At 67.4% G+C, this 57,671-nt stretch carries 50 protein-coding genes, 1 tRNA gene and 1 CRISPR repeat array (1 of these 52 running past the window's edge); of the genes, 32 read left to right on the top strand and 19 right to left on the bottom strand.

Features of this window, described 5'->3' with window-relative positions:
• Positions 1-351 carry the beginning of an acetoin utilization protein AcuC gene (locus BM214_RS08955; RefSeq protein ID WP_090485913.1) on the bottom strand. Its footprint begins 840 nt before the window's first position, so the window shows 351 of its 1,191 coding nt (coding positions 1-351); it begins with the start codon at positions 349-351; its stop codon lies off the left edge, out of view.
• 102 nt (positions 352-453) lie between these two features.
• Here BM214_RS08955 and BM214_RS08950 point away from each other — a divergent pair, with 102 nt between their 5' ends.
• Together BM214_RS08950 and BM214_RS08945 are read left to right on the top strand one after the other, a co-directional pair.
• Complete coding sequence (locus BM214_RS08950) at positions 454-1,146, top strand: TVP38/TMEM64 family protein (RefSeq protein ID WP_090485910.1); 693 nt, start codon at positions 454-456, stop codon at positions 1,144-1,146.
• Between the two features lie 66 nt (positions 1,147-1,212).
• Entirely contained in the window at positions 1,213-2,709 is a 1,497-nt protein-coding gene (locus BM214_RS08945; RefSeq protein WP_090485907.1) for a protein adenylyltransferase SelO, read from the top strand.
• Positions 2,710-2,755: 46 nt separating this feature from the next.
• Here the strand turns inward: BM214_RS08945 and BM214_RS08940 are convergent, their stop codons facing one another.
• Positions 2,756-3,193 (bottom strand): cobalamin biosynthesis protein, encoded by a 438-nt coding sequence (locus BM214_RS08940; RefSeq protein WP_218149046.1) that lies wholly within the window; start codon positions 3,191-3,193, stop codon positions 2,756-2,758.
• Between the two features lie 229 nt (positions 3,194-3,422).
• Here BM214_RS08940 and BM214_RS08935 point away from each other — a divergent pair, with 229 nt between their 5' ends.
• Positions 3,423-4,283, top strand: coding sequence for a glycine betaine ABC transporter substrate-binding protein (locus BM214_RS08935; RefSeq protein WP_177217635.1), 861 nt, complete (start codon positions 3,423-3,425; stop codon positions 4,281-4,283).
• Between the two features lie 109 nt (positions 4,284-4,392).
• Here BM214_RS08935 and BM214_RS08930 read toward each other — a convergent pair whose 3' ends face one another.
• Positions 4,393-4,770 carry a DUF4870 family protein gene (locus BM214_RS08930; protein ID WP_244887914.1) on the bottom strand — a complete coding sequence of 126 codons (378 nt, stop codon included), beginning with the start codon at positions 4,768-4,770 and terminating at the stop codon, positions 4,393-4,395.
• A gap of 148 nt (positions 4,771-4,918) precedes the next feature.
• On the opposite strand from BM214_RS08930, the gene BM214_RS08925 reads away from it, so the two are divergent.
• The 4 genes from BM214_RS08925 to BM214_RS08910 all read left to right on the top strand — a co-directional run bounded on the left by BM214_RS08925 (position 4,919) and on the right by BM214_RS08910 (position 10,006).
• Positions 4,919-5,740, top strand: a complete 822-nt coding sequence (locus tag BM214_RS08925; protein WP_090485900.1) for a UDP-2,3-diacylglucosamine diphosphatase — start codon at positions 4,919-4,921, stop codon at positions 5,738-5,740.
• Positions 5,741-6,203: 463 nt separating this feature from the next.
• Entirely contained in the window at positions 6,204-7,229 is a 1,026-nt protein-coding gene (locus tag BM214_RS08920) for a porin (protein WP_090485951.1), read from the top strand.
• Between the two features lie 105 nt (positions 7,230-7,334).
• A complete protein-coding gene (locus tag BM214_RS08915; RefSeq protein WP_090485897.1) occupies positions 7,335-8,117 on the top strand; it encodes a sulfotransferase family protein in 783 nt (260 codons plus the stop codon).
• A gap of 92 nt (positions 8,118-8,209) precedes the next feature.
• A complete protein-coding gene (locus BM214_RS08910; protein ID WP_177217634.1) occupies positions 8,210-10,006 on the top strand; it encodes an alkaline phosphatase in 1,797 nt (598 codons plus the stop codon).
• Positions 10,007-11,845: 1,839 nt separating this feature from the next.
• Here BM214_RS08910 and BM214_RS08905 read toward each other — a convergent pair.
• Positions 11,846-12,643 (bottom strand): hypothetical protein, encoded by a 798-nt coding sequence (locus BM214_RS08905; protein WP_090485891.1) that lies wholly within the window; start codon positions 12,641-12,643, stop codon positions 11,846-11,848.
• Between the two features lie 220 nt (positions 12,644-12,863).
• On the opposite strand from BM214_RS08905, the gene BM214_RS08900 reads away from it, so the two are divergent.
• From BM214_RS08900 to BM214_RS08875, 6 genes are all read left to right on the top strand, one after another.
• Positions 12,864-14,816 (top strand): pyruvate kinase, encoded by a 1,953-nt coding sequence (locus BM214_RS08900; protein ID WP_090485888.1) that lies wholly within the window; start codon positions 12,864-12,866, stop codon positions 14,814-14,816.
• A 49-nt stretch (positions 14,817-14,865) separates the two neighbouring features.
• A complete protein-coding gene (locus tag BM214_RS08895; RefSeq protein ID WP_090485885.1) occupies positions 14,866-16,143 on the top strand; it encodes an MgtC/SapB family protein in 1,278 nt (425 codons plus the stop codon).
• 128 nt (positions 16,144-16,271) lie between these two features.
• Positions 16,272-17,564, top strand: coding sequence for a SpoIIE family protein phosphatase (locus BM214_RS08890; protein ID WP_090485882.1), 1,293 nt, complete (start codon positions 16,272-16,274; stop codon positions 17,562-17,564).
• The gene (locus tag BM214_RS08885) at positions 17,561-18,124 is read left to right on the top strand and encodes a SiaB family protein kinase (RefSeq protein ID WP_090485879.1); all 564 of its coding nucleotides are present in this window, start codon (positions 17,561-17,563) and stop codon (positions 18,122-18,124) included. The genes BM214_RS08890 and BM214_RS08885 overlap by 4 nt, the downstream gene beginning before the upstream one ends.
• A 20-nt stretch (positions 18,125-18,144) precedes the next feature.
• Positions 18,145-18,537, top strand: coding sequence for a DUF1987 domain-containing protein (locus tag BM214_RS08880; RefSeq protein WP_090485878.1), 393 nt, complete (start codon positions 18,145-18,147; stop codon positions 18,535-18,537).
• A gap of 29 nt (positions 18,538-18,566) precedes the next feature.
• Positions 18,567-19,313, top strand: a complete 747-nt coding sequence (locus BM214_RS08875; RefSeq protein WP_143096377.1) for a GGDEF domain-containing protein — start codon at positions 18,567-18,569, stop codon at positions 19,311-19,313.
• Here the strand turns inward: BM214_RS08875 and BM214_RS08870 are convergent.
• The 4 genes from BM214_RS08870 to BM214_RS08855 form a co-directional block, all read right to left on the bottom strand.
• Positions 19,310-19,648, bottom strand: a complete 339-nt coding sequence (locus BM214_RS08870) for a hypothetical protein (protein ID WP_090485872.1) — start codon at positions 19,646-19,648, stop codon at positions 19,310-19,312. The two genes, BM214_RS08875 and BM214_RS08870, sit on opposite strands and share 4 nt — an antisense overlap.
• A 172-nt stretch (positions 19,649-19,820) precedes the next feature.
• On the bottom strand, positions 19,821-20,351 hold the full coding sequence (locus tag BM214_RS08865; RefSeq protein ID WP_177217633.1) for a phosphatase PAP2 family protein: 531 nt from the start codon (positions 20,349-20,351) through the stop codon (positions 19,821-19,823).
• A complete protein-coding gene (locus BM214_RS08860; protein WP_090485869.1) occupies positions 20,348-21,604 on the bottom strand; it encodes a glycosyltransferase family 4 protein in 1,257 nt (418 codons plus the stop codon). The genes BM214_RS08865 and BM214_RS08860 overlap by 4 nt, the downstream gene beginning before the upstream one ends.
• A 124-nt stretch (positions 21,605-21,728) precedes the next feature.
• Positions 21,729-23,534, bottom strand: a complete 1,806-nt coding sequence (locus BM214_RS08855; protein WP_244887913.1) for a bifunctional diguanylate cyclase/phosphodiesterase — start codon at positions 23,532-23,534, stop codon at positions 21,729-21,731.
• Positions 23,535-23,721: 187 nt separating this feature from the next.
• On the opposite strand from BM214_RS08855, the gene BM214_RS08850 reads away from it, so the two are divergent.
• From BM214_RS08850 to BM214_RS08810, 9 genes are all read left to right on the top strand, one after another.
• A tRNA-Val gene (locus BM214_RS08850) sits at positions 23,722-23,798 on the top strand.
• 397 nt (positions 23,799-24,195) lie between these two features.
• A complete protein-coding gene (locus tag BM214_RS08845; protein ID WP_090485944.1) occupies positions 24,196-24,558 on the top strand; it encodes a metalloregulator ArsR/SmtB family transcription factor in 363 nt (120 codons plus the stop codon).
• A 4-nt stretch (positions 24,559-24,562) separates the two neighbouring features.
• Positions 24,563-25,519 carry a permease gene (locus BM214_RS08840; RefSeq protein ID WP_090485863.1) on the top strand — a complete coding sequence of 319 codons (957 nt, stop codon included), beginning with the start codon at positions 24,563-24,565 and terminating at the stop codon, positions 25,517-25,519.
• 12 nt (positions 25,520-25,531) lie between these two features.
• Complete coding sequence (locus tag BM214_RS08835) at positions 25,532-25,765, top strand: thioredoxin family protein (RefSeq protein WP_090485860.1); 234 nt, start codon at positions 25,532-25,534, stop codon at positions 25,763-25,765.
• 17 nt (positions 25,766-25,782) lie between these two features.
• A complete protein-coding gene (gene arsJ, locus BM214_RS08830) occupies positions 25,783-27,003 on the top strand; it encodes an organoarsenical effux MFS transporter ArsJ (protein WP_090485857.1) in 1,221 nt (406 codons plus the stop codon).
• A gap of 135 nt (positions 27,004-27,138) precedes the next feature.
• Entirely contained in the window at positions 27,139-27,438 is a 300-nt protein-coding gene (locus tag BM214_RS08825) for a FeoA family protein (protein WP_090485854.1), read from the top strand.
• Positions 27,435-27,662, top strand: coding sequence for a FeoA family protein (locus BM214_RS08820; protein WP_090485851.1), 228 nt, complete (start codon positions 27,435-27,437; stop codon positions 27,660-27,662). The genes BM214_RS08825 and BM214_RS08820 overlap by 4 nt, the downstream gene beginning before the upstream one ends.
• Entirely contained in the window at positions 27,663-30,020 is a 2,358-nt protein-coding gene (feoB, locus tag BM214_RS08815; protein ID WP_090485848.1) for a Fe(2+) transporter permease subunit FeoB, read from the top strand.
• Positions 30,017-30,295: a FeoC-like transcriptional regulator gene (locus BM214_RS08810; protein ID WP_090485845.1), complete on the top strand. Its 279-nt coding sequence runs from the start codon at positions 30,017-30,019 to the stop codon at positions 30,293-30,295. The genes feoB and BM214_RS08810 overlap by 4 nt, the downstream gene beginning before the upstream one ends.
• Before the next feature lie 105 nt (positions 30,296-30,400).
• On the opposite strand, the gene BM214_RS08805 is transcribed toward BM214_RS08810, so the two are convergent.
• Positions 30,401-31,252 carry a universal stress protein gene (locus tag BM214_RS08805; protein ID WP_090485842.1) on the bottom strand — a complete coding sequence of 284 codons (852 nt, stop codon included), beginning with the start codon at positions 31,250-31,252 and terminating at the stop codon, positions 30,401-30,403.
• 24 nt (positions 31,253-31,276) lie between these two features.
• Entirely contained in the window at positions 31,277-32,773 is a 1,497-nt protein-coding gene (locus BM214_RS08800; RefSeq protein ID WP_090485839.1) for a SulP family inorganic anion transporter, read from the bottom strand.
• An 853-nt stretch (positions 32,774-33,626) separates the two neighbouring features.
• Between BM214_RS08800 and cas6 the strand changes: the two genes are divergently transcribed.
• The 9 genes from cas6 (at position 33,627) to csx16 (ending at position 44,059) form a co-directional block, all read left to right on the top strand.
• Positions 33,627-34,595 carry a CRISPR system precrRNA processing endoribonuclease RAMP protein Cas6 gene (gene cas6, locus BM214_RS08795; RefSeq protein ID WP_244887912.1) on the top strand — a complete coding sequence of 323 codons (969 nt, stop codon included), beginning with the start codon at positions 33,627-33,629 and terminating at the stop codon, positions 34,593-34,595.
• Positions 34,596-34,674: 79 nt separating this feature from the next.
• Positions 34,675-35,844, top strand: coding sequence for a CRISPR-associated ring nuclease Csm6 (gene csm6, locus BM214_RS13015; RefSeq protein WP_090485833.1), 1,170 nt, complete (start codon positions 34,675-34,677; stop codon positions 35,842-35,844).
• An 80-nt stretch (positions 35,845-35,924) separates the two neighbouring features.
• Positions 35,925-37,019 carry an RAMP superfamily CRISPR-associated protein gene (locus BM214_RS08785; protein ID WP_090485831.1) on the top strand — a complete coding sequence of 365 codons (1,095 nt, stop codon included), beginning with the start codon at positions 35,925-35,927 and terminating at the stop codon, positions 37,017-37,019.
• A 1-nt stretch (position 37,020) separates the two neighbouring features.
• Entirely contained in the window at positions 37,021-39,948 is a 2,928-nt protein-coding gene (gene cas10 / locus BM214_RS08780) for a type III-B CRISPR-associated protein Cas10/Cmr2 (RefSeq protein WP_143096376.1), read from the top strand.
• Positions 39,945-41,099, top strand: coding sequence for a type III-B CRISPR module-associated Cmr3 family protein (locus BM214_RS08775; RefSeq protein WP_090485825.1), 1,155 nt, complete (start codon positions 39,945-39,947; stop codon positions 41,097-41,099). Before cas10 ends, BM214_RS08775 begins: the two co-directional genes overlap by 4 nt.
• Positions 41,100-41,137: 38 nt before the next feature.
• Positions 41,138-42,070 (top strand): type III-B CRISPR module RAMP protein Cmr4, encoded by a 933-nt coding sequence (gene cmr4 / locus BM214_RS08770; RefSeq protein ID WP_090485822.1) that lies wholly within the window; start codon positions 41,138-41,140, stop codon positions 42,068-42,070.
• Positions 42,071-42,073: 3 nt separating this feature from the next.
• The gene (cmr5, locus tag BM214_RS08765; protein ID WP_090485820.1) at positions 42,074-42,472 is read left to right on the top strand and encodes a type III-B CRISPR module-associated protein Cmr5; all 399 of its coding nucleotides are present in this window, start codon (positions 42,074-42,076) and stop codon (positions 42,470-42,472) included.
• Positions 42,469-43,758, top strand: a complete 1,290-nt coding sequence (gene cmr6, locus BM214_RS08760) for a type III-B CRISPR module RAMP protein Cmr6 (RefSeq protein WP_143096375.1) — start codon at positions 42,469-42,471, stop codon at positions 43,756-43,758. Before cmr5 ends, cmr6 begins: the two co-directional genes overlap by 4 nt.
• Before the next feature lies 1 nt (position 43,759).
• Complete coding sequence (csx16, locus tag BM214_RS08755; RefSeq protein ID WP_090485817.1) at positions 43,760-44,059, top strand: CRISPR-associated protein Csx16; 300 nt, start codon at positions 43,760-43,762, stop codon at positions 44,057-44,059.
• A gap of 30 nt (positions 44,060-44,089) precedes the next feature.
• Here the strand turns inward: csx16 and BM214_RS08750 are convergent, their stop codons facing one another.
• The 9 genes from BM214_RS08750 to BM214_RS08710 form a co-directional block, all read right to left on the bottom strand.
• Positions 44,090-45,259: a Card1-like endonuclease domain-containing protein gene (locus BM214_RS08750; RefSeq protein WP_090485814.1), complete on the bottom strand. Its 1,170-nt coding sequence runs from the start codon at positions 45,257-45,259 to the stop codon at positions 44,090-44,092.
• A 152-nt stretch (positions 45,260-45,411) separates the two neighbouring features.
• Entirely contained in the window at positions 45,412-47,601 is a 2,190-nt protein-coding gene (locus BM214_RS08745; protein ID WP_177217632.1) for a TIGR03986 family type III CRISPR-associated RAMP protein, read from the bottom strand.
• Positions 47,602-47,605: 4 nt separating this feature from the next.
• Complete coding sequence (locus BM214_RS08740) at positions 47,606-48,070, bottom strand: hypothetical protein (RefSeq protein WP_090485808.1); 465 nt, start codon at positions 48,068-48,070, stop codon at positions 47,606-47,608.
• On the bottom strand, positions 48,070-49,515 hold the full coding sequence (locus BM214_RS08735; RefSeq protein WP_090485805.1) for an RAMP superfamily CRISPR-associated protein: 1,446 nt from the start codon (positions 49,513-49,515) through the stop codon (positions 48,070-48,072). Before BM214_RS08735 ends, BM214_RS08740 begins: the two co-directional genes overlap by 1 nt.
• Positions 49,512-51,020 carry a hypothetical protein gene (locus BM214_RS08730; RefSeq protein ID WP_090485802.1) on the bottom strand — a complete coding sequence of 503 codons (1,509 nt, stop codon included), beginning with the start codon at positions 51,018-51,020 and terminating at the stop codon, positions 49,512-49,514. The genes BM214_RS08735 and BM214_RS08730 overlap by 4 nt, the downstream gene beginning before the upstream one ends.
• On the bottom strand, positions 51,017-51,610 hold the full coding sequence (locus BM214_RS08725; protein ID WP_090485799.1) for an RAMP superfamily CRISPR-associated protein: 594 nt from the start codon (positions 51,608-51,610) through the stop codon (positions 51,017-51,019). Before BM214_RS08725 ends, BM214_RS08730 begins: the two co-directional genes overlap by 4 nt.
• Positions 51,607-53,217 carry a Cas10/Cmr2 second palm domain-containing protein gene (locus BM214_RS08720; protein WP_090485797.1) on the bottom strand — a complete coding sequence of 537 codons (1,611 nt, stop codon included), beginning with the start codon at positions 53,215-53,217 and terminating at the stop codon, positions 51,607-51,609. The genes BM214_RS08725 and BM214_RS08720 overlap by 4 nt, the downstream gene beginning before the upstream one ends.
• A gap of 28 nt (positions 53,218-53,245) precedes the next feature.
• Positions 53,246-53,752, bottom strand: coding sequence for an SAVED domain-containing protein (locus BM214_RS08715; RefSeq protein WP_090485794.1), 507 nt, complete (start codon positions 53,750-53,752; stop codon positions 53,246-53,248).
• Between the two features lie 535 nt (positions 53,753-54,287).
• Positions 54,288-55,004 (bottom strand): hypothetical protein, encoded by a 717-nt coding sequence (locus tag BM214_RS08710; RefSeq protein ID WP_090485790.1) that lies wholly within the window; start codon positions 55,002-55,004, stop codon positions 54,288-54,290.
• A gap of 190 nt (positions 55,005-55,194) precedes the next feature.
• On the opposite strand from BM214_RS08710, the gene BM214_RS13010 reads away from it, so the two are divergent.
• Entirely contained in the window at positions 55,195-55,326 is a 132-nt protein-coding gene (locus tag BM214_RS13010) for a hypothetical protein (protein WP_280521891.1), read from the top strand.
• 161 nt (positions 55,327-55,487) lie between these two features.
• Positions 55,488-57,567: a CRISPR direct-repeat array (repeat unit 37 nt; unit sequence GTCTTAATCCCTTCTTCTTCAGGGAAGGTTTTCGGTC).
• Between the last annotated feature and the right edge of the window lie 104 nt (positions 57,568-57,671).

Below are 57,671 nucleotides of genomic sequence, written 5' to 3'. Positions count from 1 at the left end.
CCCCAGGATGCTGCCCCGGGCGGCGGCGGAGGCCTTGCGGAAGAACCCCGGGAAGACCGGGTTCTCCAGGGTGCCGATGCGATGGCGTTCCCGCTCCAGCGCGCTCGCCCGCCCCGCCGCCTGCGCCCGCTCCAGGGCCGCCAGGTAGTCCCGGTCATGGAAGGCCGCCAGTTCCTCCCGGTGCGCCGCCCCGGGCACGAGGTATTCCTCCGCTTTCAGGGCACCGAAGGCCCGGATCAGGTCCACGGTCAGGGAGACCCGGGGGATGGCCAGAGGATGGTTGCGGCCGTAGCGGTCCTGGCCTGCGGGGGCGGCATCCAGGAGCACGGCCCGGGGCGGCTTGGCGGTCATGGGTCTTCCCTGTAGGGTGCGCAGTCATTGGAGATCCTCGCACCAGACTAGGCCGTTCCCCCTCCCCGAGCCAAGCCCACGCCCCCTGCCCCAATACCCCATATGCCGCGCACCCCCTCCACCCTGCGCATCCCCCTGCTGCTCTTCACTCTGGCGGCCCTCGCCTGTGCCTTATGGATACTGGGGGACCGGGCCCTGGAGTGGATCGGCCACCACCAGGAGACCGTACTGCAACTGGCCCGGGAAGAGACGGCCCTGGCCGGCCTGTGCTACGTGGCGGCGGTCACCCTGGGCAAGATCACCCCCTTCCCGGGCGGTTTCCTGCTCATGCTCTCGGGGGGATACCTCTTCGGCGCCCCGCTGGGTGCCCTGCTCTGCGCCCTGGGATCGGGGCTCAGCGCCGTGCTGGTGGCGGGCCTGGGCCGGCGGCTGTTTCCGCAGTGGATCCACCGCCGCTGGGGGCACCGCCTGACCGGGTTCGAAAAGGGCCTGACACAGAACGGATTCCATCTGCTCCTGGCCCTGCGGCTCTTTCCGGTGGTCCCGGCCTGGCTCGCCAACCTCCTGCCGGTGGCCTTCCCCGTCCCCCTGGGGCAGGTCCTGGCGGCCACCACCCTGGGTCTGCTGCCCATGTCCTTCCTGGTGGGGCGCCTGGGTGCGGGGCTGGCGGATCTGACCCAGGCCCGGCATCTGCAACCCGCCGATATCCTGACCCCCGGCCTGCTGCTGCCCTTGGCGGGGCTGGCGGTACTGGCCCTGATCCCGGTCCTGCTGCGCTGGCGCCAAAGGGATTGATCGCCAGGATCCCGCGACCCTGCTAATCTGACTAAAATAGTCAGAAATAGCCCCACGGAGTCCCCCATGGCCGCCCATCCCCAACCCGCTCCCCTTGCGTTCCCGGCCCTGGAACAGATCTATGCCCACCTGCCCCGGGGCTTTCACGCCCCGGTGACCCCGGCCAGGGCCCCGGCGCCACGGCTGCTGGTGCTGAATACGGCCCTGTGCCGGGATCTGGGGATCGATCCCGGGGCGCTGACGGCGCAGGCCTGGGCCGGACTGCTCTCGGGCAATCGCCTGCCCCGGGGGACCGAACCGGTGGCCATGGCCTATGCGGGGCACCAGTTCGGGCAGTTCGTGCCGCAGTTGGGGGATGGCCGCGCCCTCCTGCTGGGGGAGATCTGGGACGCCGATGGAGGGCTACGGGATCTGCATCTGAAGGGGGCTGGTCGCACCCCCTTCTCCCGCACCGGCGACGGCCGTGCGGCCCTGGGGCCGGTACTGCGGGAGTACCTGGTGAGCGAGGCCATGCACGCCCTGGGCATCCCCACCACCCGCGCCCTGGGGGCGGTGGCCACGGGGGAGACCGTGGCGCGGGACACCCCCCAGCCCGGGGCCATCCTGGCCCGGGTGGCCGCCAGCCACATCCGGGTGGGCACCTTCGAATACTTCGCCGCCCGCCAGGACATCCCGGCCCTGCGCCAGCTGGCGGACCTCACCCTGGCGCGCCATCCCCCGCGGGAGGCCACGGAGGACCATCCGTATCGGGCGCTGCTGGCCTCGGCCGTGGAACGCCAGGCCCGCCTGGTGGCGCAATGGATGTGCGTCGGTTTCGTGCACGGGGTGATGAACACCGACAACACCGCCCTCTCCGGGGAGACCCTGGACTACGGCCCCTGCGCCTTCCTGGATGTCTATCGCCCCGGGGCCGTCTTCAGTTCCATCGACCACCACGGCCGCTACGCCTATGGCAACCAGCCGCGCATGGCCGAATGGAACCTGACCCGCCTGGCGGAATGCCTCCTGCCCCTGATGGATCCGGACCCCCAGCGGGCGGTGGATCGGGTCATGCCCATCCTGGAGCGTTTCCCGGAACGCATAGGGGACTACTGGCTGGAAGGGATGCGGCGCAAGCTGGGTCTGGAGGGCGCCGAGGCGGAAGACGCCCCGCTGATCCGGGATCTCCTGGAGCTCATGGAGCGGGAGGAGGCGGACTTCACCCTCACCTTCCGCCATCTGACCACCCTGGCCGGAGACCCGGAGCACCCTGCCGCGCCCCCGGGATGGTCCCGTGGCGAGGCCTTTGCCTCCTGGCGGGACCGCTGGCAACGCCGCCTGGGGCGCGAGCCCGGGGATGCGGCGCGGCCGGCCCGGATCATGGCCCGGGCGAATCCGGTGCGCATCCCCCGCAATCACCGCCTGGAGCAGGCCCTCGAATCCGCCCGGGCGGGGAATCTGGGGCCGTTCATGAACCTGCTGGAGGCGGTCACCCACCCCTTCGAGGACCGCCCGCAATGGGCGGTCTTCGACACCCCCCCGGAACCGGGGGAACGGGTCACCCGCACCTTCTGCGGCACCTGATCGGAAATCCGCCCCGCCCCACCGGGCGGGGCGGTCGCGCACCGGTTCAGCCCGCCCCCATGTCGGGCAGGCGCGCCACCGCCACGACCACCTGCCCCTCCCCGTCGCGGTACACATGGCGCTCCAGGAGCAGGTCCCGGACCGGGGCCCCGGCGGCCAGCAGGGCCGCCGCCGCGGCCACCGAGCCGGTGCCCAGGCGCCGGCGCAGGGCCGCGGAGGGATGGGGCACCGGCACCCGGGCCAGCACCTGGGCCGGATAACACCACAGCGGCCAGGCGTGGCCCCGGCAGAGGTCCTGGATCCCCGCCTCCTCCCCGCGGCGATCGATGGTGGCCACCCCCTGCACCGCCTCCGGCCCCAGCCCCACCCGTGTCAGCCCCTCCCCCAGGGCCCTCTCCAGGGCGGCAACGGGGATACCGGGACGGCAACCCAGCCCCAGGATCACCCCGGGCATCCCCTTGCATCTAGTAAGGTCTTTTTTCATCCGCCTCCGGAACGTGTATGATAGCTGCCGTTACGTCGCATCTTCGCACTGCCGACCGCCCCGGGGTACCGTCCCCATCGGGGGCATCCGCATACCGGGCCCGACACACCCGCCCGCAATGGCGACCCCACTCCCCATGCCCCCGACCGCCTGCGCAGCCCGATTCCGCGCCGCGTGAAAGGCCCGGCAGTGCGCCGGCGTGACATCCAATCCAATCCGGAGGACACCGATGACCTTGAAACCCGATTTCCCCCGCACCATCGCCGCATCCTGCCTCGCCCTGGGCGTGGCAGCCACCGCCTCCACCGCCATGGCCCAGGAAAAGGGCGTGGTGGAGATCCCCTACGTGGAATGGGCCGACGCCATTGCCAGCACCAACGTCATGCGCGTGGTCCTGGAAGAGGCGGGCTATGAGGTGGAGACCACCTCGGTGAGCGCCGCCGCCATGTGGCAGTCCGTCGCCAGCGGCGACCAGGACGCCTTCGTGGCCGCCTGGCTGCCCAGCACCCACGAGGCCTATCTGGCCGAAGTGGAGGATCAGGTGGTGGACCTGGGTCCGAACCTGGAAGGGACCCGCATCGGACTGATGGTGCCGGAATACGTGGAGATCGATTCCATCAGTGAACTCAACGCCCACGCCGAACGTTTCGACGGTGAGATCATCGGCATCGACCCCGGCGCCGGCATCATGAGCACCACCGAGGACGCCGTCGAGGCCTATGACCTGAAACTGGAACTGGTGGAAGGCTCCGACGCCACCATGACCGCCGCCCTGGGCAATGCCATCCGGCAGAACGAATGGATCGTGGTCACCGGCTGGACCCCCCACTGGATGGAAGGCCGCTGGGACCTGAAATACCTGGAAGATCCCAAGGGGGTCTACGGCGGTGAGGAAGGCATCCATACCGTGGTGCGCAAGGGCCTGAAGGAAGACATGCCCGGTGCCTACGCCATCCTGGACAACTTCCACTGGACCACCGACCAGGTGGCCGAACTCATGGTCATGAATCAGGAAGGCGGCGATCCTTACGAGAACGCCAAGCGCTGGGTCGAGGAAAACCGGGACATCGTTGAGTCCTGGATGCAATAAGGGTCATCCAGGGGCCCCTGGCCCCGACCCATGAAGACCCGACCGCTCCCGCCCGGGAGCCGGTCCAGGACCGCCCCCGCATCCGGGGGCGGTCTTCGTTTATCCCCCTTTAGAATCCCCAGCGGGCCGGGCGCTCCACCGGCCGGCGCTCGCTCAGGGCCTTGAGCCCCTTCACCGCGCGCACCAGCAGCCAGACCACCCAGAACAGCAAAACGAGATAGCCGATCAGCACGAAGGTGAGCAGCACACCGGGCAGGAGGAAGGCCAACCCCTTCCAGAAGGTATCGATCTGGAAGCGGTAATGGCTCTGCATCCACTCCGGCGCACCGTCCTTGTAGACGTAGGCCATGACCACCCCCACCACCCCGGTGAGCCAGAAGAACGGCCCCAGGATATAGAGCACGTAGATCACCTTGGGCATCAACAGATCGTCGGAATGGGCCGGGTCTTTGGCGGCTTGGATCGCGGGGTTCCTTTCTTCGGACATTGGACGCTCCTTCTTCGGATCGACGATGGACTGCTAGGGACGACCATGCGTCCCGGGTTCACGAAAATGCCATAGCCCTGTGATGGGGCATTCACGGCCTTGATCCAACATACAGATGCCACCCGATTTCACCACAGGACGATCCGCCATGACAGCCCTGCACTGTCGCAGCATCTTCCTCTCCGACGTCCACCTGGGCACCCGCGAGTCCCGCGCCGATTATCTGCTGGACTTCCTCGAATCCGCCCACTGCGACTCCCTCTACCTGGTGGGGGACATCTTCGACCTGTGGAGCATGCGCCGCAGCGTCCACTGGGACGCGGACCACAGCGCCGTGATCCAGAGCATCCTGGACAAGAGCCAGGCCGGCACCCGGGTGATCTTCATCCCCGGCAACCACGACGAGGCCCTGCGGGCCTTCGTCGGCACGGAATTTCAGGGGGTGCGCATCCAGCGCGAGGCCGAGCACCGCACCGCCGACGGAAGGCGCTTCTTGGTGAGTCATGGCGATGAATTCGACGCCTGCGTCAAGCACAACCGCCTGGTGAAATGGCTCGGCGACAGCGCCTACCAGGTCCTGCTGCGCCTGAACCATCGCTACAACGACTGGCGGCGGTACATGGGCCGTCCCTACTGGTCCCTCTCCGGCCACGTCAAGACCCGGGTGGGCCGCGCCCGGGACTACATCCGCCGCTACGAGAGCGCCGCCGCCCGGCGGGCCCGGGAACACCGCCTGGACGGCTACATCTGCGGCCACATCCACAAGGCGGGCATCGAGGCCCTGGAGGATGTCCTTTACTGCAACACCGGGGACTGGGTGGAACACTGCACGGCTCTGGTGGAGGACTTCGAGGGTACCCTGCGCCTGGTGCACTGGTCCGACCACAGCCGCACCGAGGCCCTGCACCCGGCCCCCGGGGCCGCCGCCCCCGTCCTGCCCGACCCCGGCCGCCTGCCGGCCCTCACCTGACCCTGCGCCGTAGCCCACCCCCTACCCGGGATCCCGCCACCGCCCCCGGACCGAAAAAAAACCCGGCACGGGGCCGGGTCAAGGATCGCCATCTTTCTGCAGAGGTGCAGGGCAGCAAGCCCTCGTGAAGGAGAAAAGGCCGTCCTGGCACACATCCGCTCACCGGTTCCCCGATCCAGGGTTTCCCCATGGATCCATGCGGGCCGCTGACCGTCTCCATCCGGGAGACTGGACGCATCATACGGGGCGAACATGACAACGGGATTTCATTTTTGAAAGGACGTCCTTTCCCTCTCCCAAGCGAAACGCAAGGCGCGCAACCTGCGGAATGTCAAGAATAAAGTTCCCCGATTTCACGAAACCGTCACCGCATTTTCATTCCTGCGTCACAGTCTCCCCCCATAGTACGGACGCGAAATCCAACAGCCGGATCGCATCTGAAATCATGAAGGAGACCCATCCCATGAAGAAACACGCAATCGCTATCGCCGTCGGTTCCCTGTTCGCCCTTCCCGCCGTTGCCCTGGCCGGCGGTCCCACCGTCTACGGCAAGGTCAACGTGACCTATGAAGGCATTGAAGAAACCGACAAGAACGGCATCACCGATGTGGACAACTGGCAGCTGCAGAGCAACGACTCCCGCCTGGGGGTGAAGGGCTCCTTCGACCTGGACGCCCGGGACCTGACCGCCATCTACGGCCTGGAGTTCGGCGTGGACGTGGACGAAGGTGACAGTGGTGGTGAGACCTTCAAGCAGCGCAACATCTACGGCGGCCTGCAGCATGCCACCATGGGTACCTTCAAGGTGGGTAAGTTCGACACCCCCTTCAAGAAGGCCCAGGGGGATGTGGACCAGTTCGGTGACCTGGGGGGCGACATCAAGCACATCGCCGCTGGCGAGAACCGCGAGAGCAACATCCTGCAGTACACCTCCCCCAAGCTGGGCGACGTGGTCACCGTGAACGTGGCCTTCATGCCGGGCGAAGACGATGAAGCCAGCGATCGGGACGGTCCGGCCGACTCCATCTCCTCCTCCCTGGTGTTCGACAACGGCACCTTCTACGGCGCCCTGGCCTACGATTCCGAGATGGGCGACGACACCTTCGATGCCGCCCTCTCCCCCGAGGAAGGCGATGACTACGTCGACGCCTTCCGCGCCGTGGGCATGATGAACATGGGCAACTTCGAGTTCGGTGGCCTGGTGCAGACCGCCGAATCCAGCGAAGACGTGGGTGGCAAGACCTATGAAGACACCACCACCCTGGTGAGCGGCGCCTACGGCGTGGACCGGTGGAAGTTCAAGGCCCAGTACGGCGTCACCGACATGGACCAGCTCGACGACGAACGGAGCCTGATGGCCATCGGGGCCGACTACAAGATGGGCAAGGCCAGCAAGCTCTTCGCCTACTACTCCCAGGTGGAACAGGACGAGACGGAATTCGAGGAGACCCATCTGGGCCTGGGTTTCCAGCACAAGTTCTCCATGTAATGGCGAACGCTGACCGCTTCCACTGAAGCAGTCGGGGCCGGGGCCTTTGTGCCCCGGCCTTTTCGTTTGTACATCCCCCTGACCAACCGAAAGAGGCGGCCCTTCATGCGCGTCATCATCGGCTATTCCATGCGCTCCGGCAGCACCCTGCTGTCCCATATCCTCGGCGGCCATTCCCAGATCCGGGCCTACAGCGACATCAGCTCCTCCTGGGCCCTGCTGCGCAATATGCTGGGACTGCGCCATCGCGGCACGGTCTGCATCAAGCCCCTGGATCTCATCTACCTGCAGCACCGCTTGCGCCCCTGGCAGGGGTTCGACCGGCGCATCTGGCTGGCCCGGGACCCGCGGGACTCCTATCTCTCCACGGTGGAATCCGGCTATGCCTACCTGTTCTGGCGCCCCGGCCGGCGGGAGGCGGACATCGACCTGGGCCTGCTGGCCCGCTGGCGGCGCATCTACCGCACCTACCTGGATCACCCGGAATCCTGGTACCGGGTGCACTACGAGGACCTGGTGCAGGACCCGGATGCGACCCTGTCCGGGCTCCTGGAATTCCTGGGCCTGCCCTTCGAGAAGCTCTATCCCTTCGAGCCCTTTGACCTGATCCACGGCGGCGACTACAAGATCACCCAATCCAACACCGTGCGCCGGGATTCACGGCACCGCTACCTGCAGCAGCTCACCCCGGAACAGATGGCGATCTTCGACCGGGAGCTGGGGGCGGAGATGCAGGCCCTGGGCTACCCCCTGGGGCGGGATCTGCCGGTGCCGGCGGTGAAACGTGAAACCGCCCGCATCGCCACCCCCCATCAACCCCCCGTCAGGGAACCTTCACCGGCCCGTCATCCCGCCGGTCTAGCCTCATCCCACGGCGCCGGCGAATAGCGCGGGCCCTGCACACGCCTTGCAGCCGGTGCCGCAGCCGTGCCCCCCAGGGGGCACGCCCCCAAGCCATGCGAACCGATGCGAGGTGTAGAATGGATCCACGATTCCGCTTCCGGTCCCTGTCCATCACGGCGGTGACCCTCACCTGTACCCTCCTGGTCTCCCCCGCCTGGGCGGAGACGGCCCGCAACGTCATCGTCCTGATCCCCGACGGGCAATCCCAATCCGTGGTCAAGCTGGCCCGGCTCTACCGGGATGAACCCCTGGCGGTGGACGGCATCCTCTCCGGCATGGTGGACACCACCATGGCCAACTCGGTCATCACCGGCTCCGCCGCCGCCGGCACCGCCTTCGCCACCGGCTACAGGACCACCGAACCCCACATCGGCATGGCCCCGCGCCCCTATGACGTGGTGAGCACCTACGAACCGCCGGCCGGGGTGGACTGGGACACCTGGGCCTACCGCCCCCTGGCCACGGTGCTGGAAGGGGCGGCGCTGCAGGACAAGTCCACGGGCCTGGTGGCCACCTCCCGCATCACCCATGCCACACCGGCCACCTTCGCCGCCCATGTGGACGATCGCAGTGACGAGGACACCATCATGAAACACCTGGTCCACCAGGACCTGGACGTGGTCCTGGGGGGCGGCTACCGCCACCTGCTACCCCGGGACGCCGGCGGCACCCGGGAGGACGGCCTGGACCTGGAGGAGGTGCTGCAGGAACGGGGCTACCACGTGGTGGACCATGCCGAAGAGCTGGCGGCGATCCACTCCGGACGGGTCTGGGGTCTGTTCGACCACAGCCATCTCATGGCGGACCTGGACCGCCGTTACCTGCTGGCCCATCCCCTTGATCATGACCCTTCACGGGTGGATCAGGCCCGGGCACAGCCCTCCCTGGCGGACATGACCGCCAAGGCCATCGAACTGTTGTCCCGTAACCCCTCCGGGTTCTTCCTGCTGGTGGAAGGCAGCCAGGTGGACTGGGCGGGGCATGACAACGACGTAGCCTACGCCCTGCACGACTTCCTGGCCTTCGATGACGCCGTGAAAGTGGCCCTGGACTATGCCCGCCGTGATCCCCAGACCCTGGTGATCGTCGTCCCCGACCACAACACCGGCGCCATGAGCATCGGCAACTGGGCCACCAGCGGCAGCTACACCGCCACCACCCCCGAGGCGGTGATCGAACCCGTGCAAGGCATGCAGATGACGGCGGGCCTGCTCCTTGACCTGCTGCCGGATAACCCCTCCGACGCCGAGCTGCAGGATGCCGTGGCGCGCCACTGGGGCATCCCACTGGACGCAAACGATCTGGCGGCCATCCGCGACGAGGAACCCGTGCGCGGCCTGAAACGGGCCCTGATCAAGGTGGTCAACGATCGCCACACCGTCTTCGGCTGGACCACCCACGGACACACTGCCGAGGACGTGCCCCTCTGGAGCTTCGGTCCCGGCGCCCCCCGCGGCCTGATGGACAACACCGGCATCGCCCACAGCGTGGCCCAGGTGCTGCATCTGGAGCTGGATGTGACCGAGCCCCGCGGCCTCAACCAACGGCTGTTCGTGGACGTGCAGGAGGCCTTCCCCCAGGCCCGGATCGATGCCTCGGGGGTGCAGGTGGACGGCTGGACCCTGCCCAACGGCACCGATCTCCTCCTCGGGGAGCCCGGCCGCTGCGAGTTGGAGGGGATCACGGTCCACGTCCCCGCCGCCGATGACGGTGCGGGCCGGACCTACATCCCCGCCCAGGCGGTCCAGATCCTGGAGAACCCCGCCCTGTGGCAGCGCCACTGCCAGGTCCACCGTCCCACGCCGGGGCAGCGCATCCGCGACCGCATCCTGGATCGCCTGCAGGGCGCCCTGCCCGAGCAGGCGGCCCGCTAAGGCGCGGTGGGTCATGCTGGGAGCGCCGGGCCCCAACTCGGCTTAGGAAAAGATGCCGAGCTGGGGCTCGGCGCTCCCAGGGGTTGTACAGCCGCGGCTTCTACCGCACCTGGATGCCCCATTGCCTGGAAGGGCTCGCATGTCATGGATGACTGCCCCAGAGAGTCTACACGCCGGTTGGACACCGGCCATCCGGCCGCCACGGGCATCATGGCCACCAACGGGGCGGGATTTCCCGGTTCCGGGCAAGGCGGGTCATGCTGGGAACGCCGAGCCCCAGCTCGGCTTAGGAAAAGAATGCCGAGCTGGGGCTCGGCGCTCCCAGGGATAGGCACAACTGTGCTTCTCCCCCCGCACCTGGATGCCCCATTACCTGGAAGGGTTCACATTGCATGGATGACTGCCCCAGAGAGTCTACACGCCGGTTAGCCACCGGCCATCCGGCCGCCACGGGCATCATGGCCACCGCCGGGGGATTTCCCGGTTCCGGGCGAGGCAGGTCACGCTGGGAACGCCGAGCCCCAGCTCGGCTTAGGAAAAGAATGCCGAGCCGGGGCTCGGCACTCCCAGGGATAAGCACAACTGTGCTTCTCCCCCGCACCTGGATGCACCATTGCCTGGAAGGGCTCACATTGCATGGATGAATGCCCCCAGAGAGTCTGCACGCCGGTTGGCCACCGGCCATCCGGCCGCCACGGGCATCATGGCCACCGCCGGGGGATTTCCCGGTCCCGCACGAGGCGGGTCATGCTGGGAGTGCCGCGCCCCGGCTCGGCTTAGGAAAAGAATGCCGAGCTGGGGCTCGGCGCTCCCAGGGGTTGTACAGCCGCGGCTTCTACCGCACCTGGATGCCCATTGCCTGGAAGGGCTCACATTGCATGGATGAATGCCCCCAGAGAGTCTGCACGCCGGTTGGCCACCGGCCATCCGGCCGCCACGGGCATCATGGCCACCGCCGGGGGATTTCCCGGTCCCGCACGAGGCGGGTCATGCTGGGAGTGCCGCGCCCCGGCTCGGCTTAGGAAAAGAATGCCGAGCTGGGGCTCGGCGCTCCCAGGGATTGTACAGCCGCGGCTTCTACCGCACCTGGATGCCCATTGCCTGGAAGGGCTCACATTGCATGGATGACTGCCCCAGAGAGTCTGCACGCCGGTTGGCCACCGGCCATCCGGCCGCCACGGGCATGTGGCCACCGCCGGGGATTTACCAGTTCCGCGCGAGGCGGGTCATGCTGGGAGCGCCGAGCCCCAGCTCGGCTTAGGAAAAGATGCCGAGCTGGGGCTCGGCACTCCCAGGGATAGGCACAACTGTGCTTCTCCCCCGCACCTGGATGCACCATTGCCTGGAAGGGCTCACATTGCATGGATGAATGCCCCCAGAGAGTCTGCACGCCGGTTGGCCACCGGCCATCCGGCCGCCACGGGCATGTGGCCACCGCCGGGGATTTACCAGTTCCGCGCGAGGCGGGTCATGCCGGGAACGCCGAGCCCCAGCTCGGCTTAGGAAAAGATGCCGAGCTGGGGCTCGGCGCTCCCAGGGGTTGTACAGCCGCGGCTTCTACCGCACCTGGATGCCCATTGCCTGGAAGGGCTCACATTGCATGGATGACTGCCCCCAGAGAGTCTGCACGCCGGTTGGCCACCGGCCATCCGGCCGCCACGGGCATCATGGCCACCGCCGGGGGATTTCCCGGTCCCGCACGAGGCGGGTCATGCTGGGAACGCCGAGCCCCAGCTCGGCTTAGGAAAGGGCGCCGAGCCGGTGCTCGGCGCACCCAAAGCATAAGCGCCACACCCCTTGCGGAATGCGGCGCCATTACCACCAAAGATCAGAACGCGATCAGGGCCGATAGGAGAGATAGCGCTGCATGGTCTCCTCATCCAGGGCCTTGAGGGTGGTGCGCTGGGGACCGGCAGCGATGCGGGTGACATGCTTGCCGCTCATCTTATCGCCGGGCTTGAGCACCCACAGGCGGCCGTCTTCCATGCTCACCTCGAAGCCCGGCTTGGCGGCCATGTACTCCAGGGCGGTCTCATTGTCCAGGGCCTTGAGGGTCATGCCCTTGGGACCGGCGCCAATGAAGGTCACGTGCTTGCCGCTCTTCTCCTGACCGGGCTTGAGCACCCACAGGCGGCCGTCCTCCACACTCACCTCGAAACCCGGCTTGGCCGCCAGATACTCCAGGGCGGTCTCGTTGTCCAGGGCCTTGACCGTCAGCCCCTGGGGACCGGCACCGATGAAGGTCACGTGCTTGCCGCTCTTCTCCTGACCGGGCTTGAGCACCCACAGGCGGCCGTCCTCCACGCTCACCTCAAAGCCCGGCTTGGCCGCCAGGTACTCCAGGGCGGTCTCGTTGTCCAGGGCCTTGACCGTCAGCCCCTGGGGACCGGCACCGATGAAGGTCACGTGCTTGCCGCTCTTCTCCTGACCGGGCTTGAGCACCCACAGGCGACTGTCCTCCAGGGTGACCCGGAAACCGTCCTTGGCATACCAGTTTGCGGACTGGGCGGCGGACTGCTCGGCGCGGGGCTTGGACGTGGTATCGTCTTCGTTTCCGTTGGTCGGCGCGGTCTGGCAACCCGTTCCCAGAAGGGAAAAGGCCAGTCCGGCCGCCAGAAGGGCGTAGGTGTGCTTCATGGGGATCATGTTCCTCGTCACCGGTGATTCAAGGTTTGGATCAGTCCGCGGTCATGCTAAGGGAGGAATATGACGTTTTATTGACCGCGCCCGCCGTACCCAGGACGCCATCCCGGCCCCTGGGGGACCGGCCCGGCTGTCACCCAAACTTCATGATCTCGTGGTAAGCACAAGAGGAACGGCGATCCCTCCGCCCCATCCCCTGAACGGTACATGCCGCATGTCCGAATCCCCAAGCCCCATCCCGGAAGACGCCACCGCCCCGCCCTACAGCACCGTGACCCGCCGGCTGCCCCCGCCAAAGCCCCCCTTCGACGGCGACACCTGGAACACCCTGCTGGATGCTCTGCTGGCCCTGCACGAGGACGTGGTGCAGGGGGGACGCCGGCGCCTGCAGCGTTTCGAACCGGACTACCCGGCGGACATTCCCCTCTCCGCCCACAACCTGGCCCATTACCTGGCCTTCCGTGCCCTGGACCTGCGCCCCCTGCAAGGGGCCCTGGCGGCCCGCGGGCTCTCCTCCCTGGGACGCACCGAGGCCCATGTGCTCTACAGCATCCAGCAGGTGATGCATATCCTGGCACAATTGGCGGGACGTGCACTGCCGCCCCTGGAGGACACCCCGGCCATCGACTTCGACACCGGGGAACGCACCCTGGTGGAGAACGCCGACCGCCTGTTCGGCGCCCCCTGCGCCCCCAGGGACGTGCGCATCATGGTCACCCTGCCCAGTGAGGCGGCGGTGAACGGGCAACTGGTCCAGTCCCTCATGGAACGGGGCATGAACTGCGCGCGCATCAATTGTGCCCATGACGGCCCGGAGCAGTGGGCACAGATGATCGCCCACCTGCGCCATGCCGAGGCCCATCTGGGACAGCGCTGCACCCTGCTCATGGACCTGGCGGGACACAAGCTGCGCACCGGCCCCCTGGATTTTCGCCCCGCCGTGGCCCATCTCAAGCCCCAGCGCAATCTCCTGGGACGGGTCATGGAACCCGCCTGCATCACCCTGATCCCCCGGGTGGCCCCCCAGGGCCAGGCCCTGGGCACCGCCCGGCACCGCTTCGCGCTGCCGGCAGAGGTCCTGGAACGCTTCGCCAGCGGCGACCGGCTGCGCTGCCGCGACACCCGCGGCAAGCGGCGCACCTTCCGGGTGGACCAGGCCCTCCCCGGCGGGGCCTGGCAGATCACCCTGGACCAGGGGGCCTATATCAGCGACGAGACCCCGTTCCAGCATGAACGCCGCGGGGAGGACGGGTCCTGGCAAACCCTGCAGACCTTCCAGCTGGAATGGCTCACCCGGGAGCCGGTGTCCATCCGCCTCTACCGGGGCTCCCAACTCCGGCTCACCCGGGACCCCCTGCCCGGCCGCCCGGCGGAAACGGACGAACACGGCCAGGTGACGGCCCCGGCCCGCATCGCCTGCTCCACCCCGGAGGCCCTGGACTCCCTGGAACCCGGCCAGCCGGTATGGATCGACGACGGCAAGATCGGCGGCGTGGTGGAGTCCCGGGATGCGGACGGGGTCGTCCTGCGCATCCAGCACTGCCGCCCCCAGGGGAACCGCCTGCGGGCCGACAAGGGCATCAACTTCCCCGGTGCGGACCTCAAACTGCCCCCCCTGAGCCGTCAGGACCTTGGGGACCTGGACTTCGTCGCGGCCCATGCCGACCTGGTGGGGTATTCCTTCGTGGAGTCCCGGGAGGATATGACCGCCCTCATGGACGCCCTGGCGCAGCGGGGCGGGCACGGGCTGAGGATCGTGGCCAAGATCGAGACCCGCCGCGCCGTGGAGCACCTGCCGGAGATCATCCTCTCCACCCTGGGGCGCCACCGCCTGGGGGTGATGATCGCCCGGGGGGACCTGGCGGTGGAGATCGGCGGGGAACGGCTGGCGGAGGTCCAGGAGGAGATCCTATGGCTCTGCGAGGCGGCCCATGTCCCCGTCATCTGGGCCACCCAGGTGCTGGAGACCCTGGCCAAGAGCGGCGGTCTCTCCCGCCCCGAGCTCACCGACGCCGCCATGGCCGGGCGTGCCGAATGCGTCATGCTCAACAAGGGGCCCTACATCCTGGACGCGGTGAGCACCCTCAACGATATACTGATGCGCATGCAGGCCCACCAGCACAAGAAGACCTCCCGGCTGCGCGCCCTGAAACTGGCGGGGGACTGATCCCCCCGGGAGGTCGTGGGGGGCCGCCCCACCCCGACCCAGGCATCCCATGGACGATCCGGCGCATCTCTACACCCTGGCCCTGGCACTGGCCCTGGGGCTGCTCATCGGCCTGGAGCGGGGCTGGAAGGAACGCCTTCTGGAAGAAGGGCAGCGGGTGGCGGGGATCCGCACCTTCGCCCTCATCGGCCTGCTGGGGGGTGTGGCCGGGCTGCTCACCCTGGATCATGGCCCCCTGCTGCTGGTCCTACCCCTGGCCACCCTGGCGGCGGTGCTCATCGCCGCCCACATCCTCAGCCAGCGCCAGGACCAGGACATGGGCATCACCGGCGTGGTGGCCAGCCTGCTCACCTTCTGCTTTGGGGCCATGGCCACCCTGGGCATGCCCCGGCTGGCCGCCGCCTGCGCGGTGGTCACCGCCATCCTCCTGGGGATCAAACCGGTGCTGCACGCCTGGGTGCGCCGCCTGGAGGAGCGGGAGCTCTACGCCACCTTCAAGATGCTGCTCATCTCCGTGGTGATCCTGCCCCTGCTCCCCAACCAGGGCTACGGCCCCTGGGAGGCCCTCAACCCTCATCGCATCTGGTGGATGGTGGTGCTCATCGCCGGCATCTCCTTCGTCGGTTATTTCGCCATGCGCATCGTGGGGGAGCGCCGGGGGATCCTGGCCACGGGGCTTTTGGGCGGTCTCGCCTCCTCCACCGCCGTCACCGTCAACTTCGCCCGCATCGCCCGCCGCAATCCCGCCGGCTCCGGCGTCCTGGCCGCCGGTATCCTGGTGGCGGGGGCCACCATGTTCCCGCGCATGCTGGCCGTCACCTGGGTGCTCAACGCCGATCTGGGACGGCAGCTCCTGGCCCCAGTGCTGGTCATGATGGGCCTGATCTACCTGGGCGCCGCCCTGCTCTGGCGCGACCGCGGCTCCGTCTCCTCCACCGGCCGCGCCGCCCTGCACAACCCCTTCGAACTGCGCCCGGCGCTGATCTTCGCCGGCCTTCTTGTGGCCATCGTGCTCCTCTCCCGGGGGCTCTCGGAGTCCTTCGGCGATGCCGGGCTCTACCTCCTCTCCCTGGCCTCGGGCCTGGCGGACGTGGACGCCATCACCCTCTCGGTGGCGGACATGACCCGGGACGGCCTGGGGCTGCCCACGGCCAACCTGGCCATCCTCATCGCCGCCTTCTCCAACAGCCTGGTCAAGGCCGGACTCTCCCTGGGCATCGGCGGCCTGCGCCTGGGCATCCGCGTCCTCCTGCCCATGGTGCTGGCGGTGGCCTGCGGCGCCCTGACCTGGTGGCTGACCACCCCCCTGGTATCCGCCACGGCTTGAACCAGACGCCTGCCCTCGTCCCGCCCCATCAAAAAACCGTCATATGCCTCCTGTAGGATCCCGCGCCATCGGTTGATTTCCCGTAACAACGGCCCCGGCCATCCATCCTTCCGACCCCAAAACGCCCCATGTCCTCCCCGCCCCCCAGCGACGCCCCCGCCGTACACGGCCCCCTCGTCATCGACCGGCAGTTCGCCGGCGATCTGTTGATGGCGGTGGACCCGGTAACCCCGGAACACACCAACGAACAGGTGGCGGAGATCTTCGCCCGCCACCGCTGGATGCAGAACCTGCCGGTGGTCCATGGCCGCCGGCCCATGGGGCTGATCAACCGCAACCTCTTCCACAACATGATGGCCAAGCCCTACTACCCGGAGCTGTACAACCGGCAGAGCTGCATCGCCTTCATGGACAAGAACCCCCTGGTGGCGGAGGTCTCCACCCCCATCCGCCAACTCACCACCATGGCGGTGCGCACGGGGGAGAAGGTCTTTGCCGACGGGTTCATCCTGGTGGACAACGGCGTCTACGCCGGGGTGGGCCAGACCCTGGACCTGATGGAGGCCATGACCGAACTGCAGGAGCGCCAGCACCGCCAGCTCCTGGAAAGCATCCACTACGCCAGCCTCATCCAGACCGCCCTGCTCAAGCCCGCGCGCCAGGCCATGGCAGGACACCTGCCCGGTCGTCACTGGGTGGTCTGGCGCCCGCGGGACGTGGTGGGCGGGGATTTCTTCCATTTCGTATCCTTGGAGGACGGTTTCCTCGCCGTGCTCATGGACTGCACCGGGCACGGCGTCCCCGGCGCCTTCATGACCCTCATCGCCCAGGCCGCCCTGGAGAGGGCCCTGGCGGAGCACGGCCACGACGATCCCGCTGCCCTGCTGGCGGCCATGAACCGGGACATCAAGCACACCCTCAACCAGTACCAGACCGGCGCCGCGGGGGAGATCCCCCTGGAGGACTCCGACGACGGGCTGGACGCCGTGCTCCTGCGGGTGCGGCCCCGGGCGGGCCAATGGGCCTTCGCCGGCGCCCGCAGCCCGCTGCTGCGCATCCCGCCGCCGCAGGCGGGCGCGGCCGAATACCTCCGGGGGGACCGCCACGGTGTTGGGTATCGCAGCACCCCCCACGATACCCGCTGGCAGAACCACCACGGGCCCTGCCTCCCCGGGGAGCGCTTCTATCTGGTGAGTGACGGGGTGATCGACCAGATCGGCGGTGAAAAACGCATCGCCTTTGGCAAGAAACGTCTCGCACAATGCCTGCAGGAGACACGGCACCTGGACATGGAGGCGCAGGAGAAGGGGTTTTCCGAGACATTCTCCACCTACCAGGGCCCGGAAGCCGCACGGGATGACATCACGCTCATCGGGCTCGAACCCATCCCCCCCCACGGGCCGCAGGAACGACTGCCATGAACCGTGAACTGTGCATCTGCGCCGAGCCAGAGGGCTGTATCCTGAAGAACGGCGAACTGATCTTCTACTACGTGGGCTATTTCTCCCAGAACATCATCCACGCCATCGGCGACGCCGTACGCGCCCGGCTGGAAAACGGCGAGACCCCGGGGGCTGTACGCCGCCGTCTGTTCTCCATCTTCGTGGAGATGGCCCAGAACATCGTCCACTACTCCAGCGAACAACTGCCCGGAGGACACGACCCCGGGGCGGAGATCCGCGCCGGATCCGTCTGCATCTGCCGCGAGGACGCCCACTATCACATCATCTGCCGCAATCCGGTCACCTCGGAATGGGCCGAACGTCTGCGCCACGTGCTCGAAGACCTGCGGCAGATGTCCCGGGACGAGATCCGCCAGGCCTACCGCCGGCAGATGCGCGAGGGCGAGCCGGAGGAAAACAGCAAAGGGGCGGGGTTGGGTCTGCTCACCATCGCCCGGGACAGTGAGGGCCCCATCGATTTCCGGCTGGAGCCGGGAAGCGCCGGCGACCTGATCTTCACCCTCAAGGCCACCCTCTGACCCTGCCAGGAGATGCCGCAATGGACGAGAGACTGTACATCCCCGCCACCCCGGACACCCCCGAGGTGGACTTCCACTTCGCGCAGCGTCACCTGAGCCTGCGGGGCGAGTCCTACCCCGAGAGCGCCGTCCACTTCTACCACGACATCCTGCAGCGCACCCGGGCCTTCCTCCAGGGCCTGAAGGAAGACCGCGTCCGCGTCACCATCGAGCTCAAATACTTCAACAGCTCCAGCACCAAGATGCTCTTCAACCTGGTGGAGTGCCTCAACCAGGCCACCGCCGACGGCAATCACATCCTGCTGGAATGGCTGCACGACCCCGAGGACGACACCCTCCTGGAATTCGGCCAGGAACTGGCCGAGGACTTCCCGGACCTGGATTTGCGCCTCATCCCCACCCAGTCCGCATGATCCCGCCTGCCCCCCGCGCCGAGACCACCATGAACGAACCCGACCTGTTCGCCTCCGAGAGGGCCGCCCTGGCCCGGGCCCGCCGGGTCCTGGCAAAGGAGGATGCCGCCGGGCACAGGGACGCCCTGCAAGGCCTGGCGGATGCCTATGAACGCCTGGTGCGGGACATGGACCGCCTCATCCGTCACGCCGACCGCACGGAACGGGAGCTTGCCCGCGCCAATCAGCAACTGCGCGAACTCACCGAGACCCTGGCCTTCCGCAACCGCCACGACGGCCTCACCGGGCTGCTCAACCGCGAGACCCTGATCCAGGAGGCGGAGGGGATCCTGCAGGAGCGGCCCCTGGGGCTGATCCTGGTGGATCTGGATTTCTTCAAGCAGATCAATGACCGTTACGGCCATCCGGTGGGGGATCGGGTGCTGGTGGACGTGGCCCGGGCCCTGGAGCGGTCACGTCCCGAAGAGGGATACTGCGGCCGTCTGGGGGGGGAGGAGTTCGCCCTGGTGCTGGGCGCCGCATGCGGGCGGATGGCGGCCCAGGTGGCCGATGAGCTCGCCGGGGAGATCCGGGCCATCCGCCGCCCCGAGGCCCCGGGGCTGCGGGTCACCGCCTCCATGGGGGTGGCGGTGGCGGTCCCCGGCGTCGCCTTCGACCGGGTGTATCTGTGCGCCGACGATGCCCTCTATCGCGCCAAATACGGCGGCCGGGACCGCATCGAACGGGTGCGGGACCAGATCGAGCCCGAGGGGGAACCCCCGCCCTGCCACGGTTAGGCGTTGAGCAGCTCGTCGCGCACCTGCGCCCGGCTGTGACCGTCGAAACGGGCCGCCTTGGCGTGGACCACCTCGATCTGCATCTCCCGCAGCAGACGGATCTCCTCCTCCAGCCGGCGGATCTCCCGCTGGCGCATCTCCTCCGCCTTGGCCAGGGCCGCCTGCTCGTCGGTGAACCATTCGCCGGGATGGGCATACATGGGCAGACTGAAGACATTGCCCATCTCGTCGTAGACCAGACGAAAACACATGGTCTGTCCGTCCCCGGGGGCGGGCTCCGCATCCACCCGGAACACCCCCCGGGTCAGCGCCCATTTAGTCACATAGATCTCCATGCCGTCCCTCCCTCAAAGGAATACCGCCTGTACCCGGAGTGTGCGGCCGGGGGCAGCCCCCCGCCGCGGCCGTCCGATCAGCGGCATGGGATCCGGGACGTACGGTGACGGGGGGTGTACTCAGAGGGTACGACCCCGGACGGGGGCGGGCAAGCCCGCCCGGCCGCGGTCCTCAGTAGGGCCCGGCCAGGGCCAGGCTCACCAGGGCCACGCCGGCGCCGATGCCGGCACCGGCCAGCACATCACTGGGGTAATGCAGGCCCAGCACCAGCCGGGACAGGGCCACCAGGAGGGTGAACGGGGCCACGGCCCAGCCCCAGGCGGGCAGATAGGCCGCCAGGATCAGGGTGAAGGCCACGGCGTGCATGGTATGGCCCGAGGGGAAGCTGAAGCGGTCCAGGGGCGGCACGTTCTGCAGGATCGCCGCATCCCGGGTATAGGGCCGGTCCCGCAGGGTGGCCTGCTTGAGCCACTTGTACAGCGGCAGGCAGAGCAACCCCACCAGGGCCATGTGCAGGCTGGCGCGGACCCCAAGGGGCCCGTACAGCAGCGGCAGGACCGCCATGAGCACATACCAGAAGACGCCGTTGCCCAGGCGGCTCACCGCGGCGAAGAGGCGGTTGACGAGCCAGCGCCGGCTGATGCGGTTGAAGGCCAGACACAGGGGCAGTTCCGCTTCAGTCATACGTTGCATCATTCTCATGGCGCGTCCTCCCGGGCGTATTCCTGGAACAGGGCTTCCAGACGGTCGTGCTCACACTTCCAGTCCACCGATTCGGCCGCCGCGCGGGCGCGGCGGCCCATGGGCGGGATCGTCTCGGGGGCCTGCATCAGCCCCTCGGCCGCCTGGACAAAATGCTCAGGCTCGTCGAAGGGGGCGAGGATGCCGCTCTCCCCGTGGCCCAGGTTCTCCCGCGCCGCGGCGTAGTCGTAGGACACCACCACCAGTCCCGAGGCCATGGCCTCCAGCACCACGTTGCCGAAGGTGTCCGAGGTGGAGGGGAAGAGGAATACGTCCCCGCTGGCGTAATGGCGCGCCAGGGGCTCCCCCGTACGCACCCCCACGAGGATGAGGTCGGGATGCTCCCGGCGCAGGCGCTGGGCCTCCGGACCGTCCCCCACGAGGACGAAGCGGGCCCGGGGCTGATGCTGCTGCATGGCACGGAAGGCGTCCACGGCCAGTTGCAGGTTCTTCTCCGCCGCCAGGCGCCCCACATAGATCACGGCGATGTCGTCCTCGTCCAGCCCCCATTCCCGGCGCAGTTCCGGATCCCGGCGCGTGGGGGAGAAGAGCGTGGTATCCACCCCCCGGGCGAGTACGCGGCAGGTGCCAAATCCCCTCTCATGCAGATCGTCCCGCAGGGCCGTGGTGGGCACCAGGGTGCAATGGGTGCGCCGGTGGAAGCGGCGCAGATAGGCGCCGATGAGGGGCTCCAGGAAGCCGATGCCGTAGTAGCGGCTGTAGCTGTGGAAGTTGGTGTGAAAACCGCTGATCACGGGGATGCCCAGGGCGCGGGCCGCGGACAGGGCCGAATGCCCCAGGGGGCCCTCCGTGGCCAGGTAGAGGACGTCCGGACGTTCCCGCCGCCAGGCGGCGCGGATGTCCCGCCCCGCGGGCAGGCCCAGGTGCAGCCCCTTGTATCCCGGCAGGGGCAGGCCCGGGGTGAGCTGCTCCACCAGGCCCTCGCGGGGTTCCAGGCTGCCCTGGTCCGCCTTGTGCTGGCGCGGCCTGACCAGATGCACGCGATGGCCCCGCCCCAGCATGCTCTGCACCATCTGATGCAGGGTGTGGGCGACACCGTTGATCTCGGGGGGGAAGGTCTCGGTGACGATGGCGATGCGCAGGGGCGCAGCGGCGGCCTCGGCCCCCGAGGGGGGGGTGCCGGCGGCGTCAGGGGTTGCCCCTACGGGGGGGACTGGGGCTTGGGAATCGTCCAGGGTGTTGGCGCTACGCATCGGTCTCGGGCTCGTCATGGTTGAGCCGATGCTAGAACGACCCCGTGTCACCCCCGTGAAGTTCCGGTAACCATTCCATGAAACCCTGGATCCCCGCCCCCTGTGCGCCGCCGGCCGCACCCGCCTAGAGGGAACCCGAAAGGAGGCTGCCGGCATGCCCCGGCTGCAACGCCGGGAAGAAGGCATCCAAGTCCCCGGCGGCCGCAGAGCGCCGGTCCACGAACAGGCTGTTGCCCGGCTGGGCCTTGGCCTGCCCCTTTACCTCCCCGGCCCGCTGGGCGATCTCCAGATGGGACTCGAACGCCCCCGGCTGCACCGGCACGACACCGATGGACAGGCTCAGCAGGGGGAAGAAGGCCTGACGGCCCTGGCGGTCCCGGGTGGCGATCCCCCCCGCCAGGCGGTCGCGGTCATCGTAGAAACCCGGAACCCGGGCCTCGAAGGCGCCCAGCAGGGAGCGGCACTGGCGAGCCCAGTCCGGACCGGTGAGCACGAGGATGAAATCGTCCCCGCCCACATGGCCGATGAAGTCGTCGGGCTCCCGGGGCACGGCCCGCAGCAGATCCCCCAGGGCGCGGATCACCCGGTCCCCCCGGGCGTAGCCATAGTGGTCATTGAAGGGCTTGAAATGGTCCAGGTCGCAGTAGGCCACGGTGAAGGGCCGCCCCTCCTGCAGGAGGCGGTCCAGGTGCTCGCCGATGGGCACGTTGCCCGGCAGCTGCGTCAGCGGATTGGCGTAGCGGGCGTAGCGCACCTGCAGATCGGTGATCCGGTGCAGCAGTTCCAGCAGCCAGCCCACCCCCAGGAAGCGTCCGTCCGTGGCGGAGACGATGAGGAACTCCTCCTCCCCCGTGGCCTTGTGGGTGATGCGCGCGCTCACCTCCTCCAGGGGCTGATCCTCCGGCACCACCAGGGGATCGCGTTTCATGAAGAAGCGCAGCGGACTGCGGTCGTGCAACTCCCGGGTGAAACGCTGGGAATAGAGGGTGAGGATCTCACTGCGGCGCACGACGCCCACGGGGCGGCCATCCTCCAGCACCGGCAGGCAGCGCAGATCCGAGGCCGCCTGGAAGCGGGCCACGGTATCCCCCAGGGTCTGGTCCGGCGTGGCCACGGGGTTGCGCCGCGCCAGCTCCCCGGCCATGGCGTGGCGGAAGGGGGAGCGGCTCACGGGGAATCCCCCCGCCTGCCCGCGCAGGAAATGCAGGCTGCGGGGCGGATCCGCCGCCGGACGGGCAAAGTAATAGCCCTGGCCGCAGGGGATCTCCAGGGCACGGATCACCTCGTACTCCGCCTCCGTCTCGATGCCCTCGGCGATCAGGCGGGTGCCCAGGCTGTGGGCGATCTCCCGGATGGAATGCAGGAAATGCCGCTTGATCTCGTCGTTGTGCACGTTCTGCACGAAGTGCATGTCGATCTTCACGTAGTCCGGGGCCAGCTCGGACCAGTGACGCAGGCTGCTGTACCCCGCCCCCAGGTCGTCCAGGGCGATGGAAAACCCCATGTTGCGGTAGTGGTTCACCGCCTCGCGCATGATGCCGTAGTCGGCGATGGGCTGCTGCTCGGTGAGTTCGATCACCACCTGCTCCGGGGCGATACCGGTCTCCTGCAGGGCCTGCAGGGTCATGCCGCGCACCGCGTTGCGGTCGGTGAGCACATCGGGGTTGATGTTCAGGAACAGACGCCGGCCGAGACCCAGTTCCGCATAGCGCTGCAGGATCACCCGCCTACAGAGGATGTCCAGATCGAACAGGCGGCCCAGGCGGGCCGCCTCCGCCAGGAGCTTCTGCGGGGCGTGCCACTGGCTGTCGGAGGGGCCGCGCACCAATCCCTCGTAGCCCATGATCTGCCCCGAGTCCATGGCCACGATGGGCTGGAACAGGGCATGCAACTGCCCCCGGGCAATGATGTCGTCGATGCTTGTACCCATGGACACGTGGCGGGATCCAGTAAGACCAAAGGCGCCTGAATCCAGGCGGGTGCCCGCAAGATACCGCCCACCCGTGACGGATGAATGACACCCTGTCTTCTCTTAGGCCCGCTACGACATCCCTACCGGCCAGAGTCCAGTTGACGCCCGCCCCGGAAACTGTAGAATACGTGACTTCGAACACGACAGGCGCGTAGCTCAGCTGGTTAGAGCACCACCTTGACATGGTGGGGGTCGTTGGTTCGAGTCCAATCGCGCCTACCAAACCAAGAGCCCGGCGGACTAAGGTCTTCCGGGCTTTTTTGTGTCCGGTAGACGGTGGACCGGTTCAAATACCTCCCCTCCGGGGATGCGTCATGCACTCATCCCACGCAGACCTCCACCCCGGTGCGTCCTCCCCATCCCCACTGCCTCAGCGCCCCGACCTCTCCAGGGCATCCGTCTCCCTTGCCGACATTCCCGGGCCGGGACCCCTCCCCTCCGGACGGGCCCAGGGATCGCCCCCCTCCCCCACAGCCCCCCCACATGCGGGCATGCCCACCGAGCTGCCCCGCCACACCCAGGGCCATGAATTCCCCATCCGCCCCTTTTTCCCATCCGTCCCTTGTATGGCATTCATTGCATATGCGATGATCTTTATATGCAGAATGATGAATATGTCATGTCCCCAAGCGATCTCTTCCATGCCCTCTCCCATGACACCCGCCTGCGGCTGGTCCTGCTGATGACGGAGCACGGCCGGCTGTGTGTCTGCCAACTGCAACATGCCGTGGACGAGGATCAGCCCAGCATCTCCCGGCACCTGGCCATCCTGCGCAAGGCGGGGCTGATCGTGGGTGAACGCCGCGCGCAATGGGTGGACTACCAGCTGGCCCCCCATCTGCCCGCCTGGGTGCACCAGGTCCTGGAAACCACGCTGGCCGCCGCCCGGGAGCAATCCCCGTTTCGGGAGGATCGCTTGCGGCTTACGCACATGAGCGTTACCTCCGGGCTCGGGGAGACCACCGGCACAGCCCTGGAGTGATCCCATGTTCCACTGGCTGGCCGACACCATCGTCTACGGCGCCCTCGGACTGACCGAAGGGGAGCGCCTGGCCGAGGCGCTGCATTTCTTCGTCATGGACACGGCGAAGATCTTCGCCCTGCTGGTGGTGGTCATCTACGTCATGGGGCTGCTGCGGGCGCTGATGAGCCCCGAGCGGGTACGTGCCTACGTGCGCGGCAAGCCCCGCTGGCTGGCACGGCTGCTGGCCATCACCCTGGGGGCGGTGACCCCATTCTGCTCCTGCTCCTCGGTGCCGCTGTTCATCGGTTTCGTCGAGGCCGGCATCCCCCTGGGGGTGACCTTCTCCTTCCTGATCGCGAGTCCCATGATCAATGAGATCGCCGTGGTGCTCCTCATCGGCATCCTCGGCTGGGAACTGGCGCTGCTGTATGTGGCCGCCGGGGTGCTGGTGGCCTGGTTCGGCGGTCTGGCCATGGAATGGTTGCGCACCGAGCGCTGGGTGGAGGACTACGTCTGGAAGATCCAGATGGGCGAGGCGCAGCCGACGGCCGCCGGCAAGGGCTGGAAGGGGCGGCACCGCTTCGCCGTCACGGAGGTCAAAGACATCGTGCGGCGCATCTGGAAATGGGTGGTGATCGGCATCGCGGTGGGCGCGGCCTTCCACGGCTTCGTGCCGGGGGAATGGGTCACCACCTACCTGGGCGCCCAGGGGGACTGGCTGGCCGTGCCCGGGGCCGTGCTGCTGGGCATCCCGCTGTACGCCAACGCCACCGGCATCATCCCGGTGGCCGAGGCCATGCTGGGCAAGGGCGCGGCCGTGGGCACGACGCTGGCGTTCATGATGAGCGTGGCCGCCCTGTCCCTGCCCGAGATCCTGATCCTGCGCAAGGTGATCCGCTGGCCCGCCCTCGCCCTGTTCGCCGGGGTGCTGGCCATCGCCTTCACCCTGGTGGGATGGACATTCAACCTGATGGCCTGAGGAGGCATGACGATGAAGACGATCCAGGTACTGGGCAGTGGCTGCGCCAGCTGCCAGCGCACCCACGAACTGATTGAGCACGTGGCCCGGGAACAGGGCGTCGAGGTGGATCTGCGCAAGGTCGAGGACATGGCCGACATCCTCGCCATGGGGGTCATGTCGACCCCGGCCGTGGCCATCGACGGTACCGTGGTGCATTCCGGCTCCATCCCCGACCGCCAGACCGTGCTCGGCTGGCTGGAATAAGTCGCAAAGAAGCCCTCATGTCCAGCGTCCTGCGGCAGTACCTCACCATCACCGGCAACTACTGGCTGTTCACCCTCACCGACGGGGCGATCCGCATGCTGGTGGTGCTGCACTTCTACCAGCTGGGGTATACGCCCTTCGCCATCGCGATGCTGTTCCTCTTCTACGAGTTCTTCGGCATCGTCACCAATTTCGTCGGCGGCTGGCTGGGGGCGCGCATCGGCCTCAACCGCACCATGCAGCTGGGCACCGGCCTGCAGATCCTGGCCCTGCTCATGCTCACCGTACCGGATGCCTGGCTGACGGTGGCCTGGGTCATGGCCGCCCAGGCCCTCTCCGGCGTCGCCAAGGACCTGAACAAGATGTCCGCCAAGGCCGGTGTGAAGATGGTGGCCCGCCAGGGCAACTCGCAGCTGTTCCGCTGGGTGGCCTGGATCACCGGCTCCAAGAACGCCCTCAAGGGGGCGGGCTTCTTCCTGGGCAGTCTCCTGCTGGCCTGGCTGGGCTTCCAGGGGGCCATGGGGGCCCTGGCCGCCATGGTGGGGATCGGTTTTATCATGACCCTCACCCTGCCCGCCGGCATGGGCGCGATCCGCCAGAAAGCCGCTTTCGGCCAGATGTTCGCCCGCGAGCCGGCCATCCACTGGCTGTCCGGGGCTCGCGTATTCCTGTTCGCCTCGCGGGATGTCTGGTTTGTCGTGGCCCTGCCGGTGTTCCTGGTCTCCATGGGCTGGGATTTCCATTGGGTGGGGGCCTACCTGGCCCTGTGGGTGGTGGGCTACGGCATCGTCCAGGCCCTCGCCCCCAGGCTGATCGGCGCCCAGCGGGACCGCAACGGGCCCGGCCCCGCCGACGACGGACCCGGCGGGCGAACCGCCATCGGCTGGAGCCTCGCCCTGATCCTCCCCCTGGGCGCGATCCTCGCGGCGTTCTCCCTGGGGCTGACCTCCGCCTGGGTCATCACCCTGGGGCTGGCCTGCTACGGCGTGATCTTCGCCATCAACTCCGCGACCCACTCCTTCCTGATCCTGCGCTATTCCAGCAACGACAAGGCCTCCATGAACGTGGGCTTCTATTACGCGGCCAACGCCGCCGGCCGGCTGCTGGGCACGGTGCTCTCGGGACTGAGCTACCAGACCATCGGCATCACCGGCAGCCTTGCCGTTGCACTGGTGTTCGTGCTCCTCGCCGCAGGGTTCAGCCTGCGCCTGCCGGCCGTGGAACCCAGGACCGGCTGACTCCCCTGGAAAGCCCCATCTGCTATTTCTTTCGGGAATTTCATAGAAAAAAATGATGATAACGATTGCAATTGCCAATCGTTCGCGATTGCATTATCTTGCATCTCATCGGTCCACATGACCCGGAGGTAACAGATGAACCAGCAATCCAAGGGCTACGCCCTCACCATGGCGCAGGAAGACGAGACCGTGCGCGTTGTGGCGCTTCGGGCCGGACGCAATCTGGACCGCCGGCTCACGGAGCTGGGCATCCACATCGGCAGCGAACTGCGGGTGGTACAGCGCCAGGGCAACGCCCTGGTGGTTTCCCGGGACCAGGCCCGCATCGCCATCGGCGCGGGCATGGCCATGAAGATCCTGGTGGTGCCGGCCAAGATGCCCTCCGCCTGCAACGACACGGATCTGAACGCCTGCGCCGCGGAGGCCCGGGCATGACATTGAAGGAACTCAGTGTCGGCGAGACCGGCGCCGTCGCCGGCTACACCCCATCCGCCCGCGCCTATCGCCGCAAACTCCTGTCCATGGGGCTCACCCCGGGGACGGAGTTTCGCATCACCCGCATCGCCCCCATGGGCGACCCGGTGGAGATCCAGGTCCGCGGTTTCAAGCTGAGCCTGCGCCGCGACGAGGCCGACGCCCTGCAAGTGGAGAAACGGTAAATGTCCGAGAGATTCGTCATCGGGGTGGTGGGCAACCCCAATTGCGGCAAGACCACCCTGTTCAACGCCCTCACCGGCTCCAAGCAGCGGGTGGGCAACTGGCCCGGGGTCACCGTCGAACGCAAGATCGGCCATTACCGTTATGAGGGGGCCGAGTACGAGATCGTCGACCTGCCGGGCACCTACGCCCTGGACGTGACCAGCGAGGATGTCTCCCTGGACGAGAAGATCGCCCGGGACTACGTGCACGGCGGCGAGGCGGACCTGATCGTCAACATCGTGGACGCCTCCAATCTGGAGCGCAATCTCTATCTCACCACGCAGCTTCTGGAGATGCGCCGGCCCGCGGTGGTGGCCCTGAATATGATGGACGCGGCCAAGGACGCCGGCATGCGCATCGACGTGGACCGCCTGTCCAAGCGCCTGGGCTGCCCGGTGATCCCCCTGGTGGCCTCCAAGCGGGAGGGCATCGATGCCCTGAAGCAGGCCCTGGCAGCGGCGGCCCGCAGCCATCCCGTCTCCGACGTCCGCATCCCCTATGACACCGCCCTGGAACAGGCCATCGACGACCTGCTGCCGGACCTGGAAGCCACGGCGAAACGCGCCGGGGCCGATCCCCGCTGGCTCGCCTCCCGGGCCCTGGAGGGGGATGATCTGGCCCTGCGCCTGGCCCGGGACGCCGTGAGTCCGGAGCACCTGGAACGCCTGCGGGACGGCCTCGGGGAGGACGTGGACATCCTCCTGGCGGACGGCCGCTACGGCTTCGCCCACCAGGTGACGGAGGAGGCGGTGAAGCGCAAGGGCGAGGCCACCCGCAGCCTCTCGGACCGCATCGACCGAATCCTGCTCAACCGCGCCCTGGGCATCCCCATCTTCCTGGGGGCCATGTATCTGATGTTCATGTTCACCATCAACATCGGCGGCGCCTTCATCGACTTCTTCGATCTGTTCACCGGCACCCTGCTGGTGGACGGCCTGGGCACCCTGATGCAGGGCATGGGCGCCCCCGACTGGCTCACCGTGGTCCTGGCCGACGGCATCGGCGGGGGCATCCAGGTGGTGGCCACCTTCATCCCGGTGATCGCCTCGCTGTATCTCTTCCTCTCGTTCCTGGAGGACTCGGGCTACATGGCCCGGGCCGCCTTCGTCATGGACCGGGCCATGCGGGCCGTGGGCCTGCCGGGCAAGTCCTTCGTGCCGCTGATCGTGGGCTTTGGCTGCAACGTGCCGGCCATCATGGCCACGCGTACCCTGGAGCAGCCCCGGGACCGGCTCATGACCATCCTCATGGCGCCGTTCATGTCCTGTGGCGCACGCCTTCCGGTGTATGCCCTGTTCGCCGCCGCCTTCTTCCCGGTGGCGGGTCAGAACATGGTCTTCGGCCTGTATCTCATCGGCATCGCCGCGGCCGTGCTCACCGGGCTGATCATGAAAAAGACCCTGCTGCGGGGCCAGAGCATGCCCTTTGTCATGGAACTGCCCCCCTACCACCTGCCCACCCTCAAGGGCGTGACCCTGCGCACCTGGGAGCGCACCCGGGGGTTCATCCTGCGGGCGGGCATGATCATCGTGCCCATGGTGCTGGTGCTCAACTTCCTCAACGCCCTGGGCACGGACGGTGAATTCGGCCACGAGAACACCGACCAGTCGGTGCTCAGCCAGGTGGGCCAGGGCATCGCCCCGGCCTTTGGCCCCATGGGGCTGGACGAAGAGAACTGGCCCGCCACCGTGGGCATCTTCACCGGCGTGCTGGCCAAGGAAGCGGTGGTGGGGACCCTGGACTCCCTCTACAGCACCCTGGCCGAGCAGGATGCCCGGGAGGCCGGCCTGGAGGTGGCCGAGGAATCCGGGTTCCGCCTCTGGGATGGCCTGGGCGAGGCCTTCGCCACCATCCCCGCCAACCTGGGGGATGCCGTGGGCACCTGGGGGGATCCCATGGGCCTGAGCGTGGGCGAGGTGGGCGACACCGAGACCGCCGCGGCAGAGCTGGGCGTCACCACCGGCACCTTCGGGGCCATGGTGCAGCGCTTCGACGGCACCGCCGGGGCCTTTGCCTACCTGCTGTTCATCCTGCTCTACTTCCCCTGCACCGCCGCCCTGGCGGCCGTGTTCCGGGAGACCAACCTGCGCTGGACCGCCTTCGTGGCCCTGTGGACCACGGGCCTGGCCTATATCACCGCCACGGTCTTCTACCAGGCGGCCACCTTCGCCCGCCATCCGGCCTCCTCGGCCGGGTGGATCGGCGGCCTGCTGGCCGGGTTCGCGGTCTTCATCCTCCTGCTGCGCTGGTGGGGCAGCCGCCAGGGCCGGCGCATCGGCGCCCGATCCGCCGCCGTGGCGGAAGGGGGCGGGGCATGATCCTCTCTCAACTGCTGGACTACCTGCGCAGCCGCCGCCGGGCCTCCCTGCTGGACATGCAGCACCACTTCCACGCCGAGCCCGAGGCCCTGCGGGCCATGCTGGCCACCCTGGAACGCAAGGGTCGGGTGCGCCGGCTGCCCCCGGGCACGATCTGCGGCGCAGGCTGCAGCTACTGCAATCAGCAGGCGCCGGAACTCTACGAGATCGCCGAGGGGGCGACGATCCCCGAAGGGGCACAGCCCCTCATGGACCTGCGCCGGGCCCACGGCTAGGCCCTCCCTCCGGACCGGGCGGAGGCATTGCCCCCACACACACAAAAGGCCCCCGCCCTTGCCGGACGGGGGCCTTTCCTTTTCCGGGGCTACCCTTCCCGGGGTCTAGCGCAGGACCAGCAGCGGGATGGGGGCCTTCATGATCATCTGCGTGGTGGTGCTGCCCACGAACCAGCGCCGCAGGCGGGAGTGGCCGTAGGCCCCCATGGCCAGCAGGTGGATATCCGCCTCCTTCGAGTAGGCGCACACCGTGTCCACCACATCCCCCGCACGGATGGCGGTCTGCACCGCGAACCCCTTCTGCCCCAGGGCGTTGCGGGCGTTCTCCACGCGGGACCGGTTGTCCGGGGTGTCCTCCCCCACCAGCAGCAAATGGGTCTCCAGGCCCTGCAGCAACGGGCTCTCCGCCACCTTCTCCACCACTTTGTGGGCGGTGGCGCTGCCATCGTAGGCGATGAGGAAGCGTTTCGGCTCGCGGTACTCCAGGGGGCAGACCAGCACGCCGCGATCCAGGGTGCGGATCAGGCTCTCCAGATGGGAACCCACATGCCGGGCATGCATGTCCCCGTCCCGGCCCTGTTTGCCCACCACCACCAGGCGGGCCTCCCCCTGGATCTCGCTCACCGCCTCCACCACGGTGCCGTTGCGCAGCAGGCTGCCGGGATCCCCGATACCCTGATCCCGCACCCGTTCCACGGCGTCGTTGAGGATGGCCCGCCCCTGCTCCCGCAGGAGGCGGCCGCGCTGTTCCTCCGTCTCCACCATCTTCGCCAGCAGGGCCTCCCGCCCCCCCAGGCTCAGGTTGCCGCTCAGGTCCCCCTGGCCCTCGGCATGGGGATTGTGGATCACGTGCAGGAACGTGAGGGGTGCGTCCATGCGCCGGCTGGCCCAGGCGGCATGGTCGCAGACGGAAACCGACGACCGCGAGCCGTCGATGCAGGCAATCACCTTATTCATGGAAGGATCCTTCGGATATGGGCTTTAGTGGGCCATGAGCTGATCGGCGGCGTCCGGCTTGTCGTGCACGGCGTGCCGGTCGACGATGGTGGCGGTGGCCTCGTTCATGCCGATGATCTCCACCTCCGTCCCCTCGCGGCGGAAGTTGATCACCACCCGGTCCAGGGCCGCCACGGAACTGATGTCCCAGAAGTGGGCCCGGGAGAGGTCGATGGTCACCTTATCCAGATCCTCGCGGAAATTGAAGGCATCCAGGAACTTCTCCGTGGAGGCGAAGAAGACCTGCCCGTAGACCCGGTAGGTGCGGTGCAGGGTGTGATCGTCGGGGCGCAGATCCGTGTCCGCCCCCACGAACATGAACTGGCTCACCTTGTTGGCGAAGAACAACGAGGCCAGCAGCACCCCCGTAAGCACCCCGATGGCCAGGTTGTGGCTCAGCACCGTCACCGCCACGGTGGAGACCATGACGATGTTGGTGCTCAGGGGGTGCTTCTTCATGTTCTTGATGGAGCTCCAGCTGAAGGTACCGATGGAGACCATGATCATCACCGCCACCAGGGCGGCCATGGGGATCAGGCTCAGCACCGGCGAGAGGAACACCACCATCACCAGCAAAAACAGCCCCGCCATAAGGGTGGACAACCGCCCGCGGCCGCCGGATTTGATGTTGATCACCGACTGGCCGATCATGGCGCAGCCCGCCATGCCGCCGAAGAAACCGGAGACGATGTTGGCCAGGCCCTGCCCCTTGCACTCCCGGTTGCGGTCGGTGCGGGTGTCGGTCAAATCATCCACGATGCTCTGGGTGAGCATGGACTCCAGCAGCCCCACCACCGTCATGGCCAGGGCATAGGGCAGGATGATCCACAAGGTCTCCAGGTTCAGGGGCACCTGCGGCCACAGGAACACCGGCAGGCTGTCCGGCAGTTCCCCCATGTCCCCCACCGTGCGCACGTCCACCTGCAACAGCCAGGTGATGAGGGTGAGCACGACGATGGTCACCAGGGGGGACGGCACCGCCCGGGTGACATAGGGAAAGAGGTAGATGATGCCAAGGCCCAGGGCCGTGAGGGCGTAGACATGCCAGGTCACCCCCGTCAGCTCCGGCAACTGCGCCAGGAAGATCAGGATGGCCAGGGCGTTGACGAAACCGGTCATCACCGAGTTGGAGATGAAGCGCATCACCCGCCCCAAGCGCAGATACCCCGCCAGGATCTGCAACACCCCCGTGAGCAGGGTCGCCGCCAGCAGATATTCCAGGCCGTGCTCCTTCACCAGGGTGATCATCAGAAGCGCCATGGCCGCCGTGGCCGCCGAGATCATCCCGGGCCGCCCTCCCACGAAGGCGATCACCACGGCGATGCAGAAGGAGGCATAGAGCCCCACCTTGGGATCCACCCCCGCGATGAGGGAAAAGGCGATGGCCTCGGGGATGAGGGCCAGGGCCACCACCAGACCGGCCAGGGTGTCCCCCTTGATGTTGGAAAACCAATCCTTCTTGATGCGTTCTGCGAGGGTCATGGAATATCGCTTCCCGGTTCAGACAAAAGGGCATGCACACCCCGGACCCGGACCCGAAACCCTCCTCCCCTTGCGGGGCATCCGGCGTCTGAAGGCGACCGGATCGACGGCTTCGGGCCCGAGGCCCGGGGCGTTTTCAATGTGTATTCACGAATGGAAGATGCGGAGCTGGAGGCGGCATCCGCCCTGACCGGATGCCCGCGGCCACTCAAGGCCGCTTCACGCATGGGCCGCGGGAAAACGCGGCAAAGAAAATCCTGCAAGACCCGCCCCAAGCGGCGCCACCGGCGAAGGGGACAGGTCCCGCAGATGGCGATTCCATGGCGGCACGACCGCCGGATCGCCGAAACCCGTGAAAGGGTCGGCACTATACAGCAACCCCGCCCCCGCGGCCAGCACACCGGCCCTTCCCACCCCCGGGCATGTTCCACGTGGCACTCCTGGCCGCGGATCGGGATCCATGGGGCAAGCCCTTGATCCGCCGGACCCGGGGAGAGACTTCACAAATCACTTCAACTCCATCCCACAACACCTTGCATCTCAGGGTCAAAAAGCCATAAATCAATTCAACAAAAACCTAAAAAGCATTGATATATGTAGATTTTCATTTCACGAAACACCCCCTGTTGTGCCACGCGAACTCCTTGGATACAGTTGAACACGCCTACAGGAACCGTCCCCGCAACGGGGGCATGCAATCCAGCAAGGGAGATCACGGAAGTGGCAAGCCTGCAGCGGCGCGGACAGCGGCAAGAACCGGATACCCTCACGATCCCCTGTATCGGGAGGGAGATGCACCATGGAAAGAACCGCCGCCATACCCCCTGAATCCGCCGCCCCAGGAACATCCGTCGTGCAGGAAGCCCCCAGGATCCCCCTCGCCCGTTACCGCATCTGGTTTGAGGCCTGCCAACCCGTCACCCTGCCGGAGCGGGCCGGTTCCACCTGGCGCGGGATCCTCGGTCATGCCCTCCGGCGCGCCGTATGCGTCACCGGCCAGGACCGCTGCCGGGACTGCCTCCTGGTCCATGCCTGCGCCCATGCCTATATCTTCGAGACCCCGCCCCCGCCGGATACGGGCAAGATGCGCAAGTACACGGCGGCGCCCCATCCCTTTGTGCTGAATCCGCCCCCGGGACGCACCCGCCTGCAGGCGGGCGAACCCTATACCCTGGGCCTGACCCTCATCGGCCGGGGCAACCGCCATCTGCCCTATATCATCCACGCCCTCTCCCGCGGCGCCCGGGACGGCGTGGGCCGTGGCCGGGCACCCATGGCGCTGACCCAAGTGGAGCAGGAAACCGCTCCCGGCGCAGGCCAGTGGACCCGCATCCACGAGGCGGAAGGTCCTCTGGAGGCGATCCCCCCGCAGCCCCCTCAGATGCCGCCCCCACCCGGGCATCGGGTCACCCTGCATCTGGACACCCCCCTGCGCATCAAGCGGGAAGGCCGTGCCCTGGGGGCAGCGGATCTGGGATTCGGGGACCTGTTCTCCAACCTGCTGCGGCGCGTCTCCTTGCTCAGCCATTTCCACACCGACACCCCCCTGGAGACGGATTTCGCCGGCCTCACCCAGGCCGCCCGGCAATGGCCGGGGATGGAAGCCAAGCTCCAATGGCAGGACTGGGAACGCTATTCCTCACGCCAGGGGCGGCACGTCCCCATGAGCGGGCTCACGGGAGAGATCACCCTGGCCCCGGAAGGACTGGCCCCGTTCTGGCCTTACCTGTGGCTCGCCCCGTTCCTCCATGTCGGCGCCGGGACCAGCATGGGCCAGGGGGCCTGCCGCATGGACAGAGCAAAAATCCACCTGGAGGACTGAATCCGGCAGGCCTGCTAGGGCACCCATGAAGCCCCGGGCTGCGGCAGGATCCCCGATACACAACGCCATAGACACAAGGATGACCCCGCAACGATCCCCCCATACGGCCCGGACGGACACCGATCCCGCCGGTTATCCCCGGCGCATCCTCCTGGCCGTCACCGGACTGGCCCCCCAGGTGGTCACCGAGACCCTCTACGCCCTGGCCACCGGCCCCACCCCGCGGGCCCTGCCCAACGAGGTCCACCTGGTGACCACCGCCGAGGGGGCGGAACGGGCCCGCCTGTCCCTGCTCTCCCGGGAACTGGGTTGGTTTCACCGGCTGCGGGAGGAGTACCAGTTACCGGAGATCCGCTTCGACGAGACCTGCATCCATGTCATCCCCGACGCCGACACGCGCCCCCTGGAGGACATCCGCACCCCGGCGGATAACCTGGCGGCGGCGGACTTCATCACCGAGCAGGTGCGCCGCCTCACCCACGACCCCGACAGCGCCCTGCACGTCTCCATCGCCGGCGGGCGCAAGACCATGGGCTTCTTCCTGGGCTATGCCCTCTCCCTCTTCGGCCGCCCCCAGGACCGGCTCTCCCATGTCCTGGTGAGCAAGCCCTTCGAGTCCACCTGGCAGTTCTTCTACCCCAGCCGCGCATCCCGCGTCCTCGCCACGCAGAACGGGGACAACCTGGTAGACGCCCAGAATGCCCGGGTCACCCTGGCGGAGATCCCCTTCGTCAGCCTGCGCCACGGGCTGGATGAACGCCTCATGAGCGGCCAGGCCAGCTACCGGGAGGTGGTGGATGCCGCGCGGGAAGGGCTCGCCCCGCCCGCGGTCACCCTCCATCCCGCCAGCCGGCGCGCGCGCCTGGGACGGCACACCCTGACCCTGCCCCCGGCCCAGATGGCCCTCTACAGCCTCTTCGCCCGCCGCGCCGCCGCGGGCGATCCGCCCCTGGAGGCCCCCGGCAAGGGGATCCCGGACCGGGCCTGGGCCGAGCGCTACCTGCAGGAACTTCGGGCCCTGGCAGGGCCCATGGCGGACCTGGACAAGACCGAACGGGCCCTGAAGGACGGCATGGACGGGGACTACTTCTCCCAGGCCCTCTCCAAGCTGCACCGGACCCTGAGAAAGGCCCTGGGGCCGGCGGCCGGCCCCTATCTCATCCACGATGGCGGCACCCGCCCCCGGCGCTACCGCCTCGACCTGCCCCCCGAGGCCGTCCATTTCAGCGGCGACCCGCCCCCGGACTGAGGCGGCAAGCCTGCCAGAACCCCGAAATCTCACGTGGATGCCCCATCCTGCGTTCACCCCAGCTTCGAGGCGGAGATCCCATGAAGCGACTGCAATACACCCTCACCTTCAACACCCCGGCCTTCCTGGGCAACGCCCATCAGGAGGGCCAATGGCGCACGCCCCCCATCAAGGCCCTGCTCCGCCACTGGTGGCGCATGGTCCACGCCCCCGAGGTGGGCTTCAACGTGGACCGCCTGCGGCAGGCCGAGGCCCTGCGCTTTGGCAGCGCATCGGACCAAAACGACAAGAAATCCCTCCGATCCCCCATCCGGCTACGCCTGGGCCCGGCCTGGTCCAAGGGCCAACTGGACCAGAAGCAATGGCCCAAAGGGTTCGCTTCGGTCCACACCGGGGCCGGCAGGGGCGTGCGTTCGGACGTCTACCTGGGCTTCGGTGCCGTGCTCCCGGGTAACAGAGAAAACCGAAAGGCCCTGGGCACCCAAGACACGGCCGTGCTCACCTTGATCTGTCCCGATGCATATGCACCGGAAATCCTCCAGGCCCTGCAACTGATCCAGTGGTTCGGTGCCCTGGGCAGCCGCAGCCGCAACGGCTGGGGCTCGATCACCCTCACCCCCCATGACGGGACCCCGCCCCTGGAATCCCTATCCCGAGAGGCCCCCCTTCTGCAGCAAATCACCTCTCCTTTGGAGAAATGCCTGCAACGGGACTGGGCCCACGCCATCGGCCTGGATGCACAGGCGGGGGAAGAACGCCCGCTGATCTGGCGCACCCGGCCCTGCAAGAACTGGCAGCAGGCGGTGGATACCCTGGCCGACACCCTCTACCGCATACGCAGCGCCGCTAAAGGCCACAAAACCCACGTGTGCGGGCGTCCGGTCGGGGCCCTGCATCTTTTGGGCTATCCGGCCGGCACCAACAACAGCCCCTGGGATCTGCAGGTACAAGACAGGAATCTCCGGCTGGCCTCGCCCCTGCGCTTCAAGGTCCTGCAGGAAGGGGACCAACTCCGGGGGATCGTCGTACACACCCCCAGCCGCCCTCCCGAACGGGAATTCCTGGAGGCGCTGAGGAATGACCACGCGAGCTGGTTCCGTTCTCCCGAAAACCTAAAGAAAAGCTGGGAAATCATCCACAAGGCCCTGGACGCACACCATGAAAGGATCGTCTGACATGAGCACCCACTGGAAGAAGAAACTGGCCGCCTGGGTCCATGATCCGGCGGAGAAGGCCCTGGTACTGATGCGCGACCGCGCGGGGCATGAACAGGGCACGGTCGGGGAGCTGCGTCAGCGCCTCCGGATCCAGGACGGCGACTTCGACCGCCGGGCCGACCATCTGGCCGCAGCGGCGGACCGGCCCAACTGGCCCTTCCGCCAGGGGGAACGCTTTCCCGCCTGGGCCACGGTGCGCTTCACGGAGCAACCCCAGCTCATCCATCCCCTCTCGGGCGCCCGCTTCGACCTGCTCAAACTCACGGACATCGGGGTGGATCACATCAAGGACATCAGCCTGCAGCACTTCCAGCGGCTGATCCAGGCCGGGGGGGACGACCCGCGCCGCACCTTCCTGGCCTTCTGGCGCTTCGGGCCCGAGGGCCGCCTGGCCGACGCAAACCTGGGCGCCCTCTGGCAGGAACTCCCCGCGGACACCCGCACCCCGGATCACACCATCTGGGCCCACCTGGACACCGTCTCGGCCCTGCACACCGCCCTGGATCAGGGGGACGAACCCTGCCTGCTGGCCCTGAGCTTCGGTCCCGTACAAGGCTTCATCAGCCAGGGGCGGTCCACCTCCGACCTGTGGGCCGGATCCCACCTGCTCTCCTCCCTGGTCTGGTCCGCCCTGCGGGAGATCGCCAGCGAACTGGGACCCGACGCCGTACTCTTCCCGGCCCTGCGGGGCGTACCGGCGGTGGATGCCTGGCTGCTGGAAGAAGGGGGAGACGCCTTTGAGGAACTATTCCAGGAGTTGGGGGCGGATTTCCTCACGCGCCGGGACGACACCAACCCCCTGTTCTCCGCCGCCCTGCCCAACAAATGCCTGTGCCTGGTCCCCTCCCGCCGCGCCCGGGAGCTGGCGGAACGGGCCATCTCCGCCGCCCGGCGCCGGGCCCTGGACATCGCCCACGAGGCGGCCCGGCGGGTGTTCAAAGAAGCGGGATGCGAGATCACGGACACCACCCGGGCCCAGATCGAGGCACAGATGGCGGCCTTCCCCGAGGCCTTCTGGACCGCCGCGCGCTGGCCCGTGGGCGAGGATCACCGCGACATCGAAACGGCCAGCCAGCGGCTGCAGACCGCCCTGGGACAGATCCATCCCGATCTGCAGAAACAAGGGGTCTTCACCCCCGCCACCTGGGCGGCCCTCCACCGCCAGCTGGATCTGGAGGGCTGGACCTTCTGGCGACCCAACGCGGGCATCCTCTACCCGGCGGTGCACGAACTCACCGAACGCCACCTGGCGGCGGGCAAGACCATCCGCCCCTTCGAGGCCCCGGAGCAGGAGGGCCACCGCTGCACCCAGTGCGGCGAACGGGAATGGCTCACCCCGGATCAGGAACTGCTCGGCCTGAACCGCAGGGACCGCCAGCAGCAAAGCCCCTGGGGGCGGCTGGCGGAGAAGCGCCGCGCCTGGGCCAAGGGCGGTGAGCACCTGTGCGCCCTGTGCACCGCCAAGCGCCTCTGGCCCACCCTGTTCACCGAGACGGTGGAGCAACACCTGGACATGGATATCCGCCGCTTCGTGGTCAGCACCCACGCCCTGTCCCTGTCCACCACCCTGTGGAAACACCGGAATGAGACCCGGCGCTCCCCGGACCAGTCGTGCCGTGAAAATAAACTCAAACAGCGACTGGCCCTGGTGAAGCCCGAGCCCACCGTCCTGCCCCGCAAACTGGCCCGTGAACTCCCTCATCAATCCGAAGACATGCAGTACATCGCCAGGCACCTGCCCTCGGCCCTGGAGATGCTCAAGGACGATGCGGCCATCCAGGGGGTGGACGCCGAGGCCCTGGAGCGGGACATCTCCAGCGTCTTCCAGCCCAGGGAGACCTATTACGCCCTCATCCAGATGGACGGCGACCGCATGGGGGCCTGGTTCGCCGGCAACGAAGAGGCCTACACCCTGCGCTACCAGGACACCTGGCATACCCAAATCCAGGCGCAGATGGACCGGGTGGCCCGGAAAAAACGGGCCCTGCACGACTACATGGAGACCCGCCGCCCCCCCTCCCCCGGCCGCCACGGGGCCCTGTCCTCGGCCTTGAACCACTTCTCCCTGCACTTGGCCCGGTACGTGGTGGAGGAGTGCGTCAAGGGCAAGCTCATCTATGCCGGGGGCGACGACGTGCTCGCCCTGGTGGCGGTGGACGACCTGCTCGACGCCATGCAGCTATTGCGCCTGGCCTACAGCGGCCTGGCCCCCGACCCGGCCATGGGCCTGGATGCCCATGTGGGCCGCCTCCTGGAGGGCATCGACCCCGTCCAGGACAAACTCCTGCTCAAGGACGGCTTCGGCCTGCTGCATGGGCGGCTCATGCGGCTCATGGGCCATCGCGCCACCGCCTCCATGGGGGCCGTGGTGGCCCACCACCAGGCGCCCCTGGCCCGGGTTCTGCGGGAACTGCGCGAGGCCGAGGCCGGGGCCAAGGCCGCCGGGCGCGACCGCTTCTGCCTGCGGGTGCTCAAACGGGGCGGCGGCGCGGAACAACTCACCGCCCCCTGGTGGCCTTTGGGGGAACACAGGATCCCTCGCATGGACAGGGCCACCCTCACCCTCATGGGCCGGCTGCGGGACGAACTGGCCTACACCGACTTCTCCCGCGGGGCCATCTACCGCGCCCAGCTGTGGTTCGAAGGGCTCACCGACCACCCCCAGGACAAACACGATCCCCGCTGGCGCGCCCAGATGGCCGGGGCCCTGGCGCAACAATTCACCCGCCAGGCCGGCAGCCCGGAACTGGCCCGGGAGATCGTGGAGTTCGTCTGCGAAACCATCGACCCCGAACACCCCCGCACGGCCATCGGCCAGTTCCTCGCCGTGAGCGAGTTCTTCGCCCGGCCGGAACGCAGCCGCCATGAAAAGGAGGCCCTGGCATGACCCTCTGGCTCTTCATCCAACCCGTGGACAGCCTGTTCTTCCGCGGCAACCTGTCCTTCGGCGAAGCCGGGGAACACGGCACGGGCACCATGCCCCCGCAACCCTCGGTGATGGCCGGGGCCCTGCGCTCGGCGATCCTGGGGGCGCACCCCGAGGCCCTGCACCAGTTCACCCGGGAAGGGCGTTGCCAGGACCCGCACCTGGCGCAATGCCTGGGCACCCCCCAAAAGCCCGGCACATTTCGCCTGCGCGCCCTGCACCTGGCCCGCCGCCGACAGGGCCAGTACGAACCGCTGCATCCCCTGCCGGCGGACCTGGTGCGGCTGGAATCGGGGCTGTATCCCCTGATCCCCCAGTCTCCGGACCCCGGGATGATCCTGGGACCGCAACCCCTGCCCAAGACGGCCCTGCTCCACTGCCCACGCACGGAAAAACCCCGGGGCGGGGGCTATCTCACCCCGGAGGGCTGGCGTGCCCATCTGCGCGGGGAAATCCCGGAGGCCTCCCGGCACGTGGTGGAGGACGGGGCACTGCACCGCACCGATCCCCGCCTGGGCATCGGCCTGGATCCCCGCGCCCGCACCGCCCGGGAAGGCCTGATCTACACCACCGACGGCCATGCCCTGACCCCCGAAGGCCCGGACGGCACCGCCACCGGCTTCCTCGTGGGGGTGGACGGGGCCGATGCCTTCCTTGAGCGGGAAGGCCTGCTGCGTCTGGGCGGGGATGGCCGGGCCGCGGGCTTTGGCCCCGTGGACTTCGAGCCCGAAGCGCCCCCCCTGGAGGCCATCGCCCGCAACCGCCGCTTCCGGCTCATCCTGGACACCCCCGGCCTCTTCGCCGGCGGGCATCTGCCGCAGGCCATCCAGCAACAGGGGGATCAGCACTGGTTGCAGGGGGAAGGCTTCTCCGCCCGGCTCACCTGCTGCGCCCACGGGCGTCCCGGCATCATCAGCGGCTGGGATCTGCAGCAATGGTGTCCCAAGCCGGCCCGGCGCGTCGTCCCCGCCGGGGCCGTGTACTGGTTCGAGGACCTCCAGGGCGACCCCGAGGCCCTGGCCGCCTGGGTGGCCGACGGCCTGGCCCGGGATCGGGCCTGCTCTGAGGCCCGCCGCGCCGAAGGCTACAACCAGGCCACCCTGGCCGCCTGAATCCGTAACCCTCATCCACGCAACACAAGGAACCGCACATGTTCGCCGCACAACAACTGGTCTTCTACTACGCCACCAGCCCCGCGCACATGGGGGCTGGCACGGCGGTGGGCGCCATCGACAGCCCCATCCAGCGGGAGGTGCATACCCAGCATCCGCAGTTCGCCGCCTCCGGCATCAAGGGGGCGGTGCGCCATCACTTACACGCCCTCTGGGGCAAGACGGACCACCTGCTGGAGCGCCTGTTCGGCCCGGAAACCGACGCCTCGGAGCACGCCGGGGCCGTGGCCTTCAGCGACGCGCAACTGATGTGCCTGCCGGTGCGCGCCCTCAAGGGGGGATTTGTCTATGCCACCTGCCCCCTGGCCCTGGCCCGGGCCAAGCGCCTGGCGGGGATGGCCGGCCTGCCCTGCCCCTGGGAGGTCCCGGCGATCCCCGACAACCAGGCCGCCGTCCGCAAGGAGCTGCTGAGCCAGGACCGGCTCGTATTGGAGGCCTTCACCTTCGCGCCCTGCGAGGCCGAAACCGGACGTCAGGCCATCGCTGAATGGCTGGCCCGGCACGCCCTGCCCCCGGGGGCGGAAAACGCATTCTTCGCGGAAAAACTCCAAAAGGACCTGGTGATCCTCTCGGACACCGATTTCGCCCATTTCGCCCGGCATGGCATGGTGGTGGAGCCCCACGTACGCATCGATGACCTCTCCGGGACGGCGGATGGCGGCGGCCTGTTCTACGTGGAGAACCTGCCGCCGGAATCGCTGCTGGTAGGCCTGGTCCAGGCCAGCGTGGAGCGCTACAAGAAGGACAAGAAACCCGAAAACGCCCTGGAGGATGCCGGGGAGGTCCTCTCCCGGGTGCTGCAAGGGGACGGGACCCTGCCCGGCATCGCCGATCGCATCGTGCAGATGGGCGGCGACGGCAGCACCGGCCGCGGCCTGATCCTGATCCACCCCGTCTCCCGGGAGGCCTGAGCCATGCAGCAGACCCTTGATCAGCAACGCGCCGCCTTCGCCTGGGAGGTGGCCGCCCAGGGCATGCAACACGGCGGCGAAAACTACCGCAAACTGGCCAAGGGGGCCCCCGCCCTGATCATGACCAGCGGGCTCATGCCGGTGCTGGCCTTCTACAAGAGCAAGGACGCCCATCACCAGCGCCTGCTGGATCACATCATCCGGGGCATCACCCGGGAGCTCTGGGGCGAGAACCTGCCGGAAAATGCCGGTCAAAACCTCTTTCAAGACTTCATGAAGCGCCTGCAACAGGCGGATTCCGAGACCTACCGCCGGGCCACCGACAGCGCCCTGGAAACCCTCAAATGGATCCGCCAGTTCGTGGACGCGGTGGAAACGGCCCAGGGAGGGAACCCACGATGAACCAGCCCGCCATCCCCCAAGACGTAGCCCGGTCGGCGGACTACAAGGACTGCGCCCCGGGGCACCGCTTCCTGCTCTACTTCCCGGTGTGGGACCACAACTTCGCCCGCCAGGACAACGCCAAACACACGGCCCTGCAGCAGGTGGCCTCCTCCCTACCCCGCAGCAGCCGGGACCTTTGTGATGCCCTGGTCCGGCGTCAGAACGCCCTGTTCCAGGGCCACCCCCATGGCCTGCGGGTGGAGGCACGCTCCACCGCCCCCTTCGCCACGGGCCTGGGCAACGAACACCCGGTGGAGAACGGTTTCGCCTTCCTCACCCCCTACGGCCTGCCCTACCTGGCCGGCAGCGGGGTGAAGGGCGTCCTGCGCCGGGCCGCCGAGGAACTGGCCCTGGATCCCGGGGCCTATCCCGCCAACCAGCGCCCCACCCTGCTGGACGTCTGGTGGCTGTTCGGCTTCGAGGCCCCGAATGATGAATGCCTCAAGGACCCCTCCTGGCAAAGGGCCCTGGAGGCCCTGGCCCAAAGGGCGGATCTGGACGACTTCATCCGCCAGGGCCTGGCGGACCAGCCCGGGGATCGGGAACGCTACACCGGCACGGTGGACAACCGCGCCACCTTCCTGAACAGGTTCTGGAAATCCAAAGACCTGCCCCGTCGGATCCACCACCGGGGGGCCCTCGCCTTCTGGGATGTCTTCCCCGAGGCCAAGGGCATGGTGGTGGAGATCATGACCCCCCACTACAAGGAATACTACTTCAACGGCCAACCGCCCCACGACGCCGGCCAGCCCAATCCCGTCCCGTTTCTCGCCGTACCCGACGGGACGGACTTCACCTTCCATGTCACCTGCGCGCCGCAGTCACTGCCCGAGTCCCTGCAGACGGGCTGGAAACCCCTCATGGAGGCGGTCTTCGCCCATGCCTTCGACTGGCTGGGCTTCGGCGCCAAGACCGCCGTGGGCTATGGCGTGCTGGAGGACCGCAACCTGGCCTCTCCCCTGGCCCCGGAGACCGCCTCCGAGGCCTCACTTCGGGCCCAGCGCATCACCTGGGAAGCCGCCAGACTGGAATACACCCCCAACGACCAGACCCTGCTGGCCCAGCACGAAGGCAACACCGCCCGGGTGGTGGGCAAGGAGGCCAGCATCCAGGTCCTAGGGGATCCAGCGGAACTGGAAAGACTAAAGAAGCAACAGAGGAAAAAAACCATCACCCGCCGGGTGGAAGTGGAGGCCAAGGGCAACCAGTTCACCCTGTGCCGGGTATTCCCGGCGGAGGGATGACATGGCCCCGCGCACCTACTTCGTCAGCCGTCATCCCGGCGCCATGGAATGGGCCGCCCGCCACGGCATCCAGGTGGATCAGCAGATCGACCACCTGGACGTGGAACGGATCCAGCCCGGCGACACGGTCATCGGCACCCTGCCCGTGCACCTGGCCGCCCGTGTCTGCCAACGGGGCGGCCGCTACCTCAACCTCTCCATCGACCTGCCCCCGCACCTGCGGGGGCGGGAACTCACCGCCGATGATCTGGAAGCCCTGGGGGCCCGGGTTCAGGCCTTTCATGTCCGGCCCATCGACTGATGCATCCCCTATGGCCGGATGCCGGAGGGATCAGGCGCCGGCATCCTCCACCGAGGCCTTCCACTCCCGCACGATCGCGCGCAGCCGGGGCAACTCGTCGGGGCCGATGAGCCGGATCCGGTGCTGACGGGCGCGCTCACGCATGGACTGCGTGGGCGTACGCGCACTGACCATCCAGCTGGAACCGAAAAAGCCCCGCAGTTTGTCGCCGATGCTATCCAGCTTATAGAGCTGCTGATCGTCCAAGGCATCATCGCGGCCGTGGCGCAGGGTCTTGCACTCCACCACCAGCAGACGGTTGGCGTGGACCGCCACCACGTCCAACTCATTGCGGGCCCCGTCGGTGCCATCCCAGGTGCCCTCCACCCCAAGCGCGACGTCGTCGATTCCCTCGTCCCGGAGCCGGTGGTAGACGTACTCCTCCAGCCAGCCGCCGTTGAGGAAGCGAGCGTGCGCCTCGTCCAGAAAGGTTACGGCAGCCGCCCCCTCCTCCCAGTCCAGTAGCCCCTCATCGCAGAGCCAGCGCAGATTCTGGGCCCAGCGCCCCCGGGGCGGCGAATCAAAGGCCTGTTCATGGGCCACCAATCGGCCTTCCCGGTCCAGTGCCCGGGAGGCCACGCCATTCAGCGCACCCAGAAAATCGCCGTGATCCCGCGCAACCTCCGCCAGCTTCTTGGCCACCTGCTTGCGTTCGCCGGCCGCACGCCGCCAGTGCTCATCGGCGGAGACGGCGCTACGGTAGCGGAAGCCCTGAGCCCTAAGGCTGAGGGGCACGTCCAGGACCGGGGTCAGGGGGGTGGGTGACTCGGCCCGCTCGGATCCCACCGGCAGGTGCTCCAGGCGGCCGTGAGCGGTGTCGGTGTAGATCCGGCGGTGAACCGTGTCGCGGAGCATCTCCAGAAAGCCCAGCGCCATGAGCTTGTTCCCGCCGGTGAGGTTGAGGACCACCTCGTCCGCCTCGGGCAGTTGCTCCACCACCTCCAGAGCAAACTCGTGCAACCGGGGCAGTTCGGCATCGGGGGCATTCTCGAAGGTCTGTACGGAGATGCCGGCCTCCTCCTCGAGCTCTCTCAGGAGCCGGCCCTGCGCCTGCATGGCCGGCGTCACGATGAGGGCGGCATGCTCGGGCCGTTCCATGAGGGCCGGGATCAGGTTCCCGGCGAGCTGGGCCGATACAAGCTGGATGTGGAGTTGGGTCACGGGCGGTACTCCTTCTGCTCGGAATAGGGGCGAATGATCAGGGGTGCTCCCGGGGCTGCTCATCCAGTCGCTCGACACGGTAGGCCTCCAACCGTGCCCCGGCGGCTTCCTGATCCGCTTGCTGCGGGGTCCGAACCGGAACCTGATCCCGCTCACTCCAGCCAGCCGTAGACGTTCCGAATCAGTTTCTTCTGGGACCTTGGCGGGTCCTCGAGCAGGCCGCGCTTCTCCCAGAGGGCCTTGATGGCAGCTCTCACCGCCTCGCGCTCCTCGCCCTCGAGGCCGTTCCAGGCCTCCGCCAGGGTCTTGCCCCGGATGATCTCTTCGGGATCGCGGGCATGGTTCTCGGCAACCAGTCGGGGAATGGCCTCGTCCAGCCACGGATGACCGTAGTCGCCGGCACCACCGGAGCCACGGGCCTCGCCGCCCGTCTCCACGCCCAGCACCGCGGCATAGTCGGGGAGCACCGCGTGCGCATTCTTGGCGTCGCGGAACTCGTTGGTGCGCTCGTCGAGATGCAGGTGGCGCAGCTCGGTGCCGGTGGCTGCCTCGTACTGCGGGGCATTCGCCGGATCGGCCATGGCCACGAGGTTGGCGATCTGGCGGCAGGTGGACCAGGCACCGCCGCGCCGGCCGTGCTCCGCCTCCATGTGCGTCACGAAGGCCTGGCGGTACTGGGCCAGGATCGCCTCATCGACAGCGGGGGACCCAACTGCCGGATCATTGGGCAGCAGTTCGGAAGCCGCGGGGTCCACCTCCAGCCGGACCTGGCCGAAGCCGAAGGGCTTGCCCATGCCCAGGCCGTGGCGGAGCTGCTGATTCCCACCCCAGGTCATGGCCCAGAGCAGCGCCCCCAGCTCCGCCGGCCGCAGATTATGGAAGCGGATGCGACCGCGGAAGGTGGTGCCGGGCTCCAGGGGATGGAGCTTCACCTGGACCTTCCTGTTCTTCTGCTGTGTGTTGGTCACCTCCTGGACGGCGACCTGATCCGCCGGCCGCGCCGGATAGCGCTTGAAACCGCGGATCACGACATCCTTGTCCATGAAGGTGGCATACCCCTTCTTAGCGTCCTTGAGGCGCCCCCGCCCGTCGGACTTCTGAACAACATAATTGGGATAGAAGGTCGGCTTGGGTCCATTGAGGATGGTGGTCTGAGGCTTCATGGGGCGCGGATCGCCTTCGGCAGTCGCATACTCGCAGGTCACCCGCCCTCGCAGGGCGGCATCCTGCTCCGCCCCCACCGTCCCGAAGAGGAGGTCGGCCAGGTCGTAGCCGTGCCCCTCCCCGGGGAGTGCCAGATGCTCGGAACTGGTGTGCACGATGGCCTCGTGGATGCTGTTCTCGTAGGCCAGTCGGTACATGAGCGCCAGCCCCATGGAGGCGATCCCACCCTTTCCGTCATCGAGATAGAAGACCGGGATCCACGACTCCTTCCGCCACGCTTCCCAGTCATCGCTCTCGGCGTGGATGTGCAGAAAGTCCCGCCACACCGGTTCGGCGATCTCCTGTTCGGCGTCCCGGTCGCAATCGAAGAAGATGAACTCCAGGTGCTTGCGGCCGGGCTTTTTCGGATCCCGGGTAGATGGCTGCCCAGTGAATACCAGGGTGCCCTCGGTCTCCCCCGACCCCAGGTCCGTAGCCTTGCGGTAGACCAGCTTGTTGCCGCGACTATGGTCATGCGCCTTCTCGGGCTCCGGGGTAAAACGGATGGTCCGGTCTCCGGCGCGCCTGTGCCAGCGCTCGTACTTTCTCTTCGCCTGCGGTTCCCGTTTGACCGCCTTCCACCAATCGTCGCCGCTGAACCGCGCCAGGTCATCGTGCTCCACCCGGGCATACTGGCAGGGCGTAAGCCGCGGGCGGCCGGTCTCCGGGTCCAGACGCAGCCAGCCGGCCCGGGACTTCGGCCGGGAGCCGCCGCCCTTGTTCTCCGTCATCCGGTCGCCGTAGAAGGGACGGGCGCCGGAGGTCAGATCGCGGACGCTGAGTCGCTGATCGTCCACCATGCGCATGCGCCCAAAGCCGGCGATCTCCACCACCGAGCGCAGCATGCCCTTGAGGCTGGATCCCGGGATCGCGTAGGGACCATTGTCGCCGAGCCGGAAGGGGTGGACCTCGCCGGGAGCGCTCTCGGTGGCCGGCTTCTGAGGCCCGCCCACCAGGAGGGGGCTGTCGGCATGGAGGGTGAAGGCCAGAGTGCCGCTCACGCCGTCCCGGAACGGACGGTCGTGCCCGACCTGGGGGCCCCATTCCGGGGTGTGGACCCAGCCGGAGAGCGGTACGAAGTTGTAGGGGGCCGAGATGGCTTGCTCCTGCCCACCGCGATTGCCGTTTCGGTCTGCCATGACGCTACTCCCCCTGCTCCGCTTGCACATCCAACAGAATGGCCGCTACCTGCCCCGGACCGGTGGGTCCCTGCTCCCAGTAACGGCGATAGCACAGACACCCGCCGCCCTGCGCCAGCAGTTCCACCTCGTCACAGAGCCCCTCGCCGCCGTCCTGATGGCGATAGCGCACCAGGCGCCAGCCGCCGGCCCCGTCCTGGTGGACGGCGAGCGCGCCGTCGGGCAGCGTACCCTCGGCGGCCAGCAGCGTCCCCCATTCCGGGTTCGCCCCGGGCCAGCCATCCCGGAAGATCCCCTGGCCCGACTGGCACAGGCGCCACCCCCTGGCCGGGCCCAGCTCCGCAATCCGCGCCTCCAGGGCCGCCGGGTCGCTGAAGCTCTCTACTTCGGTGGTCACGTGGCCGGCTGTCATTGCGGGAAGCGCCCGCCGCTCGGCCAGCCGCTGATAATCCGCCAGTAGCTGTTCCATCACGCCGCCTCCATCGTCCGTTGTTCACCGTCCAGCCAGTGGCCCAGCGGCCCCTCCAGCCGGCCCCGGAAGATCCCGTTGCCGATGGTAGTCCGAGATCCCAGGGCCAGACGGCCCTCGCAGAGATCGGACAGAGCCCGTGACAGGGCCTGGCGGATGGTGTCGGTGTCCATGTCGAGTTCCGCGGCGTACTGCTCCAGCCGCCTCCGATCCAGTGTGAGTCGCAGGCGCACCTCGCCGCCCAGCAGGTCTTCCTCCTCGAACAGGACCCGGTCCCGCACCCCGCCGGTAAAGCGGTCGATGGCGTTGTGCATCACGCGCAGCCGTTCCGGCTCGGCCTCCACCCAGGCATCGTCCAGGGTGAGGCAGCCGGCCCAACCGGACTCGGTCTTCCCCTTAGTGTCCTGCTTGACGCTGCCGAAGAGCGCCGTCTTCTCCGGGGCCTCTGTCGCGGTCTCGTCCTCGGCCCAACGCCCGGCCAGGCAGTGGGCGTGGAAGACGAAGCGGTGCGCCAGCGCGCCCTTGATACCGCTGGCCGGGAAGAGAAGCGACCGCTCCTCGACCCGACCGGTCCCGCCATCCCAGCGGATCCGGCCCTCGGTCACCGGCAGGAGATCCGCCGGCTTTTCCTCGTTCGCTTCGGGGTCGGGTTCGCCCTGGCCGATCCGCCACGGCCCCTCCGGCTCTAGTCGGAGGGTCGCGGTGAGCCAGGCGTCCCCCGTCTGCGCCGCTGGCTGATGCTCGGACAGGCCCTCGGTATCGGCCAGACCCCGCCCCAGTGCGAGGAAGGCGGCCGCCTGTTCCCGATCCCGCCGGTCGAAGGTGCCGGCGTGACAGGTCACCCGCTGCAGGCGACCGAGGCCGGCCCGGGTGGCGCCGCCCGCGCGCAGACCTGGGTGTCCCAGCAGGCCGAGAAGCTGCTGCCACTCCTCGTCCGTCCCGCCGGCCAGGGTCAGCTCCAGGGCGAAACGGTGGCCGGCCGGCAGGATGGCCCGGTCGAACTTGCCGGTATCCGCAGCCGCCCCCCGTTCCGAGAGGCTCACCCGCTCCCGGGCCACGGGCTGTTCCACCAGTTCCGCCGCCGCCCGGAGGACATCATCCTCCCGCAGGCGCTTGCGATCGGCCCCCAGCAGCAATCCCTCCGCGGGCTGCCCCCGGCTGTCCAGCAGGGCGCCCCAGGAGACCGAAACGCGGGAGGGTGTCCCCTCATCCCCCTCCTGGTAGCCGAAGACGGCCTTCGCACTGTCTTCCCCGTACTCTGCCTGCCACAGGTGGCGCAGGACACCGGCCAGACTCGTCCCCGGCAGGGCGGGCAGGCCGTTGGCATCGGTGACCAGAGCGGTATCGAGGACGCTGTCCGGCTGGCCGGTGGTCACCGACAGCGGCGTCGCCGCCTCCAGGACCACCCGTGCAACATGGATCACGGGTTCCCGCATCGGATTCATTGTGCTGCCTCCTGGTCGGTGTTCTTCTCTGTCTCTTCACGGACCATGTGGGCCACTCGGGCGACGAGATCGGCTCGTTCCTCGCCGTCCAGGGTCCCGAACCGCTGTTCCAGCCACTCCGCGAGCGTCAGCCACTCGCCGCCCTCCGCGCCCGGCGGGATCACATCCTTCCAGCCCGCCTTCTCCATCCGGATCAGGGCATCCTTGCGCTGGAAGAGGCGTTCCATCAGGTCCGGGGGCCGGCGACGGGCCAACTGGCCCACCTGACCCCACTGACTGCGGGAGGGCCCGAAGCGCTGCCCCGCCGAGACGCCGGCAAAGCGCCGGGCCGCCGCGATCCGGCCGGCGATCTCCGCCGCGATCTCCCGGGCCATCCGATCCAGGCGCTCACCGCGACCACCGCTGATGGCCTCCAACCAGTCGAGCAGGGGATCGGCCGGGCGCCGGATTTCGTCCGCTCCGCCCGCTTCAGCGGGGGCGGTGAAAGACGGGTGCTCCCCGTCGAGCAGCGCCGGATTGGCCAGGATCCGGCCCAGGCCGCCTTCCCGGTACAGGCCGACGCCCGTCGCCAGGCGCTCCAGTGCCTCGGCCGAAGGGGGCTCGTCCAGGTCCACGGTGACAACGCTGCCGGCGACCAGTACCTCCCGCTCCCGGTCGTAGCCGCGACGGTGGGCATTCCAGGGGGCGTAGCGCCGGGAGCGGACAAAGGTCGCCCTCCAGTCCACCTTGCCGGGACCCAGCCCGAGAAGCGCCGGGTCGGGCTCCAGGGTGGGCTGCCCGGCCTCGTCCAGCAGGGCCAGGTCAGAGAGCAGCCAGAGCACCAGCCGCGTGCCCGCCTCGCCGGGTTTCGGCAACGGAATATCCACCGGCTCCAGCCGGGCACGGCCATACTCCGCCGAGCGGGAACGACCCAGCAGGCATTCGCCGTTAAGGACTGCAAGGGCCCGTTCCACCAGGGCTGGGTCCACGTCATCATCGGCATCGACCCGGGCCAGGAAAGTCTGGCCGCGCAACAGGGCGTCGTACCCAAACAGTTGCGAGTCCTTCGCCCGCCCCTTGTGGGGGTCGATGGCGGTCTTCAGCCGGAACTCCCGCTGCGGGCGCAGCCGCAGGCCGTCAGCGCGGACATAGCCACCGCGCAACTGCGCCGGCTGTCGGTCATTGCCAAGAGCCCGGACATGGCAAAAGTTGTATACCCGCTCGGGGTGCAGTCGGCCGTCGCCCCCCTCCGGTTTCTCCTCCTTGGGGTGATGCCAGGAGAGGGGCATCGGGCCGGCTGCCTCGTCACCGGCGGCCGGAAGACCGTCACCGAAGCGCACCTTACCCGAGTGGAACAGGGTGAAGGCGTCGGCCCGGTCCAGCTTGGCGTAGAGCCGGGCGGCCGCGGCCCCCAGCAGGGCCTGACCGGGCACCCGGTCGAGGCCCTCGTGTCCCCCCTCGGTAGCCGTGCTCGCACTGAAGACGCAGTCCTCTTCCAGCGTGATGCGGATCCCTTGCGTTCTCATGCCGTCTCCTCCTTCAGACTCAGGACCGCCCGGCCCAGGCCACGCTGGCGCTGCGCACCGACGGCCCGGATCAGGGGCAGGACCTCCTTCAAACGTTCCTCCCAGTCCGCGGGGCCCTCCCCCTTCACCGGCGCGATCCGCGCCTCCAGGGCCAGGGGCACCGAGACCTCGATCCCGCGCAGGGTGTGTTTCGCGGCGGTGCCGGACTCCGGGTCGACGGCGGTGCTGTGCAGGATCCGGAACAGTCCCGGGCGCAGGGCACGGCCGTCCTCAGTGCCCGACAGCCATGCCGCCGTCTCCGACGGCAGGGTGGCGTCACTCACCCGCAGCGCGCCGGCGGCCGGTACGGTTTCGGTCTCCTCATCCCGCTCGCCGAACAGCGTCGCGGCCAGCCCCTCGTACCCGGGCCATTGCCAGACACCGGCCGCGGCCACCGCCTCGCGCAGCAGCCCCTTGAGGTGACGGCCCGGCAGCACGGGCAGTCCACCGCTGTCGCGCTGGACCAGGGCATCGGCCACCGCTCCGCTGCCGACGCCGCCGCCGGAATGCCAGTAGCCCCGAAGTTCAATATGCAGTCGTGCGCTTCTCATGCCGTCTCCTCCCGGCGTTCATGCTGTCCCTGACCGACCCGACCTCTGCGGCTGCCCACCGCCTTCAGGGCCAGGACGTCACCCAATGGCGTCTTCCGCTCCTCGGTGCCCGACCCGAACGGCAGTTCACTGGAATCGGGTTCGAAATCCGGCACCAACCGCTTCATGTACGAATCGAAGTCATCGAGTACCGGTCGCTGCTCGGGATCCCTGCGCGCAACCTGCCGCCAGCGGCGGTAGCGAATGGCCGCCTGGGAGGGGTCCATCCCGATGAGCGTTAGAAGCTCCCGGGCGGCACCGCCGGCCATGGCCGGCCGTTCCATGACCTCCTGCAGCCCCATCAGGTCCTCCAGCTTGGGCAGCTCGCGGCCGGCGGCCGGCCCGATGGCATAGGCCCCCAGGGTCTGACGGTAGCGGACCCCTTCCCAGGTATCGGTGAGTTCCCGCGCCAGCACTGCGTCGTAGTCCCCCGCCAGGGCCGTCGTCACCCGGTGGAAGGCGACGGTGCTGACCACCGGGTCCGCAGCCTTGCCGTCACGCTTGGCATGGTCAGTAAGATCCTCGGCCAGCTCGTGGGCCATGGAGAAGGGCTGGGAGGCGCGCATGAAGACGCAGCCGGCACCCACCGTCAGGGCCTCGGGCAGGTCTTTGCCGGTGATCCCGGCCTGTGCCAGATCAGCCAGGGCATCCCGGCTGGCCGCCTCGAAGGCCGAGGCAAAGCGCTGCAGGAAGGGCAGGGCCAGATCGGCGCGCACCAGAAAGGTGATGTCATCCCCTCCCACCACGATGGGACGGGCCGGCAGCATGCCCCGCTCGTCCTGCTCGGAAAGCAGTACCTCGGCGACGGCGGTCTGCACCGCGCTCTCCGTGGTACGACTGATGGCTGCGGATAGCTGGGTGAACAGGTCGGGGAAGCGCTCCGGATCCCGGTCCGCCGCCCTGCGCGCATTGCGCAGGAGCTGGCCGAAGCCGTTGCCGTCGGCGTGGAGCAGGGCCACCGTGCGGTCCTCGCCCCGGAAGGGGAAGTCCTTCTCCAGGTCCAGGGGCCAGTTGCGCCAGCCGAGGTCGGCCCCTGCCGGGCCGATCCGGTTCACCAGACCGGCCCGGGATGCGTCCGCATGCCTCTTGCGCGCCCGGGTGGCCGCATCCACGGGACCGTCCTTGTTGTCCCAAGCCACGGCGGCCCCCCCGGTGCGTCGGCTGCGGGTCGCGACGGGCGGCGTGGCGGGTCGCTCCGGTCGCAGCCGTCCGCCCTGCCCCTGCATCTCGTTACGCGCCGCATCGAAGGCTTCTAGGGGGGTCTGCCCCGTCCCCGAACCGGTCTCGAAACGCAGCCCCGGCGCGTGCTGCTGGACCGCCAGGGCCCAGAGATCGGCCAGCCGCCGGAGCGGCCCCGGCTCCTCGCTCAGGGCATAGATGGCCCCGCCGGCCCGGCGGGAAAAGGTGATGGCCTCCCGCTCCTGCATGGCCTCCAGGACATCGTCGAGGAGTTCGCCGGTCAGCGACTCGACCAGCTCACTGCCGCCGACGATGTCGCGCAGCCGTCCCGAAGAAAAGAGATACCCCTGGATGGACTTGGCCTCGAACAGCCAGGCATTCCATGTCATCGCGCATGCTCCCGATTGCGCCCCCGCACTAGATGTGCCGAAGGGGGCCGAAGTTGATGTATTCGCTGTGCTGATGCTGGTAGATGAGTACGCGGAACTGGTTGGAGAGTTCGGCTCCGACGGTGGCCGCCGCCACGGCGGGGCCGGCATAGAAGAGGTGAACGGTGTCGCAGCCGGCAAGGCCGATCTCGGCAAGCTGCTCCCGCAGTTCCCGCACGAAGCCCGGCATGTCCTCAGGAGACAGGCGCTCCTTCCGGTGGATCCGGAAATGGCGTTCGTCGGGAATGGCGCCAAGCTCCGCATCCTGGGTGGCGAAGCGTTTAACGGCGACGTCGGTATCCCGATCGGGCAGGAGATCCACCTCAAGGATGGCCGCCCGGCTTCCGGTCTCGTGCCGGGCCTCCTGGAACCAGCGCTGATGGCGCCGGCGCCGGCCCATGGTCAATTCGTAGTAGGTAAGCAGGACCGGGATCACGGTGAGGATCCCGATGATGATGCTGGTCCAGTCCAGGACCCCGTAGAGGGTTTCGATCACGGTTCTTTTTGTCCTTGTTCAGCCTCGGCGCAATCCTGCCATACTTGCCCGTATTCCCGCTCCCCCTTACCGGATGATACCCCCCGACCGGACCCGCGGTGTCGGACCCTTACGCCCTCGCCCCCCCCCGGGGATGTGCCTATTTGTGCTTGCGCAGTACCCGGTACAGGGGCGCGGTCATCGACGGGGAGGCGTCTCTCCGTCGCCTCGAAGTCTTAATCCCTTCTCTTCAGGGAAGGCTTTCGGTCAGACCGACCGCACGGGTGGTGATCGGCCCGCGTCCGATACAGCGACGGATTGGGGTTCCCTGAAGCAGGAATCCGGTGGAGAGCCCTACGACCCGCAGTGGAGCGGTGGCCGGGACAGTCGTACAGGCGGCCATCTGGAACCGGGGGAGCATCCGAAGGATCGGGGCGGCTAGTACCTGATGCACCGGATTTCGACCTCGCAAGCGGCTCGGATACCGGGCCCCGATCGAGGTCTTAATGAGCTCTTTACAGCGGCAGCGCGCCGCATGATGGGGCGTTGCTTGCGGTTATTCGTTGAATTCAGGATACCAGAAATCATCCTGTATAAGTCTCTCATGAAATTCATCATCTTTTGTCTTTTCCATCGCTTCCTCTTGCAGATACCGAGAAACCACATCGTCCAGGGCATCCCACAGCTTGGCATAGTCTTCAAAGAAGGCTTCCCGGTCCCTGCGGCGCATTTCAGTGAGCGTGGCGTGCAGCTCGAAGACGAGTTCGCGGATGGCCCGGTCCCGTGCCCACTTGTCCTTGTATCGTGAAAGCGCCTGTGCGGCTTCCTCGATCCAGTTCATGGGGTCATCGGGCACCTGGGGCTGGGGTTCCCATCCCCGTTCCCGCTCGATCAGGTCTTCCAGATCATCCTCCGGCTCGCCGCTGGCCTCGATGGCAGGCGGATGCCGGGTCGTGTCGGCGGGGTCATGCGGATGCTCCAGGATCACGCCCTGAAAGTCGTGCAGCAGGGCGGGCACATCCACCGGGTCGGGGATGGTCTTCAGGCGGGTGCCCAGGGTCAGCCACGGGGTGCTCTCGGTCTGCACCGGGTGGAAGCGGACCCCCTGGCCTTCCTCCAGGGCGGCGTACCGGCCCAGGTGCAGGCAGCGGCCCAGCACGCGGGCGCATACGCTCACCCGCAGGCGCTCGTTGTCGGTCTCGCTCGGCTCTGCCCGGAGACTCAGCGGGGCGTACCCCGGCGGGCGAATCCTGAATTGACGGATACTGTCCATTACGGGTTCCTCCTGTCGGCCTGTATCTCACCACTTTGCGCGAGATAAAGCCCCTTCAGCCATGCATGCAATCTGCCACTCTTCCAGGATTGTAGAGCCTATAATAGCCAACAAATCTCCGATTTTTTCAACCGGGTCACGACGCGCACAAACGTGCTAACCTTACTACGAATACATCACGAGCACCGCAATGAGTGATCTCTCCCTTACGATCATCGTAACCGGATTCGCTGTGATCCTGGTCTCCTATGGCCTGATCCGGCTTGGCAAGTGGTTCGACCAGAACCGCGACAAATTCAAGCAGATGAAACACAAGCACTGAGTGCGCCCCGGCGCACGCCCGATCCACCCAACCCACCGCGTCCCAGGCGCGGTGGGTTTTTTGTGCACGCAACTCCCTCCGAAGCAACCGCTTCCATTGCAAACCGAGGGAGAAACATCATGTCCCACCTATCCTCCGGCGTATTGCTACGCCTCGATGGAGTCTTAATCCCTTCTTCTTCAGGGAAGGCTTTCGGTCGGCCCGGGCGGACGAAGTATGCCCGGGCCTCCCGTCTTAATCCCTTCTTCTTCAGGGAAGGCTTTCGGTCATCTGGACCCCGAAAACCTGGCTTACCAGCGGAGGTCTTAATCCCTTCTTCTTCAGGGAAGGTTTTCGGTCCCGGGAACTACGGCGCCTATCGCTATTCCCCGGCGTCTTAATCCCTTCTTCTTCAGGGAAGGTTTTCGGTCTACCGTTGGAGGATTTCTCGGTCTAAGCCCCGATGTCTTAATCCCTTCTTCTTCAGGGAAGGTTTTCGGTCCGTCACCCCCGAGGAAGTATTCGAGGCGTATTGGTCTTAATCCCTTCTTCTTCAGGGAAGGTTTTCGGTCTAGCCGTTCGCCCCGGCGCGGTTCCCGCGCCGGGTCTTAATCCCTTCTTCTTCAGGGAAGGTTTTCGGTCCCGTCTCCATCCCGACTATATAGATGAAAACTCGTCTTAATCCCTTCTTCTTCAGGGAAGGTTTTCGGTCTGATAGGGAACAGCATACCGTCAATCCGTTTTGGGTCTTAATCCCTTCTTCTTCAGGGAAGGTTTTCGGTCCTCGGGGTGCGGGTGGAGCCGCCCCCGCCCCGAAGTCTTAATCCCTTCTTCTTCAGGGAAGGTTTTCGGTCTCCGGCGTAGTGCGATCCTGCGCACCCTGCCCACGTCTTAATCCCTTCTTCTTCAGGGAAGGTTTTCGGTCCCCGATTAAAGAGGAGGACAGCGACAATGAACGGTCTTAATCCCTTCTTCTTCAGGGAAGGTTTTCGGTCGTAACAGCCCCGGAAGACCACCCCCATCAGCGGGTCTTAATCCCTTCTTCTTCAGGGAAGGTTTTCGGTCCACCTCCTGCTAACCGCCCGGGACGGGTATCTGTCTTAATCCCTTCTTCTTCAGGGAAGGTTTTCGGTCGATCGTAACATGAGTAACCGCATGAACAGTTTGTCTTAATCCCTTCTTCTTCAGGGAAGGTTTTCGGTCCCCGGACGTGGCCAACCCGGTGTCTGAGTCTTGGTCTTAATCCCTTCTTCTTCAGGGAAGGTTTTCGGTCGCTGGAGATTGACGGCGAAACTATGGCGCTGACGTCTTAATCCCTTCTTCTTCAGGGAAGGTTTTCGGTCGCCCACCTCCTGCTAACCGCCCGGGACGGGTATCTGTCTTAATCCCTTCTTCTTCAGGGAAGGTTTTCGGTCAGAATGACCATGAGTACCGAAAACGTCACCGTCGGTCTTAATCCCTTCTTCTTCAGGGAAGGTTTTCGGTCTTTTGTTGCTATCCTCATTTGTGTCTCATCCACCGTCTTAATCCCTTCTTCTTCAGGGAAGGTTTTCGGTCGGTACGTAGGGACGAATGCCGCCCCATGACGTACGTCTTAATCCCTTCTTCTTCAGGGAAGGTTTTCGGTCGGAGGAGAACTACCATGTCAAACGACACTCTCGAGTCTTAATCCCTTCTTCTTCAGGGAAGGTTTTCGGTCCGCGATCAAGGCGGACGCGGAAAAGGCACTGGGTCTTAATCCCTTCTTCTTCAGGGAAGGTTTTCGGTCCGCGTGGTGGCCGATGGGGTGGGGGCCAGGGCGCTGTCTTAATCCCTTCTTCTTCAGGGAAGGTTTTCGGTCGCTTTTTCCAGTGCGGCCCCTACTGGGGGGTGAGTCTTAATCCCTTCTTCTTCAGGGAAGGTTTTCGGTCTAGCAGCCACCGTAGAGGCGCTGTTCGATCGCGGTCTTAATCCCTTCTTCTTCAGGGAAGGTTTTCGGTCGGTTCTGCGAGTTGACCTGCTGGCCGAAGAAGTCTTAATCCCTTCTTCTTCAGGGAAGGTTTTCGGTCGGGGAGCATCCCCGCGGATGCTCAGTTAGAAATCGTCTTAATCCCTTCTTCTTCAGGGAAGGTTTTCGGTCCCAGGTGTCCGCAGGGGGGCCGAGCAGCCATCTGCTGTCTTAATCCCTTCTTCTTCAGGGAAGGTTTTCGGTCACCAGCTAACAAGCCAACCAACTTAGAAACCTAGTCTTAATCCCTTCTTCTTCAGGGAAGGTTTTCGGTCGCCGGAGGCCCCCCCCTGTCAGGATAAGTGTCGTCTGGTTTGATAGAGTATTTAAAACACCCAGGGGGCGAGAGAGGAGCGCCCAAGATGCCACGATATCCTGA

The sequence above is a fragment of the Ectothiorhodospira mobilis genome, assembly GCF_900114895.1.
In the GTDB taxonomy this organism is placed as follows: domain Bacteria; phylum Pseudomonadota; class Gammaproteobacteria; order Ectothiorhodospirales; family Ectothiorhodospiraceae; genus Ectothiorhodospira; species Ectothiorhodospira mobilis_A.
Note: the sequence above shows the minus strand (reverse complement) of the source record. Positions and strands in the feature narration are given on the sequence as shown.

Coding starts and splice junctions, on each gene's coding strand:
- BM214_RS08880 (WP_090485878.1), top strand. CDS start 18,145: ATGGACGAGAGACTGTACATCCCCGCCACCCCGGACACCCCCGAGGTG.
- BM214_RS08730 (WP_090485802.1), bottom strand. CDS start 51,020: ATGAGAACGCAAGGGATCCGCATCACGCTGGAAGAGGACTGCGTCTTC.
- csx16 (WP_090485817.1), top strand. CDS start 43,760: ATGGCCCCGCGCACCTACTTCGTCAGCCGTCATCCCGGCGCCATGGAA.
- BM214_RS08775 (WP_090485825.1), top strand. CDS start 39,945: ATGACCCTCTGGCTCTTCATCCAACCCGTGGACAGCCTGTTCTTCCGC.
- arsJ (WP_090485857.1), top strand. CDS start 25,783: ATGTCCAGCGTCCTGCGGCAGTACCTCACCATCACCGGCAACTACTGG.
- BM214_RS08785 (WP_090485831.1), top strand. CDS start 35,925: ATGAAGCGACTGCAATACACCCTCACCTTCAACACCCCGGCCTTCCTG.
- BM214_RS08920 (WP_090485951.1), top strand. CDS start 6,204: ATGAAGAAACACGCAATCGCTATCGCCGTCGGTTCCCTGTTCGCCCTT.
- BM214_RS08820 (WP_090485851.1), top strand. CDS start 27,435: ATGACATTGAAGGAACTCAGTGTCGGCGAGACCGGCGCCGTCGCCGGC.
- BM214_RS08805 (WP_090485842.1), bottom strand. CDS start 31,252: ATGAATAAGGTGATTGCCTGCATCGACGGCTCGCGGTCGTCGGTTTCC.
- BM214_RS08885 (WP_090485879.1), top strand. CDS start 17,561: ATGAACCGTGAACTGTGCATCTGCGCCGAGCCAGAGGGCTGTATCCTG.
- BM214_RS08710 (WP_090485790.1), bottom strand. CDS start 55,004: ATGGACAGTATCCGTCAATTCAGGATTCGCCCGCCGGGGTACGCCCCG.
- BM214_RS08740 (WP_090485808.1), bottom strand. CDS start 48,070: ATGGAACAGCTACTGGCGGATTATCAGCGGCTGGCCGAGCGGCGGGCG.
- BM214_RS08875 (WP_143096377.1), top strand. CDS start 18,567: ATGAACGAACCCGACCTGTTCGCCTCCGAGAGGGCCGCCCTGGCCCGG.
- BM214_RS08915 (WP_090485897.1), top strand. CDS start 7,335: ATGCGCGTCATCATCGGCTATTCCATGCGCTCCGGCAGCACCCTGCTG.
- BM214_RS08720 (WP_090485797.1), bottom strand. CDS start 53,217: ATGACATGGAATGCCTGGCTGTTCGAGGCCAAGTCCATCCAGGGGTAT.
- BM214_RS08860 (WP_090485869.1), bottom strand. CDS start 21,604: ATGCGTAGCGCCAACACCCTGGACGATTCCCAAGCCCCAGTCCCCCCC.
- BM214_RS08890 (WP_090485882.1), top strand. CDS start 16,272: ATGTCCTCCCCGCCCCCCAGCGACGCCCCCGCCGTACACGGCCCCCTC.
- BM214_RS08725 (WP_090485799.1), bottom strand. CDS start 51,610: ATGAGAAGCGCACGACTGCATATTGAACTTCGGGGCTACTGGCATTCC.
- BM214_RS08735 (WP_090485805.1), bottom strand. CDS start 49,515: ATGAATCCGATGCGGGAACCCGTGATCCATGTTGCACGGGTGGTCCTG.
- BM214_RS08945 (WP_090485907.1), top strand. CDS start 1,213: ATGGCCGCCCATCCCCAACCCGCTCCCCTTGCGTTCCCGGCCCTGGAA.
- feoB (WP_090485848.1), top strand. CDS start 27,663: ATGTCCGAGAGATTCGTCATCGGGGTGGTGGGCAACCCCAATTGCGGC.
- BM214_RS08940 (WP_218149046.1), bottom strand. CDS start 3,193: ATGAAAAAAGACCTTACTAGATGCAAGGGGATGCCCGGGGTGATCCTG.
- BM214_RS08835 (WP_090485860.1), top strand. CDS start 25,532: ATGAAGACGATCCAGGTACTGGGCAGTGGCTGCGCCAGCTGCCAGCGC.
- BM214_RS08895 (WP_090485885.1), top strand. CDS start 14,866: ATGGACGATCCGGCGCATCTCTACACCCTGGCCCTGGCACTGGCCCTG.
- BM214_RS08935 (WP_177217635.1), top strand. CDS start 3,423: ATGACCTTGAAACCCGATTTCCCCCGCACCATCGCCGCATCCTGCCTC.
- cas10 (WP_143096376.1), top strand. CDS start 37,021: ATGAGCACCCACTGGAAGAAGAAACTGGCCGCCTGGGTCCATGATCCG.
- BM214_RS08810 (WP_090485845.1), top strand. CDS start 30,017: ATGATCCTCTCTCAACTGCTGGACTACCTGCGCAGCCGCCGCCGGGCC.
- BM214_RS08840 (WP_090485863.1), top strand. CDS start 24,563: ATGTTCCACTGGCTGGCCGACACCATCGTCTACGGCGCCCTCGGACTG.
- BM214_RS08865 (WP_177217633.1), bottom strand. CDS start 20,351: ATGAGAATGATGCAACGTATGACTGAAGCGGAACTGCCCCTGTGTCTG.
- BM214_RS08905 (WP_090485891.1), bottom strand. CDS start 12,643: ATGAAGCACACCTACGCCCTTCTGGCGGCCGGACTGGCCTTTTCCCTT.
- BM214_RS08855 (WP_244887913.1), bottom strand. CDS start 23,534: ATGGGTACAAGCATCGACGACATCATTGCCCGGGGGCAGTTGCATGCC.
- BM214_RS08870 (WP_090485872.1), bottom strand. CDS start 19,648: ATGGAGATCTATGTGACTAAATGGGCGCTGACCCGGGGGGTGTTCCGG.
- cmr5 (WP_090485820.1), top strand. CDS start 42,074: ATGCAGCAGACCCTTGATCAGCAACGCGCCGCCTTCGCCTGGGAGGTG.
- BM214_RS08930 (WP_244887914.1), bottom strand. CDS start 4,770: ATGTCCGAAGAAAGGAACCCCGCGATCCAAGCCGCCAAAGACCCGGCC.
- BM214_RS08745 (WP_177217632.1), bottom strand. CDS start 47,601: ATGGCAGACCGAAACGGCAATCGCGGTGGGCAGGAGCAAGCCATCTCG.
- BM214_RS08950 (WP_090485910.1), top strand. CDS start 454: ATGCCGCGCACCCCCTCCACCCTGCGCATCCCCCTGCTGCTCTTCACT.
- csm6 (WP_090485833.1), top strand. CDS start 34,675: ATGACCCCGCAACGATCCCCCCATACGGCCCGGACGGACACCGATCCC.
- BM214_RS08845 (WP_090485944.1), top strand. CDS start 24,196: ATGTCCCCAAGCGATCTCTTCCATGCCCTCTCCCATGACACCCGCCTG.
- BM214_RS08800 (WP_090485839.1), bottom strand. CDS start 32,773: ATGACCCTCGCAGAACGCATCAAGAAGGATTGGTTTTCCAACATCAAG.
- BM214_RS13010 (WP_280521891.1), top strand. CDS start 55,195: ATGAGTGATCTCTCCCTTACGATCATCGTAACCGGATTCGCTGTGATC.
- cmr6 (WP_143096375.1), top strand. CDS start 42,469: ATGAACCAGCCCGCCATCCCCCAAGACGTAGCCCGGTCGGCGGACTAC.
- BM214_RS08825 (WP_090485854.1), top strand. CDS start 27,139: ATGAACCAGCAATCCAAGGGCTACGCCCTCACCATGGCGCAGGAAGAC.
- cmr4 (WP_090485822.1), top strand. CDS start 41,138: ATGTTCGCCGCACAACAACTGGTCTTCTACTACGCCACCAGCCCCGCG.
- BM214_RS08910 (WP_177217634.1), top strand. CDS start 8,210: ATGGATCCACGATTCCGCTTCCGGTCCCTGTCCATCACGGCGGTGACC.
- BM214_RS08900 (WP_090485888.1), top strand. CDS start 12,864: ATGTCCGAATCCCCAAGCCCCATCCCGGAAGACGCCACCGCCCCGCCC.
- BM214_RS08925 (WP_090485900.1), top strand. CDS start 4,919: ATGACAGCCCTGCACTGTCGCAGCATCTTCCTCTCCGACGTCCACCTG.